We start from the raw sequence: 56,538 nt of genomic DNA, 5'->3' as shown, positions 1-56,538 counted from the left end.
AGATACTTGCGATACACGAACGGACGCAGCCCGCGCAGCAGCCCGGCGCCGCCGACCACATCGCCGGCCACCGGCCGCGCCTTGAGCATGGCGTAGCGCTCCCACTCGCGGCCCTGATCCTGATAGTAGGCCAGAAGCGCGGCAAAGCTGCCCACCAGCGGGCCGCCGTCGCCCAGCGGGCGCAGGCGCATATCCACGCGAAAGGCAAAGCCGTCGGCGGTAACGCTGTCCAGCGCGGCGATCAGCTTCTGCCCGATTTTGGTGAAGTATTCCTGGTGGGCCAGCGATTTGCGCCCGCCGTGGGTCTCGCCGTCTTCGGCGTAGGCAAAAATCAGGTCGATATCCGACGACAGATTGAGCTCGCCGGCGCCCAGCTTGCCCATGCCCAGCACTACCAGCCGCTGGGCCGAGCCGTCCTCGCAGGGCGCCGGACGCCCCCAGCGCGGGGTGTAAAAGGCTTCAAGCCAGGCCAGCGTGGCCTCCAGCGTGACCTCGGCCAGCAGGGTAACCGCGGCGGTGGTGTGCCAGACGTCATGGCCGGCGGGGCGGTTCAGGTCGCGCCAGATAATCCCCAGCATTTTCGCCTGGCGAAAGCGCCGCACGGCGGCGTAAAGCGTCTCCTCGTCGTCGGCCTGAGCCAGCGCATCCGCCAGCCGGCGCTCCAGCACCGGCCGCGCCGGCGTGGCGTCCAGCTCGCCGGCCGCCTGCAGCTCACCCAGCAGCGCCGGAGTGCGCACCAGCACGTCCTGGGCAAAGTTGGATACCGTGACCACCCGCGCCAGTGCGGTCTGCCGCTCGGGGGTGAGCGCCTGCCAGACGGCCCGGCTGTCTGCGTCTTCCTGTGCCAGCGTATCGGCCAGGCGTTCGCGCGCCTGGCCGGCGACGTCCTGCAGCGCCTCGGGCAGGCCGCTCAGCGGAAAAATCTCGTTATCCTGCGCCATCGCTTCGCTCTCCTTGTGCGTTTACCGCCCGGGCGAGTGCCTTAACCGCACAGCCGCTGCCAGAGCAGCAGCGCCCAGGTCAGCCCGGCCAACAACAGTGCCAGCATGACCGCCGCCGAGCCGATATCCTTCGCCCGGCCGGACAGTTCGTGGTGCTCGGTGCCGATGCGATCGACCACGCTCTCCACGGCGCTGTTGAGCAGCTCGGTTATCAGCACCAGCACGCAGCTGCCGATCAGCAGCAGCACCTGGGTCGGGGTCTGCCCCAGCCACAGCGTCAGCGGCAGCAGCGCGACGCTCAGCGCCACTTCCTGACGAAACGCCGCCTCGTGGCGAAACGCGGCGGTCAGCCCCTTGACAGAGTAGCGCGTAGAATCGCGCAGATGCGCGAGCCCGGTGCGTTCAGGCTTCATGACGCTGACCTCCATCGCACTCGCGCACCGGCTGTGCATGGCGCCTGCTTGCGGTTGCCGCGTCAGTGCGCATCGATCATCTCCGCCAGGTCACGGGTCAGGGGCTTGAACACTTTGGTCCAGTTCAGATAGGGCGTCGTGCTATCGCCGTTGACCAGCACGCTGAACACGCCCCAGCGCCCGCTTTGGGTGCGAAAGTAGCCGGCCATCGCGCGCACCGCGTAGGGTTCGTTGAGCGTACCGGTCTTGAGCATCACGTTGTGCTGAAAGCTCTCCGGCCCCCGGCGAATAAAGTGCATCACGCCGTTTTCCGGCGACTGAAAGCCCGCCACATAGGCCGGAAACAGCGAGCTCTGACGGTACATCGACGCGAGCATGACGTTAACCCCGTGGGCCGTGGTGCGGTTGTCGGTGGTCAGGCCGCTGCCGCTTTTCAGGGTCAGCTCACCGTGGTCATCCAGCCCCGCGGCATAGGCTTCGAGCGCCTCGCCGGCCTGCGCCAGCTGGGCATGGGGCGTTTCCACCAGGTCCAGCGCGAGCACATCGGCCATGTAGTTGTTGGAATAGTTCAGCGTGCGCCGCACCAGCTCCTGCAGCGGCCGGCCGTCCACCGCGGCGAGGGTGTCGGCGGCTTCGGGCGGTTGGTCTGCGGTCACTCGCGGCGCATTGGCCAGGGTAATACCAAAGCGGCCGAGCATCGCCAGCAGGGTATCCGCGGTCTGCTCCGCGCCGTTGCCGGCACCGCGATACACATCCCGCGCCTGAGCATCGAGCGCCATTTCCCCGTTGATACGGATCACATCGCCGTGCTCACCGGTAATCCGCTCGGCGCCAATGCGCGTTCGGCTGCCGTTGTCCCCGGTGATCAGCCGGCTGTCCACTTCGGTCAGCGCCCGGGGGCCGTCGCAGTGGGTAATGCGCGCCGGCTCGCCGGCGGTATCCGCGGGCGCCACGTTGACGCACCAGCTGCCGAAATTCACCCCCGCGGACGACAGCGGTGCGCTGTAGGCGTTGGCCACCCGCTCGCGCGCCTCGCAGCGGTCCTCGGTAACGCACCGGACCGGCCCGAACCGCCACTGGCTGATCACCAGACCGCCGTTGATCCGCCGCACTCCCGCCTGCTGCAGGCGCTGCACCAGCCGCCAGAGATTTTCGCTGGTGAGCCCCGGGTCGCCACCGCCTTCGAGCCAGAGATCAGCGTCCAGCACGCCGTCATCATCGACATCGGCCAAACTCTTGAGCCGCGTGGTGAAGCGGTGCTGAGGGCCGAAGCGGTTGAGCGCGGCGGCGGCCATGTAGGTCTTGGTCACCGACGCCGGCGACAGCGCCCGGTCGGGGCTCATACGCCCCAGAACGGGCTGCTCGCCGTCGAGCAGGCGCGCCTCGGCGCTGATCGCAAAGCCCGCGTCGGCCAGCCCCGCCAGCCGGGAAAAGTCCGCCTGCGCGACCGGCACGGCGAACAGCACCAGCGCGGCCACGACGAGAACGGCCAGCGGACGCCCGGGGCGCGTGCGGGGCAAAACAGCATCATTCATGGCCGGGGTCATGGCCACTCTCCTTGTCTTTTATTGGAACGGGGCCCGTGACAGTTCTCTGGACTGGCCCCAGGACTGTTCTTTGGGCTGGTCCCGGAGCTGGCCTGGGCCTGAGCGCTAATGGACGCTTATCCGGGAAAACATCTGCAGCACCACGACGCCGGCGACAATCAGCAGGATACCGGCGACGGCGGGCATATCCGGCCGCTCGCCGTACGCCACCACGCCTACCAGCGTGACCAGCACAATCCCCAGCCCCGCCCAGATGGCGTAAGCCACGCCCACCGGCAGCGTGCGCAGCACCAGGCTCAACAGATAAAACGCCAGACCGTAGCCGACCACGACCACCAGACTGGGCGCAAGCCGGGTAAAGCCGGCGGACGACTTCAGCGCGCTGGTGGCCACGACTTCCGCCACGATCGCCAGAATCAGGTAAATAAATGCCATTGTCGCTCCAGGTTGACCGTCAGCTGCCAGAGCGGCTGACCGCTTCGTGCATACTTGGCTTCAAACGGTGTCAGAGGTTCGCTATCGGCCGCCTCCGGCGGCGAGTACGGCCCGAGGGTGGGCGTTCGGCCGGTAGCCTGTCCGACCGCCAGGGCAAACTCCTCGGCGTACAGACGCCAGTTGGTACGCAGTTCCAGCCGGCCGCCCAGCGCCAGCATCCACGGCAGTACCGGGTGACCGTGCCAGCGCTTTTTCAACTGCGCGGCCTTGGGATACGGATTGGGGTACAGCAAATAATGGCGCTCCGGCGACCACCCGGCCCGAAAGGCCAGCCGCCAGAAGTCCACCAGATCCCCCTGTACCAGCAGGGCGTTGTCGGGCACCGCACCGATTTCACGCCCCAGGCGGTCGGCGCTGCGATCCACGCCGATTACCGCATGGCCAGGGTACGCGGCCGCCAGACGCCGGGTCGAGAGCCCCACGCCGCAGCCGGCATCCACTATCAGCGGCCGATTCTGCGCCGCCAGCCAGGCATCGGCACGCGCGAACGCGACCCGGGTATGCTCGGCCAGGGGTTTCTGCAGCGGCCGGGCGAACGCCCGCGCGACCCGGCGCGACAGATCATGGTGCGGGCCGGGCTGGGGTGAATCCACCACCCGGCTGGGCGCCGACGGCATCGCCCGGGGCTGTGACGACCCGACTGATGAGATGGCTGATGACATGGCAGCCTCCCGGCCAAAAAGCGTGATTCTACCAGCCCTGGGCGCTTGCGGCATGACGCCGTTGCATGGCCGGTGCTATGATCGCAGGCGATAAACTGTCCGTTTCCGGCGTTCGCACCATGCGCGCCACGTTATCCGTTTTTTCATTACCGCACCACGAGGAACCCGGCTTGTCTCATTTACCGGTGATCGTCGGCATGGGTGGCATCAATCCGGCAGGCAGAACCTCGGGCCACCAGGCCTTTCGCCGTACCGTGCTGGATACGCTGCCCGCCGACCAACAACGCCAGACCGTGCAGGGCCTGGCCGCTTTGATGCGTCTTGTCGAGCCCGGCGACACGGCGGATGCCGACCGGCTGCGCGATGCGGTGCTCCAGCATACCCTGGTGCGGCGTAACGCCAGCGCCGACTTCAACGGGCCCGGGCTGCCGGCCAACCGCCAGGCCAGCCTGGCGCTGGACGCGCCGCTGGAATTCACCCTGCGCCGCCGCCAGCTGCCCGAGCAGCTGCCGAGCCACTGGGAGGTCCGCGAGCTGGACCGCAAGCGCGTGACCGTGCGCGTCCCCGAGGGCGAATTCAACGCCCTGCTGCCCGACGCCCAGACGCCCAGAGTCAAGGCCGCCGCCGAGCTGCCCGGCGGGTTCGACCCGGCGGCGCTGTATCGCAGCGTCCACCACCCGCGTGGCCTATCCATGGCCGTGTTTGGCGCCAGCGACTGCCTCGGCGCCAGCGGCATCGGCTGGGAGCATCTACGCGACCGGCTCGACCCCGACCAGGTCGCGGTCTACGCCGGCAACTCCATCGGCCAGCTGGACGACGAAGGCTGGGGCGGGCTGCTCAAAAGCCTGGTCACCGGCCAGCGCACCACCTCCAAACAAATGCCGCTGGGCTACGGCCAGATGCCCGCCGATTTTCTCAACGCCTACGTACTGGGCAGCATCGGCGGCACCGGCGCGGCGCTGGGCGCCTGCGCCAGCTTTCTCTACAACCTGCGGCTGGGCATCGACGATATTCGCGCCGGCCGCCGCCGGGTGGTCATGGTGGGCACCGCCGACGCGCCGATCACCCCCGAGGTGATCGAAGGCTTTCGCGCCATGGGCGCGCTGGCCGACGATGCCGGACTCAAGGCACTGGATGCCCTCGACGTGCTTACCGATGCCGACTACCAGCGCGCCTGCCGCCCCTTCGCCCGCAACTGCGGGTTCACCATGGCCGAATCCTGCCAGTTCGTGATGCTCATGGACGACTCGCTGGCGCTGGAAGAAGGCGCCGAGATTCTCGGTGCGGTGCCCGAGGTGTTCGTCAACGCCGACGGCTTCAAGCGCTCGATTTCCGCCCCCGGCATCGGCAACTACATCACCCTGGGCAAATCCGCCGCGCTGGTGCGCGACATCCTGGGGGAAACCGCGCTCCGGGAGCGCAGCTTTCTCCACGCCCACGGCACCGGCACGCCCAAAAACCGCACCACCGAGTCCCACGTTTTCGATGAAATCGCCCGGGCCCACGGCATCAGCCACTGGCCGGTAGCGGCGATCAAGGCGTTTGTCGGCCACTCCCAGGGCTCCGCCGCCGGCGACCAGCTGGCCAGCGCGCTGGGCAGTTTCGCCCACGGCATGCTGCCGGGTATTCCAACCCTGGACGCGGTCGCCGACGACGTGTACGCCGAGCGGCTGGGCTTTTCGCGGACGCCGGTGCCCTTCGACGCCGACGCCGGCTTTCTCAACGCCAAGGGTTTTGGCGGCAACAACGCGACCGGCGTGGTGCTCTCCCCCCGGGTGACCGAACAGCTGCTGGCCAAACGCCACGGCCAGGCCGCCATCCACGCCTGGAAAGACCGCCGCGAAAGCGTGCGCGAAGCCGCTGCCGACTACCTGGAGCGCGCCGATGCCGGCCACTACCAGCCGCGCTACCAGTTCGGCGAAGCCGTGCTGGAAGGCACCGAGCTGAAAGTTCACGCCGACCGCATTCACGTTCCCGGCTATGCGCAGCCGGTATCGCTGCACGCCGACAACCCCTTCGGCCGGCTGAACACCCGCGACAGCGAGGAGACGTCATGACCACGGCGGTGTATCCCGGCACGTTCGACCCCGTTACCCACGGCCACTACGACATCATCGAGCGCGGTGCGCGGCTTTTTGACCACATCGTGGTGGCCGTCGCCGACAGCACGGGCAAGAACCCGGCGCTGGACGTCGACACCCGCATGGCACTGGTCAACGATGTCTGCGCCTCGCTTGGCAACGTCTCGGTCATCGGCTTTTCCGGCCTGCTCACGGAGATGATGCACGCGCAGAACGCCACGGTGATTCTGCGCGGGCTGCGCGCGGTTTCCGACTTCGAGTACGAGCTTCAGCTGGCCAACATGAACCGCGCGCAAAATCCCGACCTGGAAAGCGTATTTCTCACCCCGGCGGTGGAAAACTCGTACATTTCCTCTACCATCGTGCGCGAAATCGCCCGGCTCGGCGGCGATATTTCGCCGCTGGTTCACCCACAGGTGGCGGCCGCGCTACACAGACGCTACCCGCAATAACGCCGTTTCATGGCACACCGCGCAAGGTTGTTTTCATGGCCCTGATCATCACCGACGACTGCATCAGCTGCGACATCTGCGAGCCCGAATGCCCCAACGAGGCCATCAGCGCCGGCGATGACATCTACGTTATCGACCCCGGCCGCTGCACCGAATGCGTCGGGCACTACGACCGGCCCCAGTGCCGCCAGGTCTGCCCGGTGGACTGCATCCCTCAGGACCCCGAACGCGTGGAATCCCGCGGGGCGCTGATGGCCCGGTATCAGACCCTGACCGCGGCCTGACGCGCTCGGGCAGGGCGCTTAACGCTCGGGCGCCGGCGATCGCGTCACCGCTTTCCTGTTTTTCCGCCTTTCTTTTTCTTCCCGCCCCCGACGCCGGGGACGCTTCCCGCAAGGAAACACCGTGTCTGACTTCGCCCCTACCCGCCGGCGTATCTGGGCGCTGGCATGGCCGATTATTCTCTCCAACATCACCGTTCCCATGCTGGGGCTGGTGGATACCGCCGTGGTCGGCCACCTGCCGGATTCCCGCTACCTCGCGGCGGTTACCCTGGGGGCGACGCTGTTCGGCTTTCTCTACTGGGGCTTCGGTTTTCTGCGCATGGGCACCACGGGGCTGACCGCCCAGTCCGTGGGACGCGGCGACAATATGGCGGTCAGGAATCTGCTGGGTCAGGCGCTGATCATGGCAGGCCTCATCGGCGTGCTGCTGATCCTGCTGGCTTCACCGCTGATTACGCTGGGGCTGTGGCTGCTGGATGCCAGCCCCACGGCTACGCCGCTGGCCCGGGACTATGCGCACATCCGCCTGTTCTCGGCCCCGGCGGTGCTGGCCAACTACGTTATTCTGGGCTGGTTTCTCGGCCAGCAGAATTCGCGGGTCACGCTCTGGATTCTGCTGCTGACCAACGTGGTCAACATTATTCTGGACCTGTGGTTCGTGGTGGGGTTGGGCATGAGCAGCGACGGCGTGGCCTGGGCCAGCGTCATTGCCGACTATGCGGCGCTGGCCTTCGGCGGCTCCTTGGTGCTGCGCCAGCTGGGGCGCCTGCCGGGGCAGTTTCTGCGCCGGCGGCTGCTGGCCCTGGGCGCTTACAAGGCGCTGTTCAGCGTCAACGCCAACCTCTTCGTACGCACCCTGGGCCTGCTCTTCGCCATGGCGTTTTTCACCGCCCAGGGCGCCCGCCAGGGCGATACCGTGCTCGCCGCCAACGCCGTGCTGCTGCAGTTCATCATGCTCACCAGCTACGGGCTGGACGGCTTTGCCCACGCCGCGGAGTCGCTGGTAGGGCGCGCCTTCGGCCGCGACGACTGGCGCGCCTTTGCCCAAACCGTGAGCGCCACCGCGCGCCTGTCGCTCTACACCGCCGCCATCGCGGCGCTATGCTTTGCGCTGGGCGGCAACGCCCTGATCGCGCTGCTGACCGATCTGCCCGAGGTGCGCGACACCGCCGCGGTCTACCTGCCCTGGATGGTCGCCATGCCGCTGATCGCGGTATGGAGCTATTTTTTCGACGGCGTGTTCATCGGCACCACCGCCGTCAGGGAGATGCGCAACAGTATTTTCATCGGCCTGGCGGTGTATCTGCCGGTATGGTGGCTGGCACAGCCGCTGGGCAACCACGGCCTCTGGCTGGCCTTTATGCTGTTTACGCTGGTGCGCTCGGCGGTGCTGGTCGGCTATTATCAACGCTACCGGCGCACCCGCTGGCGCCAGCGCGACGGCTGACACAGCCGGCCACGCTCCGCCCCGGCGATGCTTTCTGACACTCACACACGGGATGCCATGCTGACATCTGCCCTACGCACCCTGACCCGCCCGCTTGTTGGCGGAATACGCCGGCCGGTGGAACGCCACCTGCCGGACCCGCTGACCATTGCCCTGCTGCTGACCATCGGGGTCATCGTGGCCGCGGTCGCCGTTGAGCGCCGGCCGCCGCTGGAGGTGCTGAGCCTGTGGGGCAACGGCGCCTTCAGCCAGCTGGCGCTGTCAATGCAGGTGTTGCTGCTGACGCTGGCGGGCATGGCGCTGGCCGGCGCGGCGCCGCTCAACCGGGCACTGGAGCGGATCGCCGGGATCATCGCTACCCCCGGCCGCGCCCTGGCGTGGGTGACGCTGGTTGCGCTCACCGCCAGCCTGCTGCACTGGGGACTGGGGCTGGTGGCCGGCGCGCTGATGGCGCGGGCGCTGGCGCGCCAAATAGCGGTGGACTACCGTTTGCTGGTCGCCAGCGCCTATTCGGGCCTGGTGGTCTGGCATGGCGGGCTGAGCGGTCGCATACCGCAGATGATCGCCGCCCAGGGCCACGACTTCGCCGAGCGCATCGGCACCCTGGCACTCGCCGACACCCTGCTGACGCCGTACAACCTTGGCATTCTCGCCGGGCTCGCGGTAATCCTGCCGCTGCTCAACCGGCTGCTGGGCCTTACCGGCACCCCGGAAGGCCCGACGCCTGAGGCGCAGGAGCCGCTACCGCGCCCGCGCCGGACCCACCTGGCCGAACGGCTGGCGCAGAGCCACTGGCTGGCCGGGTTGCTGGCCGCGCCGGCGCTGCTGTTCGTCGCCTACGATGCCCTCTGGCTGGGTCGAGGGTTGACCCTCAACACGCTGATTTTGGGGCTGCTGGCAACGGCTCTGGTGCTCCACCGCACGCCCGTACAGCTGTACCACTGCCTGGAAGCCGGCGCTGCCAAAACCGCCGGAGTGATTCTCCAGTTCCCGCTTTACGCCGGCATAATGGCGGTCATGGCACAGTCGGGGCTGGCGCTGTCGCTGACCGACACCCTGCTGGCACCCGCGACCGCTGCCTCGCTGCCGCTGTGGGTGTTTCTCGGCGCCGGGACGCTTAACCTGCTGGTGCCGCCGGGCGGCGAACAGTGGCTGATGCAGGCCCCGGCCGTTATCCACTCCGCCGAAACGCTGGGCATGGATCTCCCCCGCGCGGCGATGGCCGTGGCCTGGGGCGACGCCTGGAGCAATCTGATCCAGCCGTTCTGGGCGCTGCCGATGCTGGCGATCACCGGCCTCAGGGCCCGCGACATTCTCGGCGTCGGGCTGATTCAGCTGGTGGTGACCGGCCTGGTCATCGGCGCCGGGCTGCTCTGGCTATAGGCCACATCACGGCTGTACGCCGCGGCGGCGTTTCTCTATTGTTCCCCAAAACACTGCGCCCAAAAACAGGGCGACGGCCCTTTTATCCGAAGGCTTTTCATGACTGACAATACCGATGCGTACCACGACATGCTGCCCGACCAGCATGAGCTTTCCATGACCGTGCTGATGACGCCGGATATGGCCAACTTCAGCGGCAAGGTTCACGGCGGCGCGATTCTCAAGAAACTCGATGAGGTCGCCTACGCCTGCGCCAGCCGCTACTCCGGCCACTACGTGGTCACGCTGTCCGTGGATCAGGTGCTGTTCAAGCAGCCCATTCACGTCGGCGAGCTGGTGACGTTTCTGGCCTGCGTCAACCACGTCGGCCGCTCGTCCATGGAGGTGGGTATCAAGGTGGTGGCGGAAGATATCCGCGACCAGGTCATCCGCCATACCAACAGCTGCTATCTGTCCATGGTCGCCGTCGACGATAACGGCAAGCCGGCCAAAGTGCCGCCGCTGGCGTTGAAGACCCCGCTGCAGGAGCTGCGCTTTGAAAAGGCCGCATTGCGCAAGAAGCTGCGCAAGGAAGCCGAACAGGCCGAGGAGCGCGCCCAGCAGGAACACCAGGCCAACCGCTAACGCCGCCCGGAGGTAGCCCATGTCGGCCACATCGCCGCTTACCCGCAAACGCCGGCGCGCCGTCGAGCTCGTCCATCTGGGCGGGGACGTGCTGATCATCATCGCCGTGGTCGCCAATCTGACGCTGCTGCTGGTGGACTCGCTGTTTCTGATCGAGCCGCTCAACGAGGCGTTTCAGGCCGTCGCCCCCGGCGCCCACGGCTTTTATGACAGCGTCATTCATCAGCGCTTTTTCCGGATCGATCTGGCCTTCGTGGCGCTGTTCGTCGCCGACGTGCTGCTGGGCTGGACCCTGGCCATCGTGGAAAAACGCTACCACCGCTGGTTTTTCTACCCGTTCATCCACTGGTACGACGTGCTCGGCTGTATCCCGCTCGGCGGCTTTCGCCTGCTGCGTGCGCTGCGCGTTATCTCGCTGCTACACCGCCTGAATCGCCTGGGGCTGGTGCACATCGAGCGCTGGACGGCCTACCGCTTTGTCGCCAAGTATTACGACATCCTCCTCGAAGAGCTTTCCGACCGCATTGCCGTGCGCCTGCTGAACAACGTCCAGCAGCAGGTCAAGGCCGACAGCACCCTGGCCGACGGCCTGATCAACCGCGTGGTCGTCCCGCGCAAGGAACAGCTCATCCGCGAGATCACCCAGCGCCTCGAAACCAGCGCCGGGCGCGCCTACGACGGCAACCGCGACGCGGTGATGCGCTACATCAGCGAAGTGGTCAATCACACTCTGCGCGAGAGCCCGGAAATCCGCCGGCTGGAACGGCTGCCCATGGGCAGCGCGGTCTCCGGCAGCCTGGAGGCGTCGCTGGCCGGCGTGGCGCACCGGCTGGTGGACGAACTGGCACAGGGGATTCATACCCCCGGGTTTCGCACCCTGGTCAGCGATACCGCCGAAAGCGGCTTTGACGCCTGGCTGACCGTCGACGCGGGCAGCGCCGAGGTCACCGAAGCGGTGCTGGTGGACGCGCTGGAAATGCTCAAGGAGCAGGTCAGCCACCAGGCGTGGAAGGATCGCTATGAGTAACGCCGCCGCGCGCCAAAGCCGCGGCTTTCTTTCAACCGGCTTTGCCCAAGCCACAATGATGGTTCCTGCATGTCCTGTTTTTATCGCCTGATTGTTTCCTGCCCCGACCGCGTGGGTATCGTTGCCCGAGTGTCGGGGTTTATTGCCGACCACGGCGGCTCCATCACCGAAGCCAGCCAGCACTCCGACCTGCAAACCGGGCGGTTTTTCATGCGCTACGAAGTGCGCGCCGACAGCATCAACATGACCCACGGCGATTTCCGGGCCGCGTTTGCGCCCATCGCCGACGCCTTCGAGATGGACTGGGCGATGACCGATTCCCGCGACAGCCAGCGAATCGTGCTTATGGTGACCAAGGAGAATCACTGCCTGGCGGACCTGCTGTACCGCTGGAGCAACGACGAGCTGGGCGGCGATATCGTCGGCGTGGTGTCCAACCACGAAAGTATGCGCTCACTGACCGAATGGCACGGCATTCCCTTTCACCACGTCCCGGTCGACGCCGACAACAAGGCGCCGGCGTTCGCTCGGGTTGAGCAGCTGGTGGACGACATGCGCGCCGACTGCATCGTGCTGGCGCGCTACATGCAGATTTTGCCGCCGGATTTATGCGCACGCTACGCCGGGCGGGTGATCAACATTCACCACAGCTTTTTGCCCTCCTTTGCCGGCGCCAGGCCCTACCATCAGGCTTATGAACGCGGGGTCAAGCTGATCGGCGCTACCTGCCACTACGTGACTCAGGAACTCGATGCCGGGCCGATCATCGAGCAGGGGATTCACCGCGTCAGCCACTGCCACACGCCGCAGGATCTGATGCGCTTTGGCCGCGACGTGGAAAAAAACGTCCTGGCCCGAGGCCTGCGCTGGCACCTGGAGGATCGCGTGATCATTCACGGCAACAAAACCGTGGTGTTTGCCTGACGCCAGGGCATCGCCGAGCCGGGTGTGCCACACCCGGCTGCCGCCGGCGGCTTACCCCTGGGCGGCCTCCTGCACGGCTTCACCGCCCTCTTCGACATCCTGGCCCACGCCGGCCAGGGTATTGCAGCCGGTGAGCATGCCGGCCACGAGCAGTGCGGCGAGGCCGCCCAACAGCGCCCTGCCGAATACGTTGCGGTTTGTCATTGAAGTCATGTGTGTCTCCTGTTGCCGTTATGGAATACACCCGCAGCCTGGCAGCGTCGACCGCTCGACGGCAACGTTCGCTGACGCCAGCGCACTGTCGGATCGCGCTCGGGGGGTTCGCAGCGGGGGCTTGCCTGCTATGCTTTGTCGACTTCGCCATGCTTGGCCTTTCGTATAATACTTATAAGAGATCACTACAAGGAGTTGGCACGATGCACGTTTTGCTCTGCCCCGACAGTTTCAAGGATGCCCTGAGCGCCCAGGGCGCCGCCGATGCCATGGCGTGCGGTATTCAACGCGCCCTGCCCGGGGCGCATACCCGCACCTGCCCGCTGGCCGACGGCGGCGAAGGCAGCCTCGAATCGCTGATCATGGCGACCGGCGCCGAACGCCGCGAGGCCCGGGTGCAGGATGCGCTGGGCCGCCCGGCGACCGCGACCTGGGGCTGGCTGGCCGAAGAGCGCACGGCGTTTATCGAACTGGCCGAAGCCAGCGGCCTCCAGGCGCTGACGCCGGACGAGCGCGATGCCCGGGTGACCACCACCTACGGCGTGGGCGAGCTGTTTGCCGCCGCGCTGGATGCCGGCGCGGAAAAAGCCCTGCTGCTGCTCGGCGGCAGCGCCACCAACGACGCCGGCGCGGGCATGCTGACGGCGCTGGGCGCGCGCCTGCTCGACGCCAAGGGCCAGGAGCTCGCCGCGGGCGGTGCTGATCTGGCCCGGCTTGAGACCCTGGACCTCTCGGGGCTGGATTCGCGCCTGGCAACGCTGGCCTTGGAAGCCGCCGTGGACGTCGACAACCCGCTGCTCGGCGGCCACGGCGCCAGCGCGGTTTTCGGCCCGCAGAAAGGCGCCGCGCCCGAGGTCGTCGACGAGCTCGACCGCGCGCTGGGCCACTTTGCCGACGTCAGCGCCGCCGCACTGGGCGAAGACGACCGCGACATGGCGGGCGCCGGCGCCGCCGGCGGCATGGGCTTTGCCGCCCGGGCCTTCATGGGCGCCGCGCTGAAACCCGGCATCGAGATGATCATGGAGCAGGCCAACATGGCCGAGCGCCTGGCCGAAGCCGACCTGGTGATCACCGGCGAAGGCAGGCTCGACGGCCAGAGCCTGGCGGGCAAGACCCCCATCGGCGTCTCCCGCGCGGGCCAGGCTGCAGGCAAGCCGGTGGTCGTGCTCGCCGGCAGCCTGGGCGACGGCTGGCAGGCCTGCTACGACGAAGGCGTCACCGCCGCCTTTGCCCTGGCCGACGGCCCCACCAGTCTCGAAGACGCCGTGGCCCGCACCGCCGACCTGCTGACCGACCGCTGCGACAGCATTGCCCGGCTATGGCACGCCGCCGGATAGCCGGATAAAAGTCGGCTGAACAGGAGCCCGCCCCTTGAATCCGGCGCTGTTCGCCGGCATATACCGGAGTAAGCCAAAACGTGCACGGACACGGGTTTGACTGATTCCAATGCCGCCACGCGGCTTTCACCAGGAGGCAGTATGACCGATATCAACAGCATTGGCCTGAAACAGACCAGCGCCGAACAGCTGGCCGACAAGCTCAACCAGCTGCTGGCCAACTACCAGATCTTTTACATGAACGTGCGCGGCTACCACTGGAACGTCAAAGGCCAGGATTTCTTTCAGCTGCACCCCAAGTTCGAAGAATTCTACGACGATCTGCTGCTCAAGGTGGACGAAGTTGCCGAGCGTATTCTGACGCTGGGCTACACGCCGGTTCACGCCTACAGCGACTACGTCAAACTCTCGCGCATCCATGAAGACAAGGATGTCAGCGACGGCAAGGCCTGCGTGGAAGGCATCGTCCGGGGCTACCAGACGCTGATCGAGCTACAGCGCGAAGTGCTCAAGCTCACCGAAGACGCCGGCGACGAAGGCACCGCCGACCAGGCCGGGCAGTACATCCGCGAGCAGGAAAAAACCATCTGGATGCTCAACGCCTACCTGGGCCGTTAAACGCCCCGATTCGCCCGCACCATACGAAAACGGCACCCTTCGAGGTGCCGTTTTTTTCGTCGTATTTTTTGCTGATCAAGCTCTTATAAACCCCGGGGCTACGCTGCGGTCTGGCGCCCCAGCGCTTCCGCCAGCGCCTTGAGCTGCGCCCAGAAGGCGTCGACCGAGGCAATCTCCACGCGTTCGTCCGGCGAGTGGGCGCCGCGAATCGTGGGGCCGAAGGAGATCATGTCGAGCCCCGGGTACTTGCTGCCCAGAATGCCGCACTCAAGCCCCGCGTGGATCACCTTGACCGCCGGCTCACCGCCCTGCAGCGACCGATGGCAGTCGATAAAGCTCTGCAGCAAGGGGCTTTGCGGGTCGGGCACCCAGCCGGGGTAGGCGTTCTCGGCCTTGACCCTGGCGCCGATCAACCCGAACAGCGCACGAAAGCGGTCGGTCATCGCGGCAACGGCGCTGTCGTGCAGCGAACGCACCAGGGCGCAGAGGTGAAAGCGGCCGTCTTCCAGCTGCAACACGCCCAGGTTGTTGGAGGTTTCCACCACGCCGTCGACCTCGGCGCTCATGCGTTCCACGCCGCAGGGCGCGGCGTGCAGCGCGGCCACCAGCATGGCGCTGGCATCGGGGTTGAGCGCTTCGGCGGGGACGTTTTCCGCCGCCGTGGGCGTGACGCTCAGGGTGATGGGCGCTTCGGCCCGGCCCAGCTCGCTGCGCAGCGTGGCTTCCAGCGACGGCATTCTCGCCGTCACGGCATCCACCTCGTCCGCCGGCAGGGCAACGCGCACGAAGGCCTCCCGGGGGATGGCATTGCGCAGGGTGCCGCCCTGATAGCTCACCAGCCGCGCGCCGGCAAACTCCAGCATGCGCAGCACACGCATCAGCAGGCGGTTGGCGTTGCCCAGCGGGCGATGAATATCCATGCCCGAATGGCCGCCCTGGAGTCCGGTGAGGGCGATATCCAGGCAGCGCTCGTGGGACTCCACCGGCGTCTGCGGCAGGCGCGCGTCCACCACGACATCGCTGCCGCCGGCGCAGCCGATATAGGCTTCACCGCCCTCTTCGCTGTCCAGGTTGAGCAGCAGGCTGCCTTCCAGCCAGTCTTCCGCCAGCGCCAGGGCACCGCCCATTGAGGTCTCTTCCTCCAGCGTAAACAGCGCCTCCAGCGGGCCGTGGGCGACGTCGGTGCTTTCCAGCAGCGCCAGCGCCGCCGCCACGCCCAGGCCGTTGTCGGCGCCCAGCGTCGTGCCGTCGGCGTGCAGCCAGCCATCTGCCACGTAGGTGCTGATGGGGTCTCGGGTGAAGTCGTGGGGGCGGTCGGCGTTGGCCTGGGCGACCATGTCCAGATGGCCCTGCAAAATCACGCCGGGCGCGTTTTCGCTGCCTTTGGCGGCGGGCTTTTGAATCCGCAGGTTGCCAAAGGCATCGCTGTCGTGGGCCAGCCCGCGCTCGTCGGCCCAGGCTTCCAGCGCGGCCACCAGCGCCTCTTCGTGGCCCGAGGGCCGGGGCGTATTGCACAGGGTACGGAAATGGCGCCAGACCGGTACCGGGGCCAGCGCGTCAAGATGTTCGTTCATGACAACTCGTCTTTGGGATAATCCTCCCACTTTACTCCCCTGTCCCCACGGGCGAAAGCGTACCGCCGCTGTGCCCGGCCGCGTTCAGCAAGGTCGCGGTCGCGTGGCGCAGCGCGCTGACGTGCTCGCGATGGCTCCCCGCCAGAGGGCGATTCTGAAAGGCAAAGCCCGCCAGCTCGGCGCAGGCGTCATGCGCCCGGGCCCCCAGCAGCCGATGCGCGGCGGCCACGGCCAGCGCCTGTAGCGCCGGCCGTGCCAGGCGCGGGTCCCGGCGGGCGTAGGCCACGTCGTACATGGCCTGGCGCGCTGCCTCCGGCACCGCCGGCGGCGGCAGCGCCGGCAGCAGCCGCACCAGCGCGGCGGGCGGCAAGCCGGCCAGATCAAAGGCCAACAGCCCCGGCAGGTTCCGGGCAAAACGCCGGGACAGCTCGCCGAGTACCGCTTCGCCGCGCGGGGTCAGCGCCCGGGCGACCATCAGCGCGTACTCGCCGGTGGCGGTATCCCGGGAGATTCCCAGCCGCACCGGGACAAACCCGGCGGTCTGCCAGAACGCCAGAAGCCCCGCCTCGGCGCCGAAGGTGGCGCCCAGCAGATCGGCATGATCGTCTCGCGCTGCTTTTTCGGCCGCCGCCAGCAGCCGGCGGCCGGCGCCCTGCCGTCGCTCATCGGGGTGCACTGCAATCCGCGTTATCCGCTGCCACCGCGCGGTTAACGCGTCGCGGCAACCGACGTGAGCCGCCAGCGACTGCGCCAGCAGATGCCCCTGGGGGCGGCGTTCGCCGCGCGCCACCTGCTCGGCCAGCGCGGCGTCAAAACCGCCCTCTTCGCGCATGACCGCAACCCCGGCGGGCGCCCGGGCGTCGCCCAGCACGCCGATGCGGGTCGCCGGCCCGTCGAGCAGCTGGCGCACATCGTCCGGCGTGGTGCGGTAGTGCGACTGCACCAGCAGGCCGAAAAGCGCTTCCAGCGTTGGCTCGTCCTGCGCCAGCGTCTCGCGTTCGCGCCAACCCACGGCGCTACCCTCGTGGCTTACCGGCGCCGGCGGCGCGGCGCGTAACAGCAGCAGCCGGTTGAGCGTGGCCTCCAGCGGGTCGTTTGGGGCGAAGCGCACCGGCTCGGTCAGCGTCAGCGCCTGCCATTGCGGTGTCTGGCGCGTCAGGCGCTCGCGGAACCGCAGCGCAAAGCCGCGCCCGGAACCTTCGTAGCCGTGAACGGTGGTGGCAAAGGCAATCCGTGGGAAGGCGTCAAGCCACTGCCCCAGCAGCGCCGGGGGGATCGCAGCGGCTTCGTCGACCATCAGATAGCTGCCGTCGCCGCCCAGGGTGCCCGCCTCCACGGCGGCGGTCAGCGCATCCGGGGCAAAGAACTCCAGCACGCCGCCGTTTTCCCGCGTCAGCCGCCCGGTTTTTTCCGGGCGAACGCCCGCCTCGGCGGCGGCGTGGGCAAACAGCGCCGCCACGGCATCGGGGCGCGGCGAGGTCACGGCGATGTGCGCCACGCCGCGCGCCAGCAGCCGGGCGCAGGCGATACCCAGCGCGGCGCTTTTGCCCCGGCCCCGATCAGCGGTAATCACCAGCGGCCGTCGGCGTTTCAACCGCGAGAGGCGAGCGACCGCCCGGGCCTGATCCTCGGTTATGCAGGCCGAATCCTCGGGTATCGCGGAAGCCGCCGACGAAGCGGAAAAGCGCGGCAGCCAGGGCGCGGCGACCCCGGCGCGCCAGCGAATAACGCCGGCATCGGCGGCCAGGCAGCGTTCCAGCCGGGCGAGGTAGTGCGCGCTGAGGTCCTGCCAGGCGTGGGGGTGGTCGGCAATGCGCCGGTAGTCGGCGTCCGGCTCGTTGCCCCAGCCGGCGGGCGTTATCAATACCAGCAACCCGCCGGCGGTGAGGGTGCCGCCCAACGCGCCCAGCGCATCCGGATTCAGGCCCGTGGTGGCATCGACCACCACCAGCTCGTGCTCCTGCCCCAGGCGGGTGCGCGCCTTGCTCGGGGGCAGCGTTGGCGGCAGATCGGCGGTCTCTTCAGCCGGCGTCCCCATCCACAGCGGCGCGGCCCAGTCGCGCGCCTGCCATAGCGCCAGCGCCCGGCAGCGCCCGGTCGCCGCATCGCCTTCCAGCCACAGCAGCCGGCGAGTGCGGCGGCGCGCCAGCCTGGCGATATGGTGTAGCACGGCGCTGATGCCGCGCCGGTGGCTATCCGGCAGCCGCCCTTTGCTCATCCGGCCTCCTGTTGTTTGCCGTGTATGGTTTGCCGCGTATTGTTTGCGTCGCTTCATCTGCATCGTGGCGCGCGCGTCGTTGTCGACTGCCCGGGCGATTTTCACCGTCTACCACGCGTACGGTCCAATAAAGCTACAGGTCGGGTGGCGCCAATGATACGATTTACCGCTGAGAGTTAATCGCATTATCACCTGTCACCCCGCCAAACCCGGACGCGAAGGAGGGTTGTTTTGTCTCATGCCGTTGGTCGCGGGCTGCCCGCCCTCTTTCACCGCCTGCGCTACCGCCGCATGCCGGGCATCAGCCCCTGGGCCCTGATGCTCTTTGCCATTGCGCTGCTGGTGGCGCTGCCGGTGATCGTGGTGTTCAGCCATATTCTTTTTCCGGCCGGCGATGTCTGGCAGCACCTGGCCTCGACGGTGCTGCCGGGGTATTTGATCAATACGTTCTGGATGGTACTGGGCGTGGGCACGGGCACGCTGATCATCGGTACCGGTACCGCCTGGCTGGTGGTGATGTGTCGCTTTCCCGGCAAGCGGATCTTCGAGTGGGCGCTGCTGCTGCCGCTGGCTGTACCCACCTACGTCATCGCCTACGCCTACACCGATTTTCTCCAGGTGGCGGGGCCGCTGCAAAGCCTGCTGCGCGAGCTTACCGGCTGGGAATACGGCGACTACTATTTCCCCAACGTGCGTTCGCTGGGCGGCGCGGCCACGCTGATTACGCTGGTGCTCTACCCCTACGTCTATCTGCTCGCCCGGGCTTCGTTTCTCGAGCAGTCGGTATGCGTGCTCGACGTCGGCCGCACCCTGGGGCGCGGGCCCTGGCACCTGTTCGCCAGCGTGGCCGTGCCGCTGTCGCGCCCGGCGCTGGTGGGCGGCGTATCGCTGGTATTGATGGAAACGCTCAACGAATTCGGCGCGGTGCAGTTCTTCGGCGTCGACACCTTCACCACCGGCATCTACCGCACCTGGTTCGGCCTCGGCGAACAGGTGGCGGCGGCGCAGCTGGCGGCCTGCCTGCTGGCGTTTGTCATCGTGCTGGTGCTGTTGGAGCGCTGGTCACGGGGCAAGCGACGCTACTTTCATACCACCAACCGCTACCAGCAGCTGCCCGAGTACCGCCTCGGCGGCTGGCGCGCCGGCGCCGCCCTGCTGGCCTGCCTGCTGCCGGTGCTGGTGGGTTTTGTGCTGCCCGCCGGTATTCTGCTCAGCCTGGCCGTTGACCACGGCGATGCGCTGTTCGGCGCGCGCTTTATTGGCCTCACGGCCAACAGTCTGGGGCTCTCGGCCAGCGCGGCGGTCATCGCGGTGGGCATGGCGCTGCTGCTGAGTTACGGGGTGCGTATTCACAACACGCCTTTCGCCCGGATCAGCTCCCGGGTCGCGTCCATGGGCTACGCCATTCCCGGCTCGGTGGTCGCCGTGGGCATTCTGATTCCGTTCGCCTGGCTGGATAACACCCTCAACGTCTGGCTCAACGAGCACTACGGCAGGGTCGTCGGGCTGATCTTCAGCGGCTCGGCGTTCATCCTGATCTACGCCTACGTGGCGCGCTTTCTGGCGGTGTCGTTCAACGCCGTGGAGGCCAGCCTGGGCAAGGTAACGCCAAGCATGGACGCCGCCGCGCGCACCCTGGGGCAGACCGCCGGCGGCACCCTGCGGCGCATTCACACGCCGATGATGCGCTCCAGCCTGCTGGCCGCGGGCATTCTGGTGTTTGTCGACGCCATGAAGGAGCTGCCCGCCACCATCATCCTGCGCCCGTTCAACTTCGACACCCTGGCGGTGCGGGCGCACAGCCTGGCGTCCGACGAGCGCCTGGCCGAGGCCTCGACCTCATCGCTGGCCATCGTGGTAGCCGGCATCATCCCGGTGATTCTGCTGAGCCTCGCCATGCGGCGTTCACGCCCCGGCAGCCGAGTCGGCAAAGACGAAGACCTGGGATAGATCCAGATGAATATCCACCGGCTGACCTTCGGCGGGCAAAAACACCCCCGGCACCCGAGCGTGGAGGTGGGCATCTTCACCGCCCGGGCCGTGGGCGCAGAGGTGAATCAGGCTTGAACGCCCCAGCAGCTTGGCCATGATCACATGGCTGTGGGCGTGGTCGTTGTGGTCGGCGTCGCGCTCGCTGATACGCAGCGCCTCCGGGCGCACCATCACCGTGGCGTCGCTGCCCTCGGGCAGCCAGCCGGCCTCGATGGTGCCCACCGGGGTCGCTACCCTGCCGTTTTCCACCACGCCGGCCAGTTCGTTGACCCCACCGAAAAACGTCACCACGAACGGATCGCAGGGTGCGCAGTAAAGCTCGCGCGGGGTGCCGGTCTGAACGATCTCGCCGTCGCGCATCAGGGCAATGCGGTCGGCCATGAACATCGCCTCTTCGGGGTCGTGGGTGACCAGCAGCGTCGCCGCGCCGACGTTTTTGAGCACGTGCAGGGTATCGTCGCGGATGCGGTCGCGCAGGCGCGCATCGAGGCTGGAAAACGGCTCGTCGAGGAGCATCAGTCGGGGCTCCGGCGCCAGCGCCCGAGCCAGCGCCACGCGCTGCTGCTGGCCGCCGGAAAGCATGTGCGGATAGGTCTCGGCGTAGTCGGCCATGCCCAGCTGTTCGAGACGCGCCAGCGCCCGCCGGCGGCGCTCGGACGCCGGCAGCGGCTTGAGGCCGAACATGACGTTTTCCACCACCGAGAGATGCGGAAACAGCGCCGACTCCTGAAACGCCAGGCCGACGCTGCGCTTTTCCGGCGGCACATGGCGCCGACCCGGCGCGGCAACGGTCCTGCCCTCCAGGCTGACTTCCCCTTCCTGCAGCACCTCCAGCCCGGCGGCAATGCGCAACAGCGTGGTTTTGCCGCAGCCCGACGGGCCCAGCAGGCAGACGACTTCCCCCGGCGCCACGTTGAGATCCACCCCGTTGACTACCGGCTGCCGGTCGAAACGGTGGCGCACGTCGCCAAGCGCCAGCGCCGGGGGTCGGCCCTCGGCGCCCCTGGATGGTGGCGCGACGTTTGCGGAGGTCGAGGATGCCGCCGGCGTTTGCATGGTTGCCATTATCGTATTCCGCCATTGTCGAGGGCAGCGGCTGAGGTGCCTCGCTGCCGGGATAACTGAAAGCCATTCGCATTCTAGTTTTTCCCGGCGCGCAATGCATCCATCGCCCGCCTTTTACCCGGCCGACGTTGCTGACGCCCGGGCGCTTGACGATCCGCGAACGAAAGGGTTAAATGAAAACCGATAAAAAATGCAATTCATTATCATTAACCAGAAAGGATACTCGATGATGCAATCAGCACGCCTCGCCGCATCCATTGCGGCCGTTGTCGCCGGAAGCGCCTTCGCCACCTCGGCAGCGGCCGATGACATCAACGTCTATTCGGCCCGCCACTACGACTCCGACGACCGGCTGTATGAAGCCTTCACCGACGAGACCGGCATCGACGTCAACGTGCTGGAAGGCGGCTCCGACCAGCTCATCGAGCGCATCCAGCGCGAAGGCGTGGCCAGCCCCGCCGACGTCATGATCACCGTCGACGCCGGGCGCCTGTGGCGCGCCGAGGACGAAGGCATCTTCCAGAGCGTCGAGTCCGACAAGCTCAACGAGCGCGTGCCGGACTCCATGCGCCACCCGGACGGCCTCTGGTTCGGCTTCAGCCAGCGCGCCCGGGCCATCTTCTACAACCGCGAAGAGGTCGATCCCGGCGAGATCAACCGCTACGAAGACCTGGCCGACGACCGCTTCGAGGGCGATATCTGCATTCGCTCGTCGAACAACATCTACAACCAGTCGCTGCTGGCCTCGATGATCGCCGAACACGGCGAAGACGACGCGGAACAGTGGGCCCAGGGCATCGTTGATAACATGGCCCGCGACCCCGAAGGCGGCGATACCGACCAGCTGCTCGGCGTCGCCAGCGGCGAGTGCAACCTGGCCGTGGCCAACCACTACTACTACGTGCGCCTGCTCAAGTCCGACGACGATGCCGACCGCGAAGCCGCGCGCAAAGTGGGGATCATCTTCCCCAACCAGGACGACCGCGGCACTCACGTTAACGTGGGCGGTGCGGGCGTCGTCGAAAACGCGCCCAACCGCGACAACGCCGTACGCTTCCTCGAATTCCTCGCCTCGGATACCGCCCAGCACATCTTCGCTTCCGGCAACAACGAGTTCCCGGTAGTTGACGGCATCCACAAGGACCCGGTGCTGGAATCCTGGGGCAACTTCAAGAAAGACGACGTCAACGTCAGTGTCCTGGGTGAGAATAACCCCGAAGCCGTACGCATCTTCGACCGCGTCGGCTGGCGCTAAGCCCGCGCGCTGATCGCGCCGCGCACAACCGGATACGGCCCGCCCTCGATGGCGGGCCGTTTTGCGCTGGGCCATTCTGCACTGGAGCGTTTTAGGTTGGGGTGCTCCGGGTTGGTGCGTTTTGGATTAGTTGGAGCATTCCGGATTGGGACGTTTTGGATTAGTTCGGGCGTTCCGGATTGGGGCGCTTTGGATTAGTTCGGGTGTTCCGGATTGGGGCGCGGCTGAGGCATTTTGGGCTGAGACGTTTTAAAAGATAGTACGGCTAAAGGTGGTGGATGACACATTGCGGTCAGCAGTAACTAACGCTAGGGTCTAGCGCACCAAAGCCATGCAAAGGAGACTGGATGACCATTTGCCTCCGCCGTACCCGCCTTCAAGCCGGCACCGCCGCTTGCGCCCTCGCCACCGTGATGCTCACGGCCCCCACCGTCGCCAGCGCCGACACGGCGGCGACTGAACCTGAAGCCATTCGCTTTGCCGTGCCGCCCTGGCCCGGCGTTACCGTCAAATCCGAGCTCGCCGCCACGCTGTTTGACGCCCTGGGCTACGCCCCCAAACAGGAAGAGTTGGGCGCCACCATTGCCTACCAGGCGTTGGGCGAAAACGAACTCGACGCCTACTTTGCCGCCTGGCTGCCCGCTCAGCAGGGCATGTACGACACCGCCACCAGCGGCGAGAATCAGCTGGTCGACCTGGGCACCAACGTCGACGGCGCGCGGCTCGGGTTTGTCGTGCCGGACTACATCTTTGAAGCCGGCTACACCTCGGGCAAGGACCTGTGCAGCGAGGACCTGCGAGAGAAGGCCGGCGGCACGATCTATTCCATTGAAGTCGGCTCGGGCACCAGCGACCTGCTGTCGGACATGCAGGACAGCGGCACCTACTGCCTGGACGAATGGAACCTCTCGGAAACCTCGGCCTCGGGCATGTTCAGCCAGGCCAAGGCCTCGATCGACCGCGACGAATGGATCGTCTTCTACGCCTGGACGCCGCACTGGGCAAGCATCGAATACGACATCGAATTCCTCGACGACCCGGAAGATGCCTGGGGCCCGGACGGCGGCCGCAGCGACGTGCGCTCCCTGACCACCCAGGCCTTCGCCGAGCAAAACCCCAACGCGACGCGGCTGCTGGAACAGATCGTCTTTACCGCGGATCAGCAAAGTCAGATGATCAGCGGCCTGAGCTTTGAAGACCGCCCCTCCGACGACGTCGCCATGAGCTGGATGCAGGACAACCCCGATCGCATCAAGGCATTTCTTGACGGCGTCACCACCCGCAGCGGCGACCCCGCCTGGCCGACCGTCAAGAAAAAGCTCGACCTGCCCGACGCCTGAAGCGTTGCCAACACGGGCGCAAGAGAAAAGTTATACGGCCGCCCACGGGCGGCCGTTTTGCGTTGGGTGGCGGCACGCCCAACCATTCATCGGGAAAACTTGATCACAGTCAGTGACACGAAGACACGTCATCGCTAGAATTTCTGCAAATTTCGCCAAGCCTAGCGCTACAACCTCAAAAAATGAGAAGCACTAACATGAGAAAAATAGCATTACTTTTATTAATTGGACTTCTAAGCGGCTGCGCCACCCATGCTGAAATAAAGATGCCTGTTGTTAGTGTAGGGTCCCTGATGATCAAATGAGTGATAGAAGTTACCCTCTGCTGATAGCAAGAGAGCTTCTACAGCAGTTCATCCGGGAGCAGAGACATGGACATCAAGCTGCATAAGCAGGCCACCACCACACCAAAGATCCGTGCTGACATCCAGGCAGCGCCCGCCAGCATCAGCGATAGCGAGTTGGCGCGCCAGTACGGTGTTGGTGATTCGACGATACGCCGTTGGCGGTACCGCGACGATGTTCATGATCGGTCCCATACACGCCATAACCTGCTGGCTACGCTCACGTCCGAGCAGGAGGAAGTGCTGATCGCCGCTCGCGAGTTCCTGCGCCTCGGTCTGGATGACTTGCTCGTCGTGGCACGTGAGTTTCTGAATCCTCGGTTGTCACGCTCCGGCTTGCATCGCATGCTTAAGCGCCGTGAGGTGCCGACACTCGCGGAACTGGCCCGTCAGGATGCCGGAGATGATGGCAAGCCTCGGCACAAGCCCTTCAAGGACTACGAGCCTGGGTATGTGCATGTCGATATCAAGCACCTGCCCCAGATGCCCGACGAGGAGCAAAAGCGCTACCTATATGTTGCCATCGACCGTGCCACACGTTGGGTCTATCTGGAAGTCAGGCGCAGCCAGTCCGCCAGGGATGCCAAGGCGTTCATGAAGTGTGTGGAGGAAAAGGCGCCCTTCACGATCCAGACGGTGCTGACTGACAACGGCAAGTCGTTCACCGATCGCTTCACGCGGGCAGGTGAGCGCAGGCCCAGCGGCCGCCATCCCTTCGATCTGGAGTGCCAGGCCCATGGTATCGACCATCGCCTGATCAAGCCGGGAAGGCCGCAGACGAACGGTATGGTAGAACGGTTCAACGGCCGCATCAGCGACGTGCTGGCCACCCGGCGCTATACCTCAGGCGAGGATCTGGAGCAGACGCTCAAACGCTACGCTTGGCTGTACAATCACCACATCTCGCAGAAGGCACTGCATCATCAATCACCGATTGCGGCGATGAAGGAGTGGCAGGCCAAGCGACCTGAGTTATTTACCAAGCGGGTTGTTAATCACACGGGACCCGACAGTTAGTCAAGTACAAAACGCATCATATCAAAACAAAACACTCAGCTATGATATTCTTTACAGTCAGCCACAGCCAGGAATTTTTACCGAGGGAGAGCAGCAGTCATTGACACCGCTGGAAGACGCTGAGCTTTCGGTTGCCTCAGCTTCTACATTAAGGGACTTCCCCGAATTGATGCTTGAGCAGCTCCCGGCATCCGTTAACTATGCGGAAAATAGCGCTGATCTAAAACTTCACGTGCAAATTATTGCTCATGACAAAAAGGTCCCGCTTATTCCGACTATGAATTTGGCAAAAGCCTGGGCAAAGGGATTGCAAGTCTTGGCTTTGCATCCGACGAGTACGACATAATTGCCGACTTTGATGCTAAATATACGATAGAGCAGGATAAAAGAAATATTTTCAAAAACTACGAAGTGAAAGAAACCGAAGATCACCAAGAGGGACAGTTTGACTTATCAAATGAATTAGATGACATCACGTCACAAATTCTGGAAAAGCATATTATATTAACTCTAAATGATTTTTTCTCTGAAGCAGCAGATTACATAGACCCGTAGAACCATGGTATGAATGCGCAAAAATAAATTACCCAACGCCAGTGAGGGAGACGAGCTTTTCTTAAAAACCTGAATTCAACCAATAAGCGCAGCACCTGCGGTATTCAGTGCTCCGGAGTATTCCCCCAGAAACACCTGTGCCGGTGTTCGATAGCCGAGTCGTTTTCGAGGGCGGTCATTTAGCTTTCTCACCACCCTGCGTAGCTCGGCATCAGTGACTTGGCGGAAGCTGGTTCCCTTGGGAAAATACTGCCGAATCAAGCCGTTGGTGTTTTCATTGGTTCCGCGCTGTCCCGAGCAGTAGGCGTCGCAAAAGTAGGTTCGCGCTGCTACGGCTCTCGCCACGGTCTGGTGCTCCGAAAACTCCGATCCATTATCCAGCGTGATGGTTTTCACCGCCCCTCGACGAGGCTTCAGCAGGCGGATCATGGCCGTTTTCGTCAACGCCGCTGTAATGCTGGGTAGCCGTGCCGCCAGCAGATAACCGCTGCGTCGCTCAACCAGCGTGACGATGCCTGATTGCTTATGCCCCTGCAGTACCGTGTCACCCTCCCAGTGGCCGATGTAGCGCCGCTTCTCAACCTCGGCCGGGCGATGCTCGATACCCACGCGATCAGGTATCTTGCCAAGCCCTGCGCTTTTGGCGTGTGCACGGTGCTTGCTGCGTCTCTTGGGCTGCCGGAGATGTTGCCAAAGCGTGCCACCGCTGGCCTTGTCATCCCAGATCAGAGAGTAGATCCATTGATGACTGACGCCGACGCCGGCCAACGGTGCCATGAACCCACTGATCTGCTCTGGGCTCCACTCCTCACGCAGTCGGTCTGCAACCACAGCGATCAGGCTAGGCAAACGCTTTTTCCACTTCCAGGCGGTGCGTCGTCGGTTATCGCTACACGCCTGAGCCTGTTCGGGATCATAGCCACCGGCCGTCGCGTTGCGGCGCAGCTCACGGCTAATCGTGCTGCTGTGGAGCCTCAGCTCCCTGGCGATCTGTCGCTGGCTTCTACCCAAGTCATGGCGGGCGTAAATCTGGTATCGTTGCGTCTGGGTCAGCTGTTGGTATCCCATGCTCTGCTTCACTTTGGTCGGTAAAGCAGGAAGGGTACCGGCGCTGACCCTCCTACCTCTACCGTGCTGGCCAAAGTGCTGCAGTTATTCTATGAATTCAGGAAATTGAAGAATATAATAAAATTATTTAAATTACATTTTATATGCTTGTGTTCCGGCTGCACATCTATGATGAGTATATACTAACAAACTTCAGCATAACTTAATAGAAAAGCCAAAACCCCATGAAGTAACTTACAAGGTGAAATTAAATGCATAAAATAATATTGGTCATTATAACGTCTATAGCTATAGCTGGCTGTGTCGGTGCAGGACAAAATCTTCCAGAAAAAGAAACATCAATAATATTAAAACAATTAGCTCAAGCTATGAAAAACATGGAATAGCATTATTGAGTTCTTTGCTGTTAACAACACTCCCTTGGAAAAATAAATAAGGGAGACGGGTTAATAACTTCGTCACGACACCTTCGCACACTTGACGAACTAGATTGCGGGCAAGCCACAGGACAAATAAGTTGGGCATCAGCAAAAATGGAAAACATTGGTGGAAACATCAACGTGGTAGTACGTTCAATTAAACCTGAAAAACAAAAGTTATCGTATCTGTTTTTGGGAGTGGCGACATTAACATAAGAAACGCCTACGGGAACTCTTTGAGCTCTCAAGAAGCAAGATGTGTTTCAACCGGCGCATTTGAAAAGTCACTATTCTCTTATTTAGAGAATAAATGAATATATGTCGGGTCCCGTGTGATTAACAACCCGCTTGGTAAATAACTCAGGTCGCTTGGCCTGCCACTCCTTCATCGCCGCAATCGGTGATTGATGATGCAGTGCCTTCTGCGAGATGTGGTGATTGTACAGCCAAGCGTAGCGTTTGAGCGTCTGCTCCAGATCCTCGCCTGAGGTATAGCGCCGGGTGGCCAGCACGTCGCTGATGCGGCCGTTGAACCGTTCTACCATACCGTTCGTCTGCGGCCTTCCCGGCTTGATCAGGCGATGGTCGATACCATGGGCCTGGCACTCCAGATCGAAGGGATGGCGGCCGCTGGGCCTGCGCTCACCTGCCCGCGTGAAGCGATCGGTGAACGACTTGCCGTTGTCAGTCAGCACCGTCTGGATCGTGAAGGGCGCCTTTTCCTCCACACACTTCATGAACGCCTTGGCATCCCTGGCGGACTGGCTGCGCCTGACTTCCAGATAGACCCAACGTGTGGCACGGTCGATGGCAACATATAGGTAGCGCTTTTGCTCCTCGTCGGGCATCTGGGGCAGGTGCTTGATATCGACATGCACATACCCAGGCTCGTAGTCCTTGAAGGGCTTGTGCCGAGGCTTGCCATCATCTCCGGCATCCTGACGGGCCAGTTCCGCGAGTGTCGGCACCTCACGGCGCTTAAGCATGCGATGCAAGCCGGAGCGTGACAACCGAGGATTCAGAAACTCACGTGCCACGACGAGCAAGTCATCCAGACCGAGGCGCAGGAACTCGCGAGCGGCGATCAGCACTTCCTCCTGCTCGGACGTGAGCGTAGCCAGCAGGTTATGGCGTGTATGGGACCGATCATGAACATCGTCGCGGTACCGCCAACGGCGTATCGTCGAATCACCAACACCGTACTGGCGCGCCAACTCGCTATCGCTGATGCTGGCGGGCGCTGCCTGGATGTCAGCACGGATCTTTGGTGTGGTGGTGGCCTGCTTATGCAGCTTGATGTCCATGTCTCTGCTCCCGGATGAACTGCTGTAGAAGCTCTCTTGCTATCAGCAGAGGGTAACTTCTATCACTCATTTGATCATCAGGGACCCTACACATAGAAGGGAACGATAAAAATAGTCATTCTTCCGCAGCAGACTTTATTAAATGCCTCTACCCGCCCGGCTTATACCGGGCGGCTCCCTTCTTGAATCCTGATACCACGCACTTCAGTGCGGTTCATCCCAATGAGTGCCGCTTTCAGCTTCGACCGTTAGCGCCACACTCAGGCTGGCGGCTTGCTCCATGCATTTGGCGACTTCTTCCTTGAAGGCGTCGAGCTCGCTTTCGGCGACTTCGAATACCAACTCATCGTGAACCAGCATTACCATCAGCGCGTCGAAGTCGCTTTCCTGTAGCCAGGCGTCTGGCAGCGCTGGCAAACCGAGAAATACGACTACCGGCCGCCGACGCTGACCGGAGCAGAGCAGAGCAGAGCAACATCCTCCCAACCAGGAAGGCGGGGGTTAAATCACGCTGGCATTGAGGCAGATTCATCGCGGACTAAGGCCCGCTCCCACCAAACGCTATCGAAGCGTCGTGCCGCTTTTCCCGATAAAGTGCGATAAGTGCTTGGTTTCATAAATGACGGCAGCACCTTGGCCCATACGGTAGAGGCAGGAAAGCCAGCGCTGGTACCCTGCCTGCTGTACCCACTAAAGCGAAGCAGAGCGCGGCGTTACGCAACAACCGGAAATCTATATGTCACCGTATTCAAAACAGAAACAAGCCCTTGGCCTGCTGGGCTGGCTGGCCGTGTGCTTTGCGGCGTCTGCCGTGGGGGCCGTTGCCTCGATACAGGCCAGCGCCTTTTACGGCCAGCTTGCACAGCCTGACTGGGCGCCGCCGGCGTCGGTATTCGGGCCGGTGTGGACGACGCTTTATGCGCTGATGGGCGTTGCCGCCTGGCTGGTCTGGCGGCGTGGCGGGGTTCAGCGCCAGCGGTGGGCGCTCACTCTGTTTCTTGTGCAGCTGGCGGTAAACGCGCTGTGGAGCTGGGTGTTCTTCGTCTGGCACCAGGGCGCGCTCGGGTTTGCCAATATTCTGCTGCTGATTGTGCTGGTGGCGGGGACGCTGGTGGGCTTTTGGCGGGTTCAGCGGCTTGCCGGTGCCCTTCTCGTCCCCTACCTGCTGTGGATTAGCTTCGCCGCGGCGCTCAACTATTCGGTGTGGCAGCTGAATCCGCAGGTGCTGGGGTGAGACGAAGCGTCTGAGACAGGCATACCACAGGCGCCTGCCCCCTATGTCACTGAAAACGCAGTGAAGCAATCTCGGGGGTTCTTGCGACTAGCACAGTGAGGAGATCGCTTCGCAAGCTCACGATGACGCGTAGAGGGTGCAGTGGCGGGTTTGGACACCTTCGCCCGGCGCGATCCGGCCTCCTACAGCGGCACAATAGCCATTTTTCGTGATTTTTCGCCCTTCATTCACTGCTGATAAAGAAATTTCGTATGGCATTTAGCGAGTTTGAACAAAAGAAAGTTGAGCGAGCCGCAGCAACATGGCGGGACATCATGCGCCCGCCAGCTGCTGTTCGCACCCAGCTGGATCTTGACATCCGGGTAGCCGACCAGAGCGTACAAGTTATCGAGGTTGCCCCGGACTTTCGCGATCCGACAGAAACCATAGAGACGCCAGCGGCAAAAGCTACCTACGTCAAAAAAAACCAGCGCTGGAAAATCTATTGGATGCGCAGTGACCTGAAATGGCATGCCTACATGCCGGAGCCCGAGGCACGCACCATCGATGATGTTTTGGCGATCGTCCACGCTGACAAGAACTGCTGTTTCTTCGGGTAGCGCATAAGCCATAGGCGCCTGCCAGCGCCCGGCGGATCCGGCCTCCCACAACGGCACCTCAAATCAAGCGCTTTGTCTTTTGATTAATGCGCCTCGTCCCAGTGGGTGCCGCTCTCGGCTTCGACCGTTAGCGCGACGCTGAGGCTGGCGGCGTTTTGCATGCGTTTAGCGACTTCTTCCTTAAAGGCGTCGAGCTGGCTTTCAGCGACTTCAAACACCAGCTCGTCGTGGACCTGCATGACCATCAGCGCGTCGAAGTCGCTTTGCTGTAGCCAGGCGTCGACGTCGATCATCGCCTGTTTGATGATGTCCGCCGCGGTGCCCTGCATGGGCGCGTTGATCGCGGTGCGCTCGGCGGCCTGGCGGCGATTGCGGTTTTGGGCGTTGATTTCCGGCAGGTAGAGCCGGCGGCCGGCGACGGTTTCGACAAAGCCGTCCTCGGCGGCCTGAGCGCGAATGCGCTCCATGTAGCGCGCCACACCGGGATAGCGGTCGAAGTAGCGGTCGATGTAGGTCTGCGCCTGGTTGCGTTCGATGTGCAGCTGGCGCGACAGCCCCCAGGCGCTCATGCCGTAGATCAGCCCGAAGTTGATGGCCTTGGCGCTGCGGCGCTGGTCACTTGAGACCTTGTCCACTGGCGTGCCGAACACCTCGGCGGCGGTGGCGGCGTGGATGTCCTGGCCTTCGGCGAAGGCGTTGAGCAGGCCCTTGTCTTCCGACAGGTGCGCCATGATGCGCAGCTCGATCTGGGAATAGTCGGCGGCGACCACGCGGTAGCCCGGGCGCGCAGTAAACGCCTGGCGGATCTTGCGCCCTTCGTCGGTGCGGATGGGAATGTTCTGCAGGTTGGGATCCGACGACGACAGCCGCCCGGTGGCGGTCACCGCCTGATGGTAGCTGGTGTGAACGCGCCCGGTGGCCTTGTTCACCAGCCGCGGCAGCTTGTCGGTGTAGGTGGATTTGAGCTTGGACAGCCCGCGGTGTTCGATAATCACCTTGGGCAGCGGGTAGTCCAGCGCCAGCTCTTCGAGCACCGCTTCGGCGGTGGACGGCGCGCCCTTGGGGGTTTTCTTGAGCACGGGGATTTGCTGCTCGTCGAACAGAATTTCCCCCAGCTGCTTTGGCGAGCTCAGGTTGAATTCGCGCTCGGCGAGCTCGAAGGCCTTTTGCTCCAGCTCGTGAATGCGCGCCTCAAGCTCCTGGTTCTGAGCATGCAGGCGTTCCACGTCCAGCATCACGCCGGCGCGCTCCATGCGCGAGAGGACCGGGATCAGCGGCAGCTCCAGGGTTTCCAGCACTTCCGCCAGCCGGCCTTCTTTTTCCACCTGCGGCGCAAGGGTATCCAGCAGGCGCAGGGTGATATCCACGTCTTCGCAAGCGTAAGGCACGGCCTGTTCGAGTGCGACCTGATTAAATGTCAGCTGCTTGGCGCCCTTCCCCGCCACGTCCTGGAACGACGTGGTGGTTTCGCCCAGATATCGGGATGCCAGCGAGTCCATGTCGTGACGGGTGGCCGTGGAGTTGAGCACGTAGGACGACAGCATGGTGTCGGCCAGCGGCGGCGCGACGGCGATGCCGTAGTTCGCCAGCACGGAAATATCGTACTTAAGGTTCTGGCCGATTTTGGTCTTGCCGGTGTTTTGCCAAATCGGCGTTAGCGATTCGAGTACCGCACGGCGGTCGAGCTGCTCGGGGGCGTCGAGATAGTCGTGGGCCAGCGGAATGTACGCCGCCTCGCCGGCTTCCAGCGCCAGCCCCACGCCGACGATCTCGGCCTCCATGTAGTCGAGGCTGGTGGTTTCCAGGTCAAAGCAGAAACGCTCGGCGGCGTGCAGCCGTTCGAGCCAGGCGTCGAGAGTTTTCTGTGTGGTGATCACCACGTCGCGGCGCTGGCTCTGGGCGCCGGGTTCATCCGCCGCGTCGCCCTCGCTGGCCGATGCGTCAGCCGGGGCGGGGCTGCCGCCTTCAACGTCGTCCACGCCCTGATCCCGGCCTTCCAGCAGCTCGTTGAGCTCGCGTTTGAACTCCAGCTCGCGGTACAGCTCGACCAGCGCCTCGCGGTCGGGGTGGGCGATTTCCAGATCGTCCACTCCGGCGGGCAGCTCGCAGTCGGTCCTGATGGTGGCCAGATCAAACGACAGGTACGCCTTGTCGCGGTGTTCCTCGAGCTTTTTGGGCAGCGTTTTGGCGCCGCGAAAGTCCAGCGTCGTTACCCGCTGGAGGTCGCCGTAGATTATATCCAGCCCGCCGTTCATGCCCTGCAGCAGGCCCACGGCAGTTTTCTGCCCCACGCCGGGCACGCCGGGAATGTTGTCGACCTTGTCGCCCATCAGCGCCAGGTAGTCGATGATCAGCGAGGGCGGGAGGCCGAACTTTTCCTCGACGCCGGCGACGTCGAGGGTTTCGTTTTTCATGGTGTTGACCATGGTAATGTGGCCGTTGACCAGCTGAGCCATGTCCTTGTCGCCGGTGGAAATCACCGCGTCGCGCCCGGCGTCGGTGGCGTGGCGGGCCAGGGTGCCGATAACGTCGTCGGCCTCGACGCCGCCGATGCTCAAAAGCGGCAGCCCCAGCGCCCTGACGCACTGGTGCAGCGGTTCGATCTGGCCGCGCAGGTCATCGGGCATCGGCGGGCGGTTGGCCTTGTATTCGCTGTAGATCTCGTCGCGGAAGGTCTTGCCCGGGGCGTCGAAAATCACCGCCATGGGGCTTTGCGGATAGTCCTTGATCAGGCGCTTGAGCATGTTGAGCACGCCTTTCACGGCGCCGGTGGGCTGCCCGGAGGCGGTCGTCAGCGCCGGCAGGGCGTGATACGCCCGATAAAGGTAGGAAGAACCGTCCACTAGAACGATGGGTGCGCGAGCCATAGCCAGTATCCGTTTGCCAGAAGATGATGGGGGCTATAATACCTGCTGTGACCCTGGCATGAAGCCGTTGGACGAAATAACCCCCGCCTGATTGCCTTGCGATGCTGCCAAGACGGGCGGCAAATCGCTACAATGCGGGGTCCGGCAACCTGAGCGAGATTCTCATGGCTGTATTCACTCCGCTTGGCGACGCGCAGGTCGCTACGTTTCTGGCATCGTTTGACGTGGGCCGCCTGGTATCGTTGAAGGGCGTGACCGGCGGCACGGAAAACTCGACGTTTTTTGTCACCACCGACGAACGCGAGCTGGTGCTCACGCTGTTTGAGCAGGGCGAGCAGGAAGAGCTGCCGTTTTTTGTCGATCTGCTGGATTACCTCGACGAGCATAACCTGCCCGTGCCCGGCCCGATTCACGACCGCGACGGCATTGCGCTACAGCGCCTGGCGGACAAGCCCGCGCTGCTGTTTCCGCGCCTGCCCGGCCGCCATCCGGAAACCCCCAGCCTTGAACAGTGCCGCGTGCTTGGCGATACCCTGGGGCGCATGCACCGCGTCTCCCGGGGGTTTTCCGGGCATCGCCCCAACCCCCGCGATCTGAGCTGGCTGCAGGCCATGCACCACAAGGTGCTGGGCTTTTTGAGCCATGACGACCAGACGCTGATGAAAAACGCCGTAGAGGATTTCGAGAGCGAATTGGCCGCCCACGGCGAGCTGCCCCAGGGGGTGCTTCACGGCGATCTGTTCCGGGATAACACCCTGTTCGAAGGCGAGCGCCTGGGCGGTATCATCGACTTTTACAACGGCTGCACCGGCGAGCTGCTGTTTGACGTTGCCATTGCAGTCAACGACTGGGCGACCCACGCGGATGGCCGTCTGGATGAAGCGCGGTATTACGCGCTGCTGGAAGCCTACCAGGCGCGCCGGCCCTTTACCCGCGATGAGCGCAAGGTGTGGCCGACCATGCTGAGCATGACGGCGCTGCGCTACTGGCTTTCGCGGCTGCTGGTGGTTTACGTCAACCCGCCGGCACACGATCTCACGCCCCACGACCCCACGCAGTTTCGCACCATCTTCAAGGCGCGCCAGCTGAACGGTGCTCTGCCGCTGCCGGAACCCTCGGCCACCGAGGCCTGATCCACAGCGGCTGGAAGAAGCGCGGCTTGCCGGTGCCGGCAAGCCGCGGGGGATCAGTCCCAGTTCATGACCACCTTGCCCGAGCTGCCTTCTTCCATGATGGCGAAGGCCTGCTCGTAGTCGTCGGCGGCGACGCGGTGGGTAATCACCGGCTCCAGGTCGAGCCCCGACTGGATGAGGCTCGACATCTTGTACCAGGTCTCGAACATTTCCCGGCCGTAAATGCCGCGAATGGTCAGCCCCTTGAAGATGACCCGGCTCCAGTCGATGGGCATTTCCCCGGGCGGGATACCCAGCATGGCGATTTTGCCGCCGTGGTTGATGGCATCGAGCATCTGGTTGATGGCGGAGGCGACGCCGGACATTTCCAGCACGACGTCAAAGCCTTCGGACATGTTCAGCTCGGCCATGACATCTTCCAGCGATTCCCGCGAGACATTGACCCCACGGGTGACGCCCATGCGGTCGGCCAGCGCCAGACGCTCATCGTTGATGTCGGTGATCACCACGTGGCGCGCGCCGACGTGGCGGGCCACGGCGGCGGCCATGATGCCGATGGGGCCGGCGCCGGTAATCAGCACGTCCTCGCCCACCAGATCAAACGCCAGCGCGGTATGTACGGCGTTGCCGAAGGGATCGAAAATCGCCGCCAGATCAAAGGAAACCTCGTCGGGCAGCTTGAAGAGGTTGTAGGCCGGCAGGGTCATGTATTCGGCAAAGGCGCCCTGACGGTTGACGCCGACACCGGCCGTATTGCGGCAGAGATGGCGCAGCCCGGCACGGCAGTTGCGACAGTAACCGCAGGTGATATGGCCTTCGCCGGAGACCCGGTCGCCCACGGCAAAGCCGTCAACGCCTTCGCCCAGGGCGACGATTTCACCGCTGTATTCGTGGCCGGTAATCATCGGCACCGGCACGGATTTCTGCGCCCATTCATCCCAGTGGTAGATGTGCAGGTCGGTACCGCAGATCGAGGTGCGGTGAATTTTGATCAGCACGTCGTTGTGCCCGGGTTCGGGCACCGGCGCGTCGATCATCCAGATGCCGGGCTCGGCTTTGCTCTTGGCCAGTGCTTTCATGCAATCACCTCCAGTTCCCGGCCGATGCGTGTGAATGCGTCAATGGCCGTGTCAATTTGCGCCGGCGTGTGCGCCGCCGACATCTGCGTGCGAATGCGAGCCTGCCCGCGCGGCACCACCGGGAAGGAAAAGCCGATGACGTAGATGCCCTCCGCCAGCAGCCGCTCGGCGAAGGTCGATGCCAGCCGGGCGTCGCCCAGCATCACCGGGATGATGGGGTGGTCGGCGCCGGTCAGGGTAAAGCCGGCCTTTTCCAGCCCCTGGCGGAAGCGGGCGACATTGTCCCAGAGCCGCTGACGCAGCTTGCTGCCCTGCTCCACCATGTCGAGCACCTCATGGCTCGCGGCCACAATGGGCGGCGCCAGAGCGTTGGAGAACAGATACGGCCGCGAGCGCTGGCGCAGCCATTCGGCAATCGCCCCGCGCGCCGCGGTCACGCCGCCCGAGGCACCGCCCAGCGCCTTGCCCAGGGTGGTCGTGATGATATCCACCCGGCCCATGACGTCATGGTACTCGTGGGTGCCGCGGCCGCCCTCGCCCATAAAGCCGGTGGCGTGGCAGTCGTCGACCATGACCATGGCGCCGTACTTCTCCGCCAGATCGCAAACGGCGGTGAGGTTGGCGACCACGCCGTCCATCGAGAAGACGCCGTCGGTGGCAATGAGCTTGAAGCGCGCACCGGCCTCGTCGGCTTCCTTCAGCCGCGCTTCCAGCTCGGCCATGTCGTTGTTGGCGTAGCGATAGCGCGACGCCTTGCACAGGCGGATGCCGTCGATGATCGAGGCGTGGTTGAGCGCATCAGAAATCACCGCGTCTTCCGGCCCCAGCAGCGTTTCGAACAGCCCGCCGTTGGCGTCGAAGCACGAGGAGTAAAGAATGGCGTCGTCCATGCCCAGAAAGTCGGCCAGGCGCTTTTCCAGCCGGCGGTGCTCGGCGTGGGTGCCGCAGATAAAGCGCACCGACGCCATGCCCAGCCCCTGCTGGTGCAGGCCGCGCTCGGCGGCCTTGATCAGCGCCGGATCATCGGCCAGCCCCAGGTAGTTGTTGGCGCAGAAGTTGATCACTTCGCCCTGGGCCACGCTTACCCGCGCGCGCTGAGGCGACATCAGCTCGCGCTCGTGCTTGTAGAGGCCTTCTTCGTGAAGCTCGTCGAGCTGACGCTGGAGCTGTTGCTGAAATGCCTGAGTCATACCTCTTCCTCGTTTACATTCTGCGTGGCGTCTTCCGGCGGATGCTTGAGTTCCTTGCCGCCCGGGCCTTCATAGCGCCGGCCCCAGCCGGTCAGTACCGCTCCCAGCATGATCACGACCAGCAGCCAGCCCTGGAAGACAAACGGGAATACCTCGGTGGGCGCCACGCTCGGCAGCCATTCGTAGGTATCCTGCATCAGTTTGATGGTCGACCAGCCGAGCAGCACCGGCGCGCCCCAGGGGAAGATGTAGCCCAGCGCCGAGGTCATGGCGTCGAGCATGTTGGCCCGGCGATAGCGGTGAATCCGGTAGCGCTCGCCCAGCTCGCGTACGAAGGGCGCGGCGGCGATTTCGGCGGCGGTGTTGATGGTAATCGCGGTGTTCAACAGCGCGACGATGCCCCAGATGGCCAGCTCGGCCTTGCGCACGGACTGCTTGATCCAGGCCACCAGCTTGCCGGTGACCACTTCCATGGTGCCGCCCAGCTTGAGCAGATAGGCCGAGGCGACAATCAGCAGGATCAGGATCGCCATATTGACGTAGCCCTGGACCCCCTGCACCAGCGCGCCGGTCATCACCGTGTCGGCGTCGGGATCAAAGCCGATGATATCGCCCAGCGATCCGGTGCCGGACAGCAGAATCACCGGAATCGAGGTAATGATACCCCAGGTCAGCGAGGTCAGCAGGTGCTGACCGGACAGCGCCAGAATCAACACCAGAGCAAAGGGGATAAGCATCAACAGCCCCATGGGGTCGGTAGAGCTCATCATCTCTTCGAGGGCGGCCGGATCAGCAAAGCTGGCGTCGCCACCGCCACCGAACATGGCAAACAGGATGGCCGTGGGAATTGCCGCGGCAATGGAATACTTGAAGCGGCTGCGCACCACGCCGGGCACATCGGCACCCTGGGTGGTGGCAGAGACGATGGTGGTGTCCGACACCGGCGCCAAGTTGTCGCCAAAGATCGCCCCGGAAAGAATCGCGGCAAACAGCATGATCGGGTCGCTGCCCACGGCCACTCCGGCGGGGTACATCAGCGTACAGAACGCCACCGTGGTGCCGTAGCCGGTGCCCACGGCGGTGGAGAAAACCCCCGCGAGCACGAACGTCATGGCGACAAAGAGCCCCCCGGTCACGTCGGATACGCCGCCTAGCCATACCAGCCCTTCAACCAGGCCGCCGACCTGCAGCACCTGGGCGAACATGCCGGCAAAAAACCAGGCAACGATGGCGACGACGCCCACCGGCTGGGTCATGCCTTCAAACAGGCCGTTGGCATAATCCGACCAGCGGCTTACACAGCAGAAAAGCCCAAGAATAATGCCGAACAGCGCGCCCATGACCAGGCCGAGTTCCGACGACAGGCCCAGCACACTGATGGTGATCGCCCAGACGACAAAAAATGCCAGCGGAATAGCGGCGCCCAGAGCGCCGAAACGAAACGACAGGGAAGCCACGGGCGGCTGTTCCTGCCCTGGCGATGCGGATGTCTCTGCCATGCCATTGATCCTTGTCTTGTAGGAATGCGTTTTGTCTGAATACGCTTTTTGGGGGTACGTTTCTTGTGGATGCGTTCTTTGTGGACGCGCTATGGGTAGAAAAGACCCTGTACGAAGTAAGCCTTGTGCGGATAAATCCGGTGCAGACAGACCCTGTGGGATGAATCATTGTCGTTATGCAGTCGAACCGGCGGCAGTAAAAGCATAAAAGCAATTTTCACCAGCCTATCGGCCTTCGACATCGTTTTTTGCGTTCACCAAGGCAAAATAGAAGATATATGACATGCAGGAAAGGATTAACGCCTTAGACGATAGACGTAATCGCTGTCGGCTTCAGGCTCTCTACCCCAGGGTATGGGCCCAGCCCCGTAACACCGGGCAGGTCACATAAAAAGCCCATAAAAAACCCACAGGAAAATAAAGGATCTACGTAAGGATTTACGTAAAACAAAAAAGCCGCCCCGAAGGGCGGCTTTTGATTGTCTGCAAGGCATTGGTAACGCGGCCTTTCGCGTGGTGCCGACACCAGGAGTCGAACCCGGGACCTACTGATTACAAGTCAGTTGCTCTACCAACTGAGCTATGTCGGCTCAGGCATTATCCTGTTAATCACCGCTTGCGGTCATTGTCGGAATAATGGCTGGGGTAGCAGGATTCGAACCTGCGCATACCGATACCAAAAACCGGTGCCTTACCACTTGGCTATACCCCAACGGTTGGCGGTTGGTGGCCGGAGACGGAATCGAACCGCCGACACGAGGATTTTCAATCCACTGCTCTACCAACTGAGCTATCCGGCCTGCCGCGCCAACGGAGCGTATTAAACTAAAACCGGCGCCCGGCGTCAATACCCTCGGCAACTTTCTTCACCGCCTGCCGGGATACAGCCTTTCATTTTCGCCGTTCATGTTCTACGCGCCTGGCGTTTGGCGCAGCATCAACCCGCCGAGACGTTCAGGTTTCGGGCGGCACATAGCCTTCCGCGCGGTCGGTTTCGCGGTTATCCAGAAAGCGCTCCATCTGATCCATCAAATAGGCCCGGGCATCGGGGTCGAGCATATTCAGGTGCTGCTCGTTGATCAGGCGGGTCTGCAGCGCCTGCCATTCGTCCCATGCCTGTTTGGAGACGTTCGCCTGGATTTGCTGGCCTTTCTCGCCGGGCAGCGGCGGAAACGGCAACGCTTCCATGTCCTGCTGATATTTGCGGCAAAATACGGTCTGACTCATGGCTGACTCCTTGCAGCAATGCATACGGATTCGGATAACAGGCTACGCACGGCCGGACAGATTATCCATAAGTATCACCGGTCAGGCGAAATGGCGCCCGCTCGGCGGCAAACTCGGCCAGCAGACGCTTGACCGGGGCCGCCAGCCCCAGCGCCGGCGGCTGGCCGACGTCGTACCAGAGGCCGCCTTCACGCACCTCGAGGAGGTCGCGACAGGCTACCGGCCGGGGCGTAATCGCCAGACGGAAATGACTGAAAGCGTGGGTAAAACCGGGCCGCGCCGGTTCGGGCTCGGGGGCGTCGACGTGGCAGTCCAGCCAGTCGTTGAGCTGTTCGTGGGTGTCGAACTGCGGCAGACACCAGAGCCCGCCCCAAAGCCCGGCGGGCGGGCGCTGCTCCAGCCAGATGCGCCCGGCCCCGTCGTGCAGCATCAGCATCAGGGTCTCGCGCGTGGGGATAGCCTTTTTGGGTTTGGACTCGGGGTAGCGGCGTTCCTCGCCCTGAGCGTGGGCCCGGCAGACGTCGTTGAACGGGCAGACCGCGCAGTCCGGCCGGCCGCGTTTGCACAGGGTAGCGCCCAGATCCATCATCGCCTGGGTGTAGTCGGCCAGCCGGGTATCCGGCGTGTAGTGGTCGGCGAGCGCCCAGAGGTCGCGCTCCACCGCCGGTCGTCCGGGCCAGCCTGCCACCGCGTGCAGGCGGGTGAGCGTGCGCTTGACGTTGCCGTCGAGCATTACGGCGCGCGCGCCAGTGCTCTGGGCCACGATGGCTCCGGCGGTGGAGCGGCCGATGCCCGGCAGCGCGGTGAGCTCATCCACACTTGCGACCGGCAGCTCGCCGCCGTATTCCTCCACCACGACCCGGGCCGCCTTGTGCAGGTTGCGCGCCCGGGCGTAATAGCCCAGCCCGGTCCACAGATGCAGCACCTCGTCCTGCGGAGCCGCGGCCAGGTCGGCAAGCGTGGGAAAACGCTGCATGAAGCGCTCGAAGTAGCCGATCACGGTGGCGACCTGCGTCTGCTGCAGCATGATTTCCGACACCCAGACGCGGTACGGCGTGCGCGGCGCCTGCCAGGGCAGGTCGTGGCGGCCGTGGCGGTCAAACCAGTCCAGCAGACGCTGCTGGAAGGTGGCGGCATCGAGAACGGGCGCGGGCCTGTCCGGCGCGGGTCGGGTCACGGCACCTCCGGCGTTAGTCAAAAAGACGCTTCAGGCCATCGCGCAGCTCGTCGGCCGCGCCATCGCCCAGCTCTTCATCAAGCTTGTCCTTCAGGCGGTTTTCCACCTCATCGCCCAGCTGGCGGCCCACGTTTTCCTTGAAGGCGTCGCGGTCGATGCTACACCACTCGCCCGGGTCGGCGTCGGTAGCGCCTTCGCAGCGCACCGGCAGCGCCAGCTGTTCCAGCCGCGGGTTGACCTTGCAGGCGGCGTCGGCGGTATTGACCAGGCGGATGCCGGCCAGAACATCGAACCGCTGCCGACCGAGGTCGTAACGGCCTTCGCCGTTGACGTTGATACCCGGTACGCTAACGCGCACGTCGTCGCTGTGCACCACGCCGTCGCGCACGTCGAAGGTGGCCGCCGCGTGGTCAAAACGGGTCTTGTCTCGCCATTCGCGGCGGGTTTCGCGGCCCTGCAGACCGGCGACCGCCTCGCACAGCTGCTGCGAGACGTTGACGTCAGCAATGGCGCCGTCATTCAACTCGACTCTGGCGCTGCCGTTCAGCCGGCGCACAAGATCGGCGCGGGTATTGCCCCGGGTGGTGAATTCGCCGCTGGCGTTGAGCCGGCCACTGAGCGCGGCGTCGCGCTTGCCCAGCGCGTCCAGCAGCGGTGCGGTTTTCACCCGCGAGACACGCGGCGCCAGCCTCCACGCCAGCGGCTCCTGGCGCGCGTCCACGCGACCCGTGGCGTTCAACGAGCCGTCGTAAAAACCGGCCTCGAAGGCGTCGAGCCGCTGAACACCGTCCTGCCCTTTCAGGCGCAGCGTTGGCTGGTCAAAGGTCAGCCCGCTAAGCGTCAGCGACTCCAGCGTCAGCGCGGCGTCGAGGTCCAGCCCGTTCAGTAACTCCCGGGGCAGCAGCGCCGGCTCGTCGGCCAGCGCCCGGCGCACCAGACCGAATCCGGCCTGATCGTCTGTTGGCGGCGCGGGCAGGTAGCGGTCGACGTTGAGCGTGTCGCCTTCCAGGTCCATATCAAGCGCGGTGCCATCCAGCCCGGCGGCCAGCCGGCCGGTCAGGGTGGTGTCATCCACGACCAGCGACAGCTCGGGCAGGCGTAGGGTCTCGGCGTCGCCCTCGATGGGGCTGGTCAGCGCCACATCGGACAGCGCGCCGGGGTTGCGCGTATTCAGCTCAACCCCGGCACGAGCCAGCCAGGGGCGCAGCGACAGCGGCGAGAGCGTTACCTTGCCGGCGTAGTGCAGATCGCTCAGCCAGTTATCCAGCTGCAGCCGACCGCTGGCGTCAAGACCGTCGGGGCCGCTGAGCTGGAGGTCGCTGAGGGTGGCCGTCCGGGCATCCCAGTCGCCTTCCAGCGCAAACTTGAGCGCCAGCGCCAGCCCGCCCTTCCAGTTTTGCGGATGATGCAGGGTGGCCTTCACGATGCCATCGGTCACCGCAAGCTGCTGAGCATCGAGACTGGCCTCGACGCGGCCGGCTTCAAGACTCAGCTCCTGGGGCTTTTGCTCGGGTTCAAGGCGGTTTCGCGTGGTCAGCACCGGCTTGTCCATGGTGAAGCGGTGCTCGGCCAGCGCCAGGTTGAAACGCGTATCCAGGTTGATTTCACTGCTGAAATCCGGCGGCTGCGCCAGCACTTCGGCGTCCAGGGTGTCGTGACGATTGAGTGTCAGCATCACCTTGAGCGGAAAGGCGTCCCGGGGATTGACGTTGCTGCCGCTGATGTTGAGCTCTTCCGCGTGCCAGAAGGTGTCGCTTTGGGCATCGCGCAGGCTGATATCGGCGTTGTTGATATTGACGCTGGCAATGCTCAAGGCGACGTCCAGGCTGCCGGCATCGGCGTTCGGCCCGGCGCTGGCGGGGGCCAGCACGGTTTCCGCCTTTTCATCGCGCTCGGCCATGCGCTCCAGCAGCGGCTCCCAGTTGCCCTCGCCCTGGGTGTCACGGCGCAGGTTCAGACGCATACCGTCTAGCGTCAGGCCGTCCACGGCGATTTCACCGCGCAGCAGCGGGGCAAAGGCAACGCTGACCTCGGCGCGGTCTACCGCGGCAAAGGGGTCCGCGTCATCCGCCTGGTCGCTCAGCCAGGCGCGGGTCTTTTCCACGCTCACGCCGATACGCGGATAAAACGACCACGACAGGGCACCGTCCAGCTCGACGTTGAGCCCGGTATAGTCTTCAACCACGGCGGTCAGGCGGGGCTTGAAGTCTTCCGGGTCCAGAAAGGTCGTGACGTAGACCACCGCCGCCACGGCGACCACGCCGAGAATCCCCACGGCGGCGAGCAAAATGCGCAGGACCTGCTTCATGGTGTGGCTCCTTGTGCAGCCAGTATCAGGCTCTCGTCGCCGTCGGGCCGATAGCCCAGGCGCGACATCAGCATGCGATCGGCATGGGTCAAGGTGGCGTTGGCAACGCGCAGGTCGTGCCCCTCGGCGTGCGCTTCGGCGGCCACCAGCGCCATGAGCCGCGTGCCCACGCCGCGCCGCCGCGTTGTGGCGCGCACGCACAGGTCGCTCAGCCACCAGTCGCCGTTGGCCGCCGGCGCCAACACCACCGCACCCAGCAGGCGAGCGTTGAAGTGCGCGCAGGCAAAACCGTTCCCCGCTTGCAGCCGCTGCCGGATAAACGGCTCAGCGGCGGTATCCGCCATGCGCTCGGCGGGCGCGTCAAGGTAGATGCGTATCAGATCCTGCCGCGCCTGGGCGTCCTCTTCCCAGCGGCTCTGATCAAGGTGCTGCAGTGTCACCGGCATGACGTATCGTCCTCCTGGCCCGGTCTGTCAGGCGAGTATTGTCCGGCCATTGTAGCCGATGGGCGGGCGGATTCACTATAATGGCGGCTCGACTCATCCTGGAGCCATATTTGAGTCACAGTCGCTTGATTCGCAGGTTTGCCCTGCTCATCCGGTGGTCTGCGCCTTGCCGGGCCTTCCTTGCCGAAGCCCGCCGGGCGCTGACCTGTTTACCGCGCCAAAGGGTGCGGGTTGCCACCGGCGTCGCCCACGGGGGCGCCCTTGCGCAGGAGAACCATCATGTCAGCGCGTAGCGCCACGGTCAGCCGTGACACTCAGGAAACGCAGGTCAGGGTCGGCGTGGATCTCGACGGTGCCGGCCGACTCAACGGCGAAACCGGCGTGCCCTTTCTCGATCACATGCTCGACCAGATCGCCCGCCACGGCCTGATTGATCTGGATATCAGCGCCACGGGGGATACGCATATCGACGACCACCATACGGTGGAAGATGTCGGCATCACCCTGGGGCAGGCGTTTGCCCGGGCGATTGGCGACAAGCGCGGCATTTATCGCTATGGCCACGCCTATGTGCCGCTGGACGAAGCGCTCTCGCGGGTGGTCGTGGACTTCTCCGGACGCGCGGGGCTGTTCATGGACGTGGCCTTCACCCGGGACACGGTGGGGTCGATGGATACCCAGCTGTTTCAGGAGTTTTTCCAGGGCTTTGTCAACCACGCGGCGGTCACGCTGCACCTCGACAACCTCAAGGGCACCAACGTGCATCACCAGGCCGAAACCCTTTTCAAGGCGTTCGGCCGCGCGCTGCGCATGGCGGTCGCCGAGGATCCGCGCATGGCCGGGCAGATGCCGTCGACCAAAGGCCGTTTATAAGGAGCACGCCATGACCATTGCCGTCATCGACTATGGAATGGGCAACCTGCACTCCGTCGCCAAGGCGCTGGAGCACGTCACCCACGAGAAGGTGATCATTACCCGGGATTCGCGCTGCATCAAGGGCGCAACGCGTCTGGTCCTGCCCGGCCAGGGCGCCATCCGCGACTGCATGGGCGAGCTGGAGCGCCTGGATCTGCGCGGCCTGGTGGAAGACGTCCTCGCCCGCCAGGGCAAGCCCCTGCTGGGCGTCTGCGTGGGTCAGCAAATGCTGCTGGAACACAGCGCGGAAAGCGGCGGTGTCACCTGCCTGGGCACGTTCAAGGGCGAGGTCAGGCGCTTCCCCGACGGCATGCGCGACCACAACAATGCCCGGCTGAAAGTACCGCACATGGGCTGGAATCTCGTCGATCAGCGCGGCGACCATCCGCTGTGGGAAGGCATCGACAGCCACGAACACTTTTACTTTGTCCACAGCTACTACGTGGAGGCGGCCGAGGAAGCCGACGTTCTCGGCTCGACCCGGTACGGCCACATCAACGCCCACGTCGCCATTGGTCACGAATCCACCTTTGCCGTACAGTTTCACCCGGAAAAGAGCTCGCGCGCCGGCCTCAAGCTACTGGAAAATTTCGTGACCTGGTCGCCCTGATCCGCCCTGCGCGCTTTAACAAGGTAACACTGACATGCTAGTCATCCCCGCGATTGATCTGAAAGACGGCCAGTGCGTGCGCCTGAAGCAGGGCCGCATGGACGACGCCACCACCTACGGCGACGACCCGGTGGCCATGGCGGCGCGCTGGGTCGACGCCGGCGCCCGGCGCCTGCACCTGGTCGATCTCAACGGTGCCTTTGCCGGCCGGCCGGTCAACGGCGAGGCGGTCACCGCCATTGCCCGGGCCTACCCGGACCTGCCCATCCAGATCGGCGGCGGTATCCGCAATGCCGAAACCATCGAGCACTACCTCAATGCCGGGGTGTCCTACGTGATCATCGGCACCCAGGCGGTGAAGCAGCCGGCGTTTGTCAGCGAGATGTGCCGCGCGTTTCCCGGCCGCATCATCGTGGGGCTGGACGCCCGGGACGGCTTCGTGGCCACCGACGGCTGGGCCGAGGTATCCACCGTCAGGGCCACCGATCTGGCCAGGCGCTTTGCCGACGACGGCGTCTCGGCCATCGTCTATACCGATATCGCCCGGGACGGCATGATGCAGGGCGTTAACGTCGAAGCCACGGCGGCGCTGGCCCGAGACGGCGGCTTGCCGGTAATCGCCTCGGGCGGGATTACCAACCTTGATGATATTCAGGCGCTGAGCCATGCCGCTGACAACGGCATCCTGGGCGCAATTACCGGCCGCGCCATTTACGAAGGCAGCCTTGACGTCGCGGAAGCCCAGCGCCTCAGCGACCGGCTGAGCGGAGGACAAGCATGACCCTGGCCAAACGCATTATTCCCTGCCTCGACGTCGACGCCGGCCGCGTGGTCAAGGGCGTCAACTTCATCGGCATCCGCGATGCCGGCGATCCGGTGGAAATCGCCCAGCGCTATAACCAGCAGGGCGCCGACGAGATTACCTTTCTCGACATCACCGCCAGCCATGAAGGCCGCGATACCACCGTGGACATGGTCGAGCGCATTGCCGGCGAAGTCTTTATTCCCCTGACCGTGGGCGGCGGCATCCGCAGCTGCGACGACATCCGCACCATGCTCAACGTGGGCGCGGACAAGGTCGCCATCAATACCGCCGCGATCACCCACCCGACCTTTGTTCGCGAAGCCGCCGAGCGTTTTGGCAGCCAGTGCATCGTGGTGGCGCTGGATGCCAAGCGCGTCTCCGGCGATGATGAAGAGCCGCGCTGGGAGATTTTCACCCACGGCGGCCGGCGCGAGACCGGGCTGGACGCGGTGGCCTGGGCGCAACAGATGGTCGATTACGGCGCCGGCGAGCTGTTGCTGACCAGCATGGATCAGGACGGCACCCGGGAAGGCTTTGACCTGGGCCTGACCCGGGCCGTGGCCGAAGCCGTTGGCGTACCGGTTATTGCCTCGGGCGGGGTGGGCACCCTCGACCACATGGTAGACGGCGTCCTCAAGGGCGGCGCCGATGCGGTACTTGCCGCGAGTATTTTTCACTTCGGCGAATACAGCATCCCCGAAACCAAGCGTTACATGGCGGAACGCAGCGTCGAGATGCGGCTCTGATATGCGCTACCCACCTCATACGCGCGCTGCCCGCACACGCCGCTGGCTGCTCGGCGCGGCGCTTGGCCTTTCCGCGCTGCCCGTGGCTGCCGACAACGCCGGCAATGGCCACAGCGACGACACCAACAGCAGCTTCTGGCGCTACGACCACACCTTTGTACAAACCAGCCTGACCACCCAGCACTATTCGGGCAGCGAAGGGTATAACGAGGACCAGAACCTGATCGGCGTGGAGGTGCACAACCCCGACCGCTGGATGGCGGGCACGGCCTGGCTGAAAAACTCCTTCGACCAGCCGGTGTGGTACTTCTACGCCGGGCGCGAATTTGCCCTGTGGCGGCCGGCGCCCGAATGGGAGGTTCGCGCCAAGCTCACCGCCGGTGCCCTGCGCGGCTACAAGGGCAATAAAAAGCACAAGATTCCGTTCAACCACTACGGCATCGCCCCGGCCATTCTGCCCTCGATGGGCGTGCGCCGGGGGCGGGTGGAAACCGACCTGGTACTGTTCGGCACCGCCGGCGTGCTGCTTAACGCCGGCATCCGCATCTAGCCCGGCGGGCGGAATCCAGAGGCCTCAGGATTCCAGCGTAAGGCCCAGGTTGCTGACGCCATCGTTTTTGCCCAGCCGGCGGATATCCTTGAGCACTGTCTTGCCCAGCGGCTGCGAGACGCTGTCCAGCACCGCGTCCTGAAAACCGTTTTCGTCCTCGGTCAGCGGATGGTCGCGGATCAGCAGCGCCAGCTTTTCCGCCTCCTCCTCGCCTTCGGTCAGCTCGATAAAGCCGCGCACGCCGGCCCGCGACGTCCGGCTGACGTCGACCACCGCTTCGAGCGCCTCACCGCGCAGGGTATCCAGCAGCGACGACACCGATACCACGGCGTCAAGTGCCCGGCGGGCGCCAAAGCTGTCGTCATCGGCGGGCGGCTCGCACTCGGCAAGCTTTTCCGCCTGGCGGTCAAAGTCGATACTGGCGCCGGGCACAGCCAGCTGCTCCCAGACCAGATCCAGCACGGTGCGCAGCGTATGCAAGTCGCCGTGGCCGGTGGTTTGCGCATAGAGCGCATAGTTGGGCAGCTGACGCTCGCACAGCGCGGCCATGAACGCTTGCTGGGCCGGTAGATCAAGCTGCTGCAGGCGTTGGTAAAAGCCCGGTTGTGTCGATGCCATGTTAAACTTCCTGTGCGTGTTCCCCACGCCGTTCGGGCCGCCTGTGCAAAATGGCTGCGCCTGGCGTGCCCGCCAGGGCAACGCTCGTTTTGCCGGTACAGCGATTATCGGGAAATCTTTATCGGGTGAGGAGACTATCATGCACGTTCATCTGCTACAGCATGGTCCGCACCACGGGCCGGCGCGCCTGGCGGACTGGCTTTCCAGCATGGGCCACAGCCATACCGTGTTTCATCTGGATGACGGCGAGCTGGCGCCGCGCCCCGGGGACAGCGATGCGCTGATCGTTCTCGACGGTGATGAAGCCCTGTTGGACTCACCGCCGCCCTGGCAGCGGGGGGAACAAAAGCTGATCGAGCGCTATCTCGACGGCCGCAAGCCCCTGCTGGGGATTGGCCTCGGCGCGCATCTGATCGCCGATGCGCTGGGGGCAACGGTGGCACCGGGTACCTTTCCCGAAGTCGGCTTTCATCCCCTGACGCTGGCCGAGCACACGCCTTTTGACCTGCCCGAACAGTTTGCCGCCTTCATGTGGCACCGCACGGTTTTCAGCCTGCCGGATGGCGCCCTGCCGCTGGGCGCCACGGCCGCCGCGCCGGTGCAGGGTTTTGCCTGGGACGGCAGCCGCGTGATGGGCCTGCTGGGCCAGCTGCACGCCACGCCGCAAAGCGTCGCCACACTGCTGGAAAACGCAACGCCGCCCGCCGGTCGCGACGACTACCGTCAGCCGGCGGAAGCTATACGCGCCGACCACGACAGCTTTAACCGTCTGGCGCCTTTACTCGACCGGGTGCTGAGTCAGTGGCTGCAGTCAGCGACGCAGGGCTGACGTACCCGACAACGCCCCCAATTCCCCCAGCTACCGCGCCGGGTCATGCTCGGCCTGCCACTGTTGGGCGGCTTCAAGGCAGCTGGCCCAGTCGCCGACGTGGTATTCCTGCAGGCCGGCTTCCTGCTTGCGCGCCAGATGGTAGCGATACAGCGGATCGTAATATTCCGTGAGCAGCGGAGCCAGCCAGGCCTCGTGGGCCTGACGGTCGCCCTGTTCGTGAGCGGAAAACGCCAGCGCCTGGAGCCGCTGCAGGCGGCCAAGCCGCGCGCTGCCCAGGCGCTTCTTCAGCCGCAGCAGCGCATTGCCGAGCTGTTGCTGCATGCGCTGCCAGCCTTCCTCTTCACCGAAGCGCTCGCAGTGGGCACGCTCCAGATCAACGATGTAGTCCTTTTGCAGCTGATCCAGCCGCCAATCCAGCGGCATTTCCACGCGAATGCGCGGCGCCTGCTCCATGGCTTCCCAGAACGTCAGCGGCACGTTGACGCTGCCGACCCGGCGCGACTCGTCTTCCAGCACCAGCGGGCCCGGCAGCGACATCAGGCGTTTACTCAGCGCGTGCTCGAAATCAATTTGCGATGGCGGCGGCTCGGGCATGCGGCCAAACGCCGAGCCCTTGTGGCGGGCCAGCCCTTCCAAGTCGACACTGTTCGCCAGGCGGTTGATCAGCACCGTCTTGGCGCAGCCGGTGAGCCCGCTGACCACCAGCATGGGCTGTTCCGCGGCGGCATCGACGCGCTGGCAGAGACGTTGACGCATGGCCTTCCAGCCGCCGTCAATACGCGGCGCGCTCAGGCCGGCGTCCCACAGCCACTGCTGGACAATACGCGAGCGCAGGCCGCCACGAAAACAGTAAATCAACGCGTCCGGGTAGGCGGCCAGATAGTCCCGCCAGGCGTTCACCCGGGCGGCTTTCAACGTGCCGCTGACCAGGGTTTCCCCCAGCTCGATAGCGGCTTTCTGACCGTGGTTTTTATACGCGACACCCACCTGATGGCGCTCGTCATCGTTCATCAGCGGCAGGTTGACGGCGCCCGGCAGCGCGCCCTGAGCAAACTCTACCGGGGCGCGCACGTCGACCAGCGGTCTGCCATCGCCTACCAGGGCGGCATCGGCGTCTACGCGGTCATCGTTCACCCTTGCACCTCGACTCGAGCATCGCCGGCAGCCGCTTTCAATACGCCAAAGGCTTCCAGTTCCAGACCGTGCTCGCGGCCCAGGCGCTGGACCTCTGCCGCGCTGTCCGGGGCAACCGCCAGCAAAAGCCCGCCGGAGGTTTGCGGATCGCACAGCCACTGCCAGTGAGCGTCGTCCATGGCCGGCAGCGCCGCGCCCAGCGCATCGCGGTTGCGCCCGGTACCGCCGGGAACAGCGCCCTGGCGGCGATAGTTTTCCGCCGCTTGCAGGTGCGGCAGGCGGCTGAAGTCCAGCGTTGCGGCAACATCGCTGGCCGCGCAGACTTCGCTCAGATGGCCGGCAAGGCCAAAGCCGGTGACGTCGGTCATGGCGTGCACGCCGTCCACGCCGGCAAGCTCGACGCCGATACGGTTGGACACCAGCATGGTTTCCCGGGCCAGGCCCTGGTGTTCATCGGCGAGCAGGCCGCGTTTTTCCGCCGTGGTGAGCATGCCCACGCCCAGCGGCTTGGTGAGAAACAGCAGATCGCCGGGTTGCGCGGCGCTGTTGAGCTTGAGGCGTTTCAGGTCGATCAGACCGTTGACCGCCAGGCCGAAAATCGGCTCCGGGGCGTCGATGGAATGCCCGCCGGAAAGCGCTACGCCGTGCTCGCGGCAAACCGCCTGAGCGCCGGCCATGACGTCGCCGGCGATAGCAACATCGAGCTGGTCCAGTGGCCAGCCGAGAATCCCCAACGCCATCACCGGGTCGCCGCCCATGGCGTAGACGTCGCTAATCGCGTTGGTCGCGGCAATGCGGCCGAAATCAAAGGGATCGTCGACAATGGGCATGAAAAAGTCGGTGGTCGCGATCATGCCGCGACCGTCGCCCAAATCATACACGCAGGCGTCTTCGCGGCCCTGATTGCCGACCACCAGACGCTCGCTGCTCGCGGGGGGCCCGGCCTTGGCGAGGATGCCGTCCAGCACATCGGGGGCGATCTTGCAGCCGCAGCCGGCGCCGTGGCTGTATTGCGTCAGGCGGATAGTGCTCATTGAGGTGTCTCCCTGGGCGTTTGAAACAAACAGCGCGGTTTGAAAGGCGGTCAGCTTACCATTGCAGCGCACACTAGAGGGCATCCAGCGCATCGCTGAGCTTGTCGACCGGGGTGACGGTCATGCCTTTGGGGGAAGTTTTGGGCGCGTTGGCGCGGGGCACAATCGCCCGGGTAAAGCCGTGCTTGGCGGCTTCGGCAATGCGCTCCTGGCCGCTTGGTACCGGGCGGATCTCCCCCGACAGGCCCACTTCGCCGAACACCACCAGCTCCCGAGGCAGCGCGCGATTCTGCAGACTCGACACCACCGCCAGCAGCACGGCCAGATCGGCGCTGGTTTCCAGCACCTTGACCCCGCCAACCACGTTGAGAAACACGTCCTGATCGCCGGTAAACAGCCCGCCGTGGCGATTGAGCACGGCCAGCAGCATCGCCAGACGGTTATGGTCCAGCCCGACGGCTACCCGACGCGGATTGCCCAGCGCCGACTCATCCACCAGCGCCTGGACCTCGACCAGAATCGGGCGGGTGCCTTCCCACACCACCATGACCAGGCTACCCGGCGCCTGCTCTTCATTGCGGGAGAGAAAGATAGCGCTGGGGTTTTTTACCTCTTTCAGCCCCTGCTCCAGCATGGCAAACACGCCCAGCTCGTTGACCGCGCCAAAGCGGTTTTTCTGCCCGCGCAGCGTGCGGAAACGCGAATCCGACCCGCCTTCAAGCAGCAGCGAGGCGTCGATCATATGCTCCAGTACCTTGGGGCCGGCCAGGGTGCCGTCCTTGGTCACGTGCCCCACCAGCAGCAATACGGTGCTGGTCTGCTTGGCAAAACGCGTCAGCGCCGCGGCAGACTCGCGTACCTGGGCCACGCCCCCGGGCGCCGAGGCAATGTCTTCCAGGTGCATCGTCTGGATGGAGTCGATGACCAGAATGTCGGGCTTTTCCCGCTGGGCAACCGCCAGCACGGTCTCGATGCTGGTTTCCGCGAGCATCTTGAGGCCCTGGGTGGGCAGCTGCAGCCGGTGCGCTCGCATGGCCACCTGGGACAGCGATTCTTCGCCGGTGACATAGATGATTTGCCGGGTCTGAGCCAGTAAACACGCCGTCTGCAGCAGCAGCGTCGACTTGCCCGCGCCGGGATGGCCGCCCAGCAGCACCGCCGATCCGGGCACCAGACCGCCGCCCAGCACGCGGTCAAACTCGCCGAAGGTGGACGTCATGCGCGGCACTTCGCTCAGGTCGACCTGACCCAGATCCACTACTTCCCGCGTCAGCGCACCGCTATAGCCGCCGCGTCCCGAAGAGGCGCCCGTAGCAGCGCCGGGGCGCGATGCGGCCAGCTGCACCTCGCTGAGCGTATTCCATTCCCGGCAGCTGCTGCACTGCCCCTGCCACTTGCGGAATTCGGCACCGCATTCGGTACACACAAAAGCGCTTTTGGCTTTGGCCACGCGGCACGCTCCTTTACGTTAGCCATGACAAGACAATCCGGGTGATACCACCATGACACAGCAAAGGCGGCCCCGGGCCGCCTTTGCTGTGTTTGACTTGCACTGTCAGCGAGGATTTATCACTGGCGCTTGAGGCGCAGCTTTTCCCCGTTTTCAAAGCGGCGACGCTCGGGATCGATCAGCTCGAGCGTGCTTTCATTCATGCGCAGAAAATAGTACGTCTGGCCTTCGTTATTCGGCGTCAGCTCATAGACGGTGGCATCCGGATCGGAGGGGGTGCCGCTCAGCACTTCCCAGTTGCCGGCGTAATCCTCATCCGGCGGATTCTGCGGATGATTCATGTAGGACGCCGTCAGCGTGAAGGTTCGATCCTTCATGGCGTCCGCTTCCTCACCGGTCAATTCCACGTCCAGACCGATACCGTCGCAGTTGCGGCAAGGCAGGGAGCCCTGATAGGTCGCTACCGCCGGCTCGATGGACTCCTGACTGGCGGAATCCGTCGGCCCGCCGGCACAGCCGGCCAGCAATGACAGCATCGCCGACCCGATCAGCATGCTTCTCAAGCGCATGGTGTCTCTCCTCATTACATCAAACTGGTCAAAAAACGCTGGTAACAGCATAACGGCTTCACGCTATCACGCCCACCCCTGCACGTAACTTGCGCTTTTTTTCCTCCCAAGCGACCATAACGTCACAGTGCCAACCGATTCAGGTCATGTTCAATGAGCCAGTTCTGGAGTCCCGCCGTGCGTAAGCTCACGCCTTACGTACCCGGCGAGCAGCCCGTTGATCGGGTCATCAAGCTTAACACCAATGAAAATCCCTACCCGCCTGCGCCGGGTGTTGGCGAGGTGCTGCGCAACTATGCCACCAGCCAGCTGCGCCTCTACCCCGATCCGACTTCCACGGCGCTGCGGCAAACGCTGGCCGATACCTACGACATGCCGGCCGACAACGTCTTTGTGGGCAACGGCTCGGATGAAGTTCTGGCCTTTGCTTTTCAGGCCTTCTTCTGCCACGACGCGCCGCTGGATGTGCCCGAGGTGACGTATAGCTTCTACCCGGTCTACGCCCGGCTTTACGGCGTGGAACTGCGGCAGCATCCCCTGAATGGGAAACGGGAAACGGATCTGGCGGCACTGGCAGAGGCACACGATAGAAGCGGCGTCATTCTGGCCAATCCCAACGCGCCTACCGGCCACGCGCATTCGCCCGCTGCGCTGGAATCGCTTTTGCAGCGTGTTACCGACCGCGTCGTGCTGGTGGATGAAGCCTATGTCGACTTCGGTGCAGAAAGCGCTGTGGCGCTGACCCGGCATTATCCCAACCTGCTGATCACCGGCACGTTTTCCAAATCCCGCAGTCTTGCCGGGATTCGCCTGGGCTACGCCATCGGCTCAGAGGAACTGATCGAAGGCCTCAACCGGGTCAAGGACTCATTCAACTCCTACCCCGTCGACCGCCTGACGCAGGAGATCGGCATCGCGGCACTGAAAGATACCGAACACTTCGATGCCTGTCGCAATAGCGTCATGGCCACCCGCGAGCGTACCCGAACGCGGCTGGAATCGTTGGGATTCGAGGTTCTGCCCTCTTCTGCCAACTTCCTGCTGGTACAGCACAGCACATACGACGGCGGGCAGCTGTTTGCCGGCCTGCGCGAGCGCGGCGTTCTGGTGCGCCACTTCAACAAGGCAGGACTCAACAACTTTTTACGTATCTCCATCGGCACCGACGACGAAATGAACACCCTGCTGGAAACGCTGGAAGTACTCTGCAGATAAGCGGCCAGTTGCAAAACCATCAATATAAAAGGGCTTTATAAAAGGGCTTTACGTAGGAGGCGGCGGCCAGTTTTCCTACGCCCACGCATAAAACCCGCCCACACAAAAACCCGGCACTCGGCCGGGTTCTCTGCACTGTACGTGCCTGACGATGACCTACTCTCGCATGGGGAGACCCCACACTACCATCGGCGCTGGGCGGTTTCACGGCTGAGTTCGGCATGGGTTCAGGTGGTTCCCGCCCGCTATGGTCGTCAGGCATGACCGGTCGTATATCAAGCTGCTGTGACACGTCTCGCGTATCCGACGGTGTTGCGTCTCTCGTTGTCCTGCGACCCGACCCCTTGGGTGTTATAGGGGCAAGCCTCACGGGCCATTAGTACCGGTTAGCTCAACGCCTTGCAGCGCGTCCACACCCGGCCTATCAACCAGCTCGTCTTGCTGGGCCCTTCAGGAGGCTCACGGCCTCGGGGATGTCTCATCTTGAAGGGGGCTTCCCGCTTAGATGCTTTCAGCGGTTATCCCGTCCGCACTTAGCTACCCGGCAATGCCACTGGCGTGACAACCGGAACACCAGAGGTGCGTCCACTCCGGTCCTCTCGTACTAGGAGCAGCCCTTCGCAAACATCCTGCGCCCACGGCAGATAGGGACCGAACTGTCTCACGACGTTCTAAACCCAGCTCGCGTACCACTTTAAATGGCGAACAGCCATACCCTTGGGACCGACTTCAGCCCCAGGATGTGATGAGCCGACATCGAGGTGCCAAACACCGCCGTCGATGTGAACTCTTGGGCGGTATCAGCCTGTTATCCCCGGAGTACCTTTTATCCGTTGAGCGATGGCCCTTCCATGCAGAACCACCGGATCACTAGAACCTGCTTTCGCACCTGCTCGACGTGTCTGTCTCGCAGTCAAGCACCCTTGTGCTCTTGCACTCACTGCACGATGTCCAACCGTGCTGAGGGTACCTTCGTGCTCCTCCGTTACACTTTGGGAGGGAGACCGCCCCAGTCAAACTACCCACCACACACGGTCCTCGATCCGGATCACGGATCGGAGTGAGAACGCCCATGATGCCGGGCTGGTATTTCAAGGGTGGCTCCCCCCGGTCTGGCGACCGGGGTTCCATGCCTCCCAGCTATCCTACACAGGCATCATCAGCGTCCAGTGTGAAGCTATAGTAAAGGTTCACGGGGTCTTTCCGTCTGGCCGCGGGTACACCGCATCTTCACGGCGATTTCAATTTCACTGAGTCTCGGGTGGAGACAGCGTGGCCGTCATTGCGCCGTTCGTGCAGGTCGGAACTTACCCGACAAGGAATTTCGCTACCTTAGGACCGTTATAGTTACGGCCGCCGTTTACCGGGGCTTCGATCAAGCGCGTCGCCGGAGCTAACGCCATCACTTAACCTTCCGGCACCGGGCAGGCGTCACACCCTATACGTCCGCTTGCGCGTTGGCAGAGTGCTGTGTTTTTAGTAAACAGTTGCAGCCACCTGGTATCTTCGACCGCCTTCCGCTCGACCCGCGAGGGGCGTCACGGCGTGGCGGCGTGCCTTCTCCCGAAGTTACGGCACCATTTTGCCTAGTTCCTTCACCCGAGTTGTCTCAAGCGCCTGGGGATTCTCACCCTGACCACCTGTGTTGGTTTGGGGTACGGTCGCACTGTATGTAGAGCTTAGAGGCTTTTCCCGGAAGCGTGGCATCAATGACTTCAACACCGGAGTGTCTTCGTCTCGTGTCTCGGCCCGGGAGAACCGGATTTGCCTGATTCTCCAGCCTACGCACTTTCACCGGGACAACCGTCGCCCGGCTCACCTAGCCTTCTTCGTTCCCCCATCGCCATACAGTCCGGTACGGGAATATTGACCCGTTTCCCATCGACTACGCCTTTCGGCCTCGCCTTAGGGGCCGACTCACTCTGCTCCGATTAGCGTCGAACAGAAACCCTGGGTCTTCCGGCGAGGGCGTTTTTCACGCCCTTTATCGTTACTCATGTCAGCATTCGCACTCGTGATACCTCCAGCGGACTTCTCAATCCACCTTCGTCGGCGTACACGACGCTCCTCTACCACGCATCCGACGGATGCGTCCGTAGCTTCGGTAACCGGTTTAGCCCCGTTACATCTTCCGCGCAGGCCGATTCGACCAGTGAGCTATTACGCTTTCTTTAAAGGATGGCTGCTTCTAAGCCAACCTCCTGGCTGTCTGAACCTTCCCACTTCGTTTCCCACTGAACCGGTATTTGGGGACCTTAGCTGACGGTTTGGGTTGTTGCCCTTTCCACAGTGGACGTTAGCACCCACTGTGTGTCTCCCACGCTCGCACTCACCGGTATTCGGAGTTTGCCTCGGGTTGGTAAGTCGGGATGACCCCCTAGCCGAAACAGTGCTCTACCCCCGGCGGTGATACGTGAGGCGCTACCTAAATAGCTTTCGAGGAGAACCAGCTATCTCCGGGCTTGATTAGCCTTTCACTCCGACCCACAGCTCATCCCCTCATTTTTCAACATAAGTGGGTTCGAGCCTCCAGTTGCTGTTACGCAACCTTCACTCTGGCCATGGGTAGATCGCCCGGTTTCGGGTCTATTGCCGGCAACTGTGCGCCCTGTTAAGACTCGCTTTCGCTACGCCTCCCCTCGTCGGTTAAGCTCGCTACAGACAATAAGTCGCTGACCCATTATACAAAAGGTACGCGGTCA

General features: G+C 63.9%; 50 protein-coding genes, 3 tRNA genes, 2 rRNA genes and 1 pseudogene (1 of these 56 only partly in view). 26 read left to right on the top strand and 30 right to left on the bottom strand.

Translation table 11 applies throughout. The features are described from left to right. The 5 genes from glnE to trmB form a co-directional block, all read right to left on the bottom strand. Positions 1–941 carry the start of a bifunctional [glutamate--ammonia ligase]-adenylyl-L-tyrosine phosphorylase/[glutamate--ammonia-ligase] adenylyltransferase gene (gene glnE, locus C793_RS0103595; RefSeq protein WP_017429588.1) on the bottom strand. It extends 2,020 nt beyond the left edge of the window, so only the first 941 of its 2,961 coding nucleotides appear in the window; it begins with the start codon at positions 939–941; its stop codon lies beyond the left edge, outside the window. A 41-nt stretch (positions 942–982) separates the two neighbouring features. Next, the gene (locus tag C793_RS0103590; protein ID WP_026106089.1) at positions 983–1,354 is read right to left on the bottom strand and encodes a diacylglycerol kinase; all 372 of its coding nucleotides are present in this window, start codon (positions 1,352–1,354) and stop codon (positions 983–985) included. A 62-nt stretch (positions 1,355–1,416) separates the two neighbouring features. After that, the gene (gene dacB, locus C793_RS0103585) at positions 1,417–2,901 is read right to left on the bottom strand and encodes a D-alanyl-D-alanine carboxypeptidase/D-alanyl-D-alanine endopeptidase (RefSeq protein ID WP_017429586.1); all 1,485 of its coding nucleotides are present in this window, start codon (positions 2,899–2,901) and stop codon (positions 1,417–1,419) included. 105 nt (positions 2,902–3,006) lie between these two features. Further along, on the bottom strand, positions 3,007–3,336 hold the full coding sequence (locus C793_RS0103580; RefSeq protein WP_017429585.1) for a DMT family transporter: 330 nt from the start codon (positions 3,334–3,336) through the stop codon (positions 3,007–3,009). After that, positions 3,318–4,058 carry a tRNA (guanine(46)-N(7))-methyltransferase TrmB gene (gene trmB, locus C793_RS0103575; RefSeq protein WP_245550186.1) on the bottom strand — a complete coding sequence of 247 codons (741 nt, stop codon included), beginning with the start codon at positions 4,056–4,058 and terminating at the stop codon, positions 3,318–3,320. Before trmB ends, C793_RS0103580 begins: the two co-directional genes overlap by 19 nt. Positions 4,059–4,255: 197 nt before the next feature. Here trmB and C793_RS0103570 point away from each other — a divergent pair, with 197 nt between their 5' ends. The 8 genes from C793_RS0103570 to purU all read left to right on the top strand — a co-directional run bounded on the left by C793_RS0103570 (position 4,256) and on the right by purU (position 12,280). Continuing rightward, positions 4,256–6,115, top strand: coding sequence for a beta-ketoacyl synthase (locus C793_RS0103570; protein WP_040475305.1), 1,860 nt, complete (start codon positions 4,256–4,258; stop codon positions 6,113–6,115). Continuing rightward, positions 6,112–6,591 (top strand): pantetheine-phosphate adenylyltransferase, encoded by a 480-nt coding sequence (gene coaD / locus C793_RS0103565; RefSeq protein WP_017429582.1) that lies wholly within the window; start codon positions 6,112–6,114, stop codon positions 6,589–6,591. Before C793_RS0103570 ends, coaD begins: the two co-directional genes overlap by 4 nt. Before the next feature lie 35 nt (positions 6,592–6,626). Then, complete coding sequence (locus tag C793_RS0103560; protein ID WP_017429581.1) at positions 6,627–6,875, top strand: YfhL family 4Fe-4S dicluster ferredoxin; 249 nt, start codon at positions 6,627–6,629, stop codon at positions 6,873–6,875. Between the two features lie 121 nt (positions 6,876–6,996). Continuing rightward, a complete protein-coding gene (locus C793_RS0103555) occupies positions 6,997–8,322 on the top strand; it encodes an MATE family efflux transporter (RefSeq protein WP_017429580.1) in 1,326 nt (441 codons plus the stop codon). A 57-nt stretch (positions 8,323–8,379) separates the two neighbouring features. Next, positions 8,380–9,705, top strand: a complete 1,326-nt coding sequence (locus C793_RS0103550; protein WP_017429579.1) for a TIGR00366 family protein — start codon at positions 8,380–8,382, stop codon at positions 9,703–9,705. A 99-nt stretch (positions 9,706–9,804) separates the two neighbouring features. Next, positions 9,805–10,329 carry an acyl-CoA thioesterase gene (locus C793_RS0103545; protein WP_017429578.1) on the top strand — a complete coding sequence of 175 codons (525 nt, stop codon included), beginning with the start codon at positions 9,805–9,807 and terminating at the stop codon, positions 10,327–10,329. Positions 10,330–10,348: 19 nt separating this feature from the next. Further along, positions 10,349–11,356, top strand: coding sequence for an ion transporter (locus C793_RS0103540; RefSeq protein ID WP_017429577.1), 1,008 nt, complete (start codon positions 10,349–10,351; stop codon positions 11,354–11,356). 69 nt (positions 11,357–11,425) lie between these two features. Then, entirely contained in the window at positions 11,426–12,280 is an 855-nt protein-coding gene (gene purU, locus C793_RS0103535; RefSeq protein WP_017429576.1) for a formyltetrahydrofolate deformylase, read from the top strand. Positions 12,281–12,331: 51 nt separating this feature from the next. On the opposite strand, the gene C793_RS0103530 is transcribed toward purU, so the two are convergent. Then, entirely contained in the window at positions 12,332–12,493 is a 162-nt protein-coding gene (locus C793_RS0103530) for an entericidin A/B family lipoprotein (RefSeq protein ID WP_017429575.1), read from the bottom strand. A 203-nt stretch (positions 12,494–12,696) separates the two neighbouring features. Here C793_RS0103530 and C793_RS0103525 point away from each other — a divergent pair, with 203 nt between their 5' ends. Next, complete coding sequence (locus C793_RS0103525) at positions 12,697–13,830, top strand: glycerate kinase (RefSeq protein ID WP_017429574.1); 1,134 nt, start codon at positions 12,697–12,699, stop codon at positions 13,828–13,830. A 141-nt stretch (positions 13,831–13,971) separates the two neighbouring features. Further along, positions 13,972–14,448, top strand: coding sequence for a Dps family protein (locus C793_RS0103520; protein WP_017429573.1), 477 nt, complete (start codon positions 13,972–13,974; stop codon positions 14,446–14,448). A gap of 98 nt (positions 14,449–14,546) precedes the next feature. Here C793_RS0103520 and C793_RS0103515 read toward each other — a convergent pair whose 3' ends face one another. After that, positions 14,547–16,022, bottom strand: coding sequence for an aminoacyl-histidine dipeptidase (locus tag C793_RS0103515; protein ID WP_017429572.1), 1,476 nt, complete (start codon positions 16,020–16,022; stop codon positions 14,547–14,549). Positions 16,023–16,053: 31 nt separating this feature from the next. Continuing rightward, entirely contained in the window at positions 16,054–18,240 is a 2,187-nt protein-coding gene (locus tag C793_RS13485; protein WP_017429571.1) for a GNAT family N-acetyltransferase, read from the bottom strand. A gap of 291 nt (positions 18,241–18,531) precedes the next feature. Here C793_RS13485 and C793_RS0103505 point away from each other — a divergent pair, with 291 nt between their 5' ends. After that, positions 18,532–20,190, top strand: a complete 1,659-nt coding sequence (locus tag C793_RS0103505) for an ABC transporter permease (RefSeq protein WP_051038330.1) — start codon at positions 18,532–18,534, stop codon at positions 20,188–20,190. Here C793_RS0103505 and C793_RS0103500 read toward each other — a convergent pair. Next, positions 20,146–21,297, bottom strand: coding sequence for an ABC transporter ATP-binding protein (locus tag C793_RS0103500; RefSeq protein WP_017429569.1), 1,152 nt, complete (start codon positions 21,295–21,297; stop codon positions 20,146–20,148). The genes C793_RS0103505 and C793_RS0103500 overlap by 45 nt on opposite strands. Before the next feature lie 226 nt (positions 21,298–21,523). Between C793_RS0103500 and C793_RS0103495 the strand changes: the two genes are divergently transcribed. From C793_RS0103495 to C793_RS14430, 4 genes are all read left to right on the top strand, one after another. Beyond that, on the top strand, positions 21,524–22,552 hold the full coding sequence (locus C793_RS0103495; RefSeq protein ID WP_017429568.1) for a Fe(3+) ABC transporter substrate-binding protein: 1,029 nt from the start codon (positions 21,524–21,526) through the stop codon (positions 22,550–22,552). 347 nt (positions 22,553–22,899) lie between these two features. After that, the gene (locus C793_RS0103490; protein WP_017429567.1) at positions 22,900–23,892 is read left to right on the top strand and encodes a glycine betaine ABC transporter substrate-binding protein; all 993 of its coding nucleotides are present in this window, start codon (positions 22,900–22,902) and stop codon (positions 23,890–23,892) included. A gap of 371 nt (positions 23,893–24,263) precedes the next feature. Then, positions 24,264–25,253, top strand: a complete 990-nt coding sequence (locus tag C793_RS0103485; protein ID WP_017429566.1) for an IS481 family transposase — start codon at positions 24,264–24,266, stop codon at positions 25,251–25,253. Between the two features lie 100 nt (positions 25,254–25,353). Then, positions 25,354–25,599 carry a hypothetical protein gene (locus C793_RS14430; RefSeq protein ID WP_156804883.1) on the top strand — a complete coding sequence of 82 codons (246 nt, stop codon included), beginning with the start codon at positions 25,354–25,356 and terminating at the stop codon, positions 25,597–25,599. Between the two features lie 284 nt (positions 25,600–25,883). On the opposite strand, the gene C793_RS13480 is transcribed toward C793_RS14430, so the two are convergent. Beyond that, complete coding sequence (locus C793_RS13480) at positions 25,884–26,876, bottom strand: IS30 family transposase (RefSeq protein ID WP_017429565.1); 993 nt, start codon at positions 26,874–26,876, stop codon at positions 25,884–25,886. Between the two features lie 251 nt (positions 26,877–27,127). Here C793_RS13480 and C793_RS14775 point away from each other — a divergent pair, with 251 nt between their 5' ends. Next, entirely contained in the window at positions 27,128–27,262 is a 135-nt protein-coding gene (locus C793_RS14775) for a hypothetical protein (protein ID WP_281103785.1), read from the top strand. Between the two features lie 332 nt (positions 27,263–27,594). Here the strand turns inward: C793_RS14775 and C793_RS0103475 are convergent, their stop codons facing one another. Then, positions 27,595–28,599 carry an IS481 family transposase gene (locus tag C793_RS0103475; RefSeq protein WP_017429564.1) on the bottom strand — a complete coding sequence of 335 codons (1,005 nt, stop codon included), beginning with the start codon at positions 28,597–28,599 and terminating at the stop codon, positions 27,595–27,597. A gap of 204 nt (positions 28,600–28,803) precedes the next feature. Next, positions 28,804–29,001: pseudogene (locus C793_RS14265) on the bottom strand (DNA polymerase); the annotation flags it as partial. Positions 29,002–29,335: 334 nt separating this feature from the next. Between C793_RS14265 and C793_RS0103465 the strand changes: the two are divergent. Together C793_RS0103465 and C793_RS0103460 are read left to right on the top strand one after the other, a co-directional pair. After that, positions 29,336–29,833, top strand: coding sequence for a TspO/MBR family protein (locus tag C793_RS0103465; protein ID WP_017429562.1), 498 nt, complete (start codon positions 29,336–29,338; stop codon positions 29,831–29,833). 251 nt (positions 29,834–30,084) lie between these two features. Further along, entirely contained in the window at positions 30,085–30,432 is a 348-nt protein-coding gene (locus C793_RS0103460; protein ID WP_017429561.1) for a DUF3024 domain-containing protein, read from the top strand. A gap of 83 nt (positions 30,433–30,515) precedes the next feature. On the opposite strand, the gene polA is transcribed toward C793_RS0103460, so the two are convergent. Then, the gene (gene polA / locus C793_RS0103455) at positions 30,516–33,299 is read right to left on the bottom strand and encodes a DNA polymerase I (RefSeq protein WP_017429560.1); all 2,784 of its coding nucleotides are present in this window, start codon (positions 33,297–33,299) and stop codon (positions 30,516–30,518) included. 164 nt (positions 33,300–33,463) lie between these two features. Here polA and C793_RS0103450 point away from each other — a divergent pair, with 164 nt between their 5' ends. After that, positions 33,464–34,432 (top strand): homoserine kinase, encoded by a 969-nt coding sequence (locus tag C793_RS0103450; protein ID WP_017429559.1) that lies wholly within the window; start codon positions 33,464–33,466, stop codon positions 34,430–34,432. Positions 34,433–34,485: 53 nt separating this feature from the next. On the opposite strand, the gene tdh is transcribed toward C793_RS0103450, so the two are convergent. From tdh to C793_RS0103400, 10 genes are all read right to left on the bottom strand, one after another. Then, positions 34,486–35,511 carry an L-threonine 3-dehydrogenase gene (gene tdh, locus C793_RS0103445; protein WP_017429558.1) on the bottom strand — a complete coding sequence of 342 codons (1,026 nt, stop codon included), beginning with the start codon at positions 35,509–35,511 and terminating at the stop codon, positions 34,486–34,488. Beyond that, complete coding sequence (locus tag C793_RS0103440) at positions 35,508–36,701, bottom strand: glycine C-acetyltransferase (RefSeq protein WP_017429557.1); 1,194 nt, start codon at positions 36,699–36,701, stop codon at positions 35,508–35,510. Before C793_RS0103440 ends, tdh begins: the two co-directional genes overlap by 4 nt. Beyond that, entirely contained in the window at positions 36,698–38,200 is a 1,503-nt protein-coding gene (locus C793_RS0103435) for a Na+/H+ antiporter NhaC family protein (RefSeq protein WP_017429556.1), read from the bottom strand. The genes C793_RS0103440 and C793_RS0103435 overlap by 4 nt, the downstream gene beginning before the upstream one ends. Before the next feature lie 514 nt (positions 38,201–38,714). Further along, positions 38,715–38,790: transfer RNA gene (locus C793_RS0103430), tRNA-Thr, on the bottom strand. A gap of 47 nt (positions 38,791–38,837) precedes the next feature. Then, positions 38,838–38,912, bottom strand: a tRNA-Gln gene (locus tag C793_RS0103425). A gap of 12 nt (positions 38,913–38,924) precedes the next feature. Then, a tRNA-Phe gene (locus C793_RS0103420) sits at positions 38,925–39,000 on the bottom strand. A 154-nt stretch (positions 39,001–39,154) separates the two neighbouring features. Further along, entirely contained in the window at positions 39,155–39,427 is a 273-nt protein-coding gene (locus tag C793_RS0103415) for an oxidative damage protection protein (RefSeq protein ID WP_017429555.1), read from the bottom strand. Positions 39,428–39,488: 61 nt separating this feature from the next. Next, on the bottom strand, positions 39,489–40,604 hold the full coding sequence (gene mutY / locus C793_RS0103410; RefSeq protein ID WP_017429554.1) for an A/G-specific adenine glycosylase: 1,116 nt from the start codon (positions 40,602–40,604) through the stop codon (positions 39,489–39,491). 13 nt (positions 40,605–40,617) lie between these two features. Further along, positions 40,618–42,912, bottom strand: coding sequence for an AsmA family protein (locus C793_RS0103405; protein WP_017429553.1), 2,295 nt, complete (start codon positions 42,910–42,912; stop codon positions 40,618–40,620). Next, positions 42,909–43,358 carry an acetyl-CoA sensor PanZ family protein gene (locus C793_RS0103400; protein WP_017429552.1) on the bottom strand — a complete coding sequence of 150 codons (450 nt, stop codon included), beginning with the start codon at positions 43,356–43,358 and terminating at the stop codon, positions 42,909–42,911. Before C793_RS0103400 ends, C793_RS0103405 begins: the two co-directional genes overlap by 4 nt. Positions 43,359–43,637: 279 nt before the next feature. On the opposite strand from C793_RS0103400, the gene hisB reads away from it, so the two are divergent. From hisB to C793_RS0103375, 5 genes are read left to right on the top strand one after another with little or no spacing between them, the layout of a single operon-like run. Next, complete coding sequence (hisB, locus tag C793_RS0103395; protein WP_017429551.1) at positions 43,638–44,231, top strand: imidazoleglycerol-phosphate dehydratase HisB; 594 nt, start codon at positions 43,638–43,640, stop codon at positions 44,229–44,231. 10 nt (positions 44,232–44,241) lie between these two features. Continuing rightward, positions 44,242–44,883 (top strand): imidazole glycerol phosphate synthase subunit HisH, encoded by a 642-nt coding sequence (gene hisH, locus C793_RS0103390; RefSeq protein ID WP_017429550.1) that lies wholly within the window; start codon positions 44,242–44,244, stop codon positions 44,881–44,883. Positions 44,884–44,917: 34 nt separating this feature from the next. Next, a complete protein-coding gene (gene hisA / locus C793_RS0103385) occupies positions 44,918–45,664 on the top strand; it encodes a 1-(5-phosphoribosyl)-5-[(5-phosphoribosylamino)methylideneamino]imidazole-4-carboxamide isomerase (protein WP_017429549.1) in 747 nt (248 codons plus the stop codon). Next, positions 45,661–46,434 (top strand): imidazole glycerol phosphate synthase subunit HisF, encoded by a 774-nt coding sequence (gene hisF, locus C793_RS0103380; RefSeq protein ID WP_017429548.1) that lies wholly within the window; start codon positions 45,661–45,663, stop codon positions 46,432–46,434. Before hisA ends, hisF begins: the two co-directional genes overlap by 4 nt. 1 nt (position 46,435) lies before the next feature. Then, positions 46,436–46,984 carry a hypothetical protein gene (locus tag C793_RS0103375; RefSeq protein ID WP_017429547.1) on the top strand — a complete coding sequence of 183 codons (549 nt, stop codon included), beginning with the start codon at positions 46,436–46,438 and terminating at the stop codon, positions 46,982–46,984. Positions 46,985–47,008: 24 nt separating this feature from the next. On the opposite strand, the gene C793_RS0103370 is transcribed toward C793_RS0103375, so the two are convergent. Further along, positions 47,009–47,602: a YjaG family protein gene (locus C793_RS0103370; RefSeq protein ID WP_017429546.1), complete on the bottom strand. Its 594-nt coding sequence runs from the start codon at positions 47,600–47,602 to the stop codon at positions 47,009–47,011. A gap of 139 nt (positions 47,603–47,741) precedes the next feature. Here C793_RS0103370 and C793_RS0103365 point away from each other — a divergent pair, with 139 nt between their 5' ends. Continuing rightward, a complete protein-coding gene (locus C793_RS0103365) occupies positions 47,742–48,431 on the top strand; it encodes a type 1 glutamine amidotransferase (protein WP_017429545.1) in 690 nt (229 codons plus the stop codon). A 30-nt stretch (positions 48,432–48,461) separates the two neighbouring features. On the opposite strand, the gene mnmH is transcribed toward C793_RS0103365, so the two are convergent. The 4 genes from mnmH to C793_RS0103345 form a co-directional block, all read right to left on the bottom strand. Further along, entirely contained in the window at positions 48,462–49,568 is a 1,107-nt protein-coding gene (mnmH, locus tag C793_RS0103360; protein WP_017429544.1) for a tRNA 2-selenouridine(34) synthase MnmH, read from the bottom strand. Beyond that, positions 49,565–50,602: a selenide, water dikinase SelD gene (gene selD, locus C793_RS0103355; protein ID WP_017429543.1), complete on the bottom strand. Its 1,038-nt coding sequence runs from the start codon at positions 50,600–50,602 to the stop codon at positions 49,565–49,567. Before selD ends, mnmH begins: the two co-directional genes overlap by 4 nt. Positions 50,603–50,675: 73 nt before the next feature. Beyond that, positions 50,676–52,052, bottom strand: a complete 1,377-nt coding sequence (radA, locus tag C793_RS0103350) for a DNA repair protein RadA (RefSeq protein ID WP_017429542.1) — start codon at positions 52,050–52,052, stop codon at positions 50,676–50,678. 119 nt (positions 52,053–52,171) lie between these two features. Beyond that, positions 52,172–52,621 (bottom strand): copper resistance protein NlpE N-terminal domain-containing protein, encoded by a 450-nt coding sequence (locus C793_RS0103345; protein WP_017429541.1) that lies wholly within the window; start codon positions 52,619–52,621, stop codon positions 52,172–52,174. A 153-nt stretch (positions 52,622–52,774) separates the two neighbouring features. On the opposite strand from C793_RS0103345, the gene hisC reads away from it, so the two are divergent. After that, positions 52,775–53,836, top strand: coding sequence for a histidinol-phosphate transaminase (gene hisC, locus C793_RS0103340; RefSeq protein WP_017429540.1), 1,062 nt, complete (start codon positions 52,775–52,777; stop codon positions 53,834–53,836). Positions 53,837–53,979: 143 nt separating this feature from the next. On the opposite strand, the gene rrf is transcribed toward hisC, so the two are convergent. Next, positions 53,980–54,095 (bottom strand): 5S ribosomal RNA (gene rrf / locus C793_RS0103335). Positions 54,096–54,191: 96 nt separating this feature from the next. Next, positions 54,192–56,538: ribosomal RNA gene (locus C793_RS0103330) — 23S ribosomal RNA — on the bottom strand; the annotation flags it as partial.

The organism is Vreelandella jeotgali Hwa (assembly GCF_000334215.1).
Taxonomy (GTDB): domain Bacteria; phylum Pseudomonadota; class Gammaproteobacteria; order Pseudomonadales; family Halomonadaceae; genus Vreelandella; species Vreelandella jeotgali.
This window is presented reverse-complemented; position numbering and strand designations above follow the sequence as displayed.

What these genes read in the sequence shown, in the direction of transcription:
- C793_RS14775 (WP_281103785.1), top strand. Translation starts at nt 27,128, where the DNA reads ATGCATAAAATAATATTGGTCATTATAACGTCTATAGCTATAGCTGGC.
- hisC (WP_017429540.1), top strand. Translation starts at nt 52,775, where the DNA reads ATGAGCCAGTTCTGGAGTCCCGCCGTGCGTAAGCTCACGCCTTACGTA.
- hisB (WP_017429551.1), top strand. Translation starts at nt 43,638, where the DNA reads ATGTCAGCGCGTAGCGCCACGGTCAGCCGTGACACTCAGGAAACGCAG.
- C793_RS0103570 (WP_040475305.1), top strand. Translation starts at nt 4,256, where the DNA reads ATGGGTGGCATCAATCCGGCAGGCAGAACCTCGGGCCACCAGGCCTTT.
- selD (WP_017429543.1), bottom strand. Translation starts at nt 50,602, where the DNA reads ATGAGCACTATCCGCCTGACGCAATACAGCCACGGCGCCGGCTGCGGC.
- hisH (WP_017429550.1), top strand. Translation starts at nt 44,242, where the DNA reads ATGACCATTGCCGTCATCGACTATGGAATGGGCAACCTGCACTCCGTC.
- C793_RS0103465 (WP_017429562.1), top strand. Translation starts at nt 29,336, where the DNA reads ATGTCACCGTATTCAAAACAGAAACAAGCCCTTGGCCTGCTGGGCTGG.
- C793_RS0103590 (WP_026106089.1), bottom strand. Translation starts at nt 1,354, where the DNA reads ATGAAGCCTGAACGCACCGGGCTCGCGCATCTGCGCGATTCTACGCGC.
- C793_RS0103550 (WP_017429579.1), top strand. Translation starts at nt 8,380, where the DNA reads ATGCTGACATCTGCCCTACGCACCCTGACCCGCCCGCTTGTTGGCGGA.
- C793_RS0103365 (WP_017429545.1), top strand. Translation starts at nt 47,742, where the DNA reads ATGCACGTTCATCTGCTACAGCATGGTCCGCACCACGGGCCGGCGCGC.
- coaD (WP_017429582.1), top strand. Translation starts at nt 6,112, where the DNA reads ATGACCACGGCGGTGTATCCCGGCACGTTCGACCCCGTTACCCACGGC.
- C793_RS0103515 (WP_017429572.1), bottom strand. Translation starts at nt 16,022, where the DNA reads ATGAACGAACATCTTGACGCGCTGGCCCCGGTACCGGTCTGGCGCCAT.
- C793_RS13480 (WP_017429565.1), bottom strand. Translation starts at nt 26,876, where the DNA reads ATGGGATACCAACAGCTGACCCAGACGCAACGATACCAGATTTACGCC.
- C793_RS0103500 (WP_017429569.1), bottom strand. Translation starts at nt 21,297, where the DNA reads ATGGCAACCATGCAAACGCCGGCGGCATCCTCGACCTCCGCAAACGTC.
- C793_RS0103435 (WP_017429556.1), bottom strand. Translation starts at nt 38,200, where the DNA reads ATGGCAGAGACATCCGCATCGCCAGGGCAGGAACAGCCGCCCGTGGCT.
- C793_RS0103505 (WP_051038330.1), top strand. Translation starts at nt 18,532, where the DNA reads ATGCCGGGCATCAGCCCCTGGGCCCTGATGCTCTTTGCCATTGCGCTG.
- C793_RS13485 (WP_017429571.1), bottom strand. Translation starts at nt 18,240, where the DNA reads ATGAGCAAAGGGCGGCTGCCGGATAGCCACCGGCGCGGCATCAGCGCC.
- tdh (WP_017429558.1), bottom strand. Translation starts at nt 35,511, where the DNA reads ATGAAAGCACTGGCCAAGAGCAAAGCCGAGCCCGGCATCTGGATGATC.
- C793_RS0103345 (WP_017429541.1), bottom strand. Translation starts at nt 52,621, where the DNA reads ATGCGCTTGAGAAGCATGCTGATCGGGTCGGCGATGCTGTCATTGCTG.
- C793_RS0103400 (WP_017429552.1), bottom strand. Translation starts at nt 43,358, where the DNA reads ATGCCGGTGACACTGCAGCACCTTGATCAGAGCCGCTGGGAAGAGGAC.
- purU (WP_017429576.1), top strand. Translation starts at nt 11,426, where the DNA reads ATGTCCTGTTTTTATCGCCTGATTGTTTCCTGCCCCGACCGCGTGGGT.
- polA (WP_017429560.1), bottom strand. Translation starts at nt 33,299, where the DNA reads ATGGCTCGCGCACCCATCGTTCTAGTGGACGGTTCTTCCTACCTTTAT.
- C793_RS0103460 (WP_017429561.1), top strand. Translation starts at nt 30,085, where the DNA reads ATGGCATTTAGCGAGTTTGAACAAAAGAAAGTTGAGCGAGCCGCAGCA.
- C793_RS0103440 (WP_017429557.1), bottom strand. Translation starts at nt 36,701, where the DNA reads ATGACTCAGGCATTTCAGCAACAGCTCCAGCGTCAGCTCGACGAGCTT.
- C793_RS0103545 (WP_017429578.1), top strand. Translation starts at nt 9,805, where the DNA reads ATGACTGACAATACCGATGCGTACCACGACATGCTGCCCGACCAGCAT.
- C793_RS0103475 (WP_017429564.1), bottom strand. Translation starts at nt 28,599, where the DNA reads ATGGACATCAAGCTGCATAAGCAGGCCACCACCACACCAAAGATCCGT.
- dacB (WP_017429586.1), bottom strand. Translation starts at nt 2,901, where the DNA reads ATGACCCCGGCCATGAATGATGCTGTTTTGCCCCGCACGCGCCCCGGG.
- hisF (WP_017429548.1), top strand. Translation starts at nt 45,661, where the DNA reads ATGACCCTGGCCAAACGCATTATTCCCTGCCTCGACGTCGACGCCGGC.
- C793_RS0103525 (WP_017429574.1), top strand. Translation starts at nt 12,697, where the DNA reads ATGCACGTTTTGCTCTGCCCCGACAGTTTCAAGGATGCCCTGAGCGCC.
- C793_RS0103560 (WP_017429581.1), top strand. Translation starts at nt 6,627, where the DNA reads ATGGCCCTGATCATCACCGACGACTGCATCAGCTGCGACATCTGCGAG.
- C793_RS0103540 (WP_017429577.1), top strand. Translation starts at nt 10,349, where the DNA reads ATGTCGGCCACATCGCCGCTTACCCGCAAACGCCGGCGCGCCGTCGAG.
- C793_RS0103485 (WP_017429566.1), top strand. Translation starts at nt 24,264, where the DNA reads ATGGACATCAAGCTGCATAAGCAGGCCACCACCACACCAAAGATCCGT.
- C793_RS0103405 (WP_017429553.1), bottom strand. Translation starts at nt 42,912, where the DNA reads ATGAAGCAGGTCCTGCGCATTTTGCTCGCCGCCGTGGGGATTCTCGGC.
- C793_RS0103370 (WP_017429546.1), bottom strand. Translation starts at nt 47,602, where the DNA reads ATGGCATCGACACAACCGGGCTTTTACCAACGCCTGCAGCAGCTTGAT.
- C793_RS0103530 (WP_017429575.1), bottom strand. Translation starts at nt 12,493, where the DNA reads ATGACTTCAATGACAAACCGCAACGTATTCGGCAGGGCGCTGTTGGGC.
- hisA (WP_017429549.1), top strand. Translation starts at nt 44,918, where the DNA reads ATGCTAGTCATCCCCGCGATTGATCTGAAAGACGGCCAGTGCGTGCGC.
- C793_RS0103375 (WP_017429547.1), top strand. Translation starts at nt 46,436, where the DNA reads ATGCGCTACCCACCTCATACGCGCGCTGCCCGCACACGCCGCTGGCTG.
- C793_RS0103495 (WP_017429568.1), top strand. Translation starts at nt 21,524, where the DNA reads ATGATGCAATCAGCACGCCTCGCCGCATCCATTGCGGCCGTTGTCGCC.
- C793_RS0103490 (WP_017429567.1), top strand. Translation starts at nt 22,900, where the DNA reads ATGACCATTTGCCTCCGCCGTACCCGCCTTCAAGCCGGCACCGCCGCT.
- trmB (WP_245550186.1), bottom strand. Translation starts at nt 4,058, where the DNA reads ATGTCATCAGCCATCTCATCAGTCGGGTCGTCACAGCCCCGGGCGATG.
- C793_RS0103450 (WP_017429559.1), top strand. Translation starts at nt 33,464, where the DNA reads ATGGCTGTATTCACTCCGCTTGGCGACGCGCAGGTCGCTACGTTTCTG.
- C793_RS0103580 (WP_017429585.1), bottom strand. Translation starts at nt 3,336, where the DNA reads ATGGCATTTATTTACCTGATTCTGGCGATCGTGGCGGAAGTCGTGGCC.
- C793_RS0103415 (WP_017429555.1), bottom strand. Translation starts at nt 39,427, where the DNA reads ATGAGTCAGACCGTATTTTGCCGCAAATATCAGCAGGACATGGAAGCG.
- C793_RS0103520 (WP_017429573.1), top strand. Translation starts at nt 13,972, where the DNA reads ATGACCGATATCAACAGCATTGGCCTGAAACAGACCAGCGCCGAACAG.